Raw genomic sequence first — 43306 nt, 5'->3', positions numbered from 1 at the left:
CCCAGGCATCGACGATCATGCTGTGCCCGTAGGTGGTCCGACCATTGTCATGCCGGCCACCCTGCGCCGCCGCGACAACATAACAACTATTTTCTATGGCCCGCGCGCGCACCAGGATCTGCCAGTGTGCCTCGCCTGTCGGGACAGTGAATGCCGCCGGCAGAGCTACGACCTCGGCACCCGCGGTCAAAAGCGCGCGGAACAGTTCGGGGAAACGCAGGTCGTAGCAGATCGCAAGCCCCAGACGGCCAAACGGGGTATCCAGGACCACAGGGACCTCGCCCGCCTCGAAGGCCTCGGACTCAGCGTAGCGCTCGCCCGGACCCAGATCCACGTCGAAAAGATGGATTTTATCATAACGGGCAACGCGTTCTCCCTGATCGTTGAACACGAGGCACGCTGATCGCACCTTGGCCGGATCACGCCCGCGCACAGGGATGGTGCCGGCCACGACCCACATGGAAAGCTCTCGACAGCTTCGCGCGATCGCCTCTTGGATGGGGCCGCCGCCATCGGCCTCGGCGTGACGCAATCGCTGTTCCTGGGAGTCTGCCATCAAGGCAAAGTTCTCGGGCAGTACCGCGAGACGGGCGCCCCGTGCGCGCGCCTCTTGCAGGGCAGCGCAGGCCACCGCGACATTCGCCGCGACGTCGCCCCCCGAGCACACCTGCACGGCCGCAAACACCGCGCTCAGTCCTTGTCCGGTTTCTTCTGTACGCTTGGCTTGCTCCATGGTCCCTTTATGTAGTAGGTGAGACGCGCCCCCTGACTGATCTCGTGGGCAAATATTTTTTGCATCAACAACACCACGGCGCCTGCTATGGGTCCCCCGATCAGCCCCGTGGCGAGCGTGACATTGTTCTGGATGTGAGGATTCACCCCAAGCTTCAGGTCGAAGGTCTTGGCCACGAGGTTGGTCTGGCCCGACACGACAACATTAGCGGACGCGCCTTCAATATGTATCCCCCGGGTCGTGGCCACGCCCCCTTGAGCAATGAGTTTGCCATCGATACGGTCGAAGGCAAAACCCCGTCCAAAAATACTACTGAAATCCAGCGTCAAGTAGCGCGCAATGGAATCCACGTTGAAGATGCCAAGCAACTTGCCCGCGCCTTGGCGCACCTGGACAAAGCGCCCGTGCCGCGCCACGAAGCGGATATCCCCCTCGAGCGTGTTCAAAGAAAACGCCGCGGGACCGCCGGGCCAATTCAAGGTGCCGTGCGCGATCATGCGACCGCCCGCGACCTGGTGGGCCAAGCCCCACGCCGACAGCGTATCGCCCAGATTCTGGCTTTTGAAGACCAGCGTGAAGAGTGACTCCGGGAGGCCACCGTGCATCGTCCATTGGCCATGGCCCATGACGCTCGCGTGCGGCCGCACAAGCCAGATGCGCTGGACCTGAAAACCGTAGGGGTAGGGCCGGCCGTCGATTGCGAGACGTCCTATGTAGTGGCCGTCGACGTTAAGGCTACCGGTCGTGAAATGAATGACCGGCAGCTGGCGCGGGTCGCTCGGCGCACGAGACGTCTTGGCTGCCGGGGCGGCCTTAGCCGGGGCGGCGGAGGGCACGACCAGGTGATTCAGATTCATGATCACGACCGGACGCGGGGATCGGCGCCAATCCACAGTCCCCGCGACATCGGGGCCCTCGAGGACGCCGGACCAGATTGTGCCCGTATGTTGGAAGCGGGCGTGGATGGTGCCGAAGGTGCGCCTCGCCCACTCGAGCGATCCGACATAGGCTGAGAGCGAGTGGAGCGTGAACAGCGCCCGGGTCGACGCCTTATGCAGATGGGTCTGCATAAGCGTGCGGACGAACGCAAGCCACGGGCTTACGGCCAGATAGCCCGTGCGCACACCCACCGCGAGCCCTGGTCGAAGGGTGTGCGGGGGCAGGGCCGCCCCCACACCGACCCAAAGCCCCCCCGCGCCCACGCGCGGCTGTGCATAAGACAAAGCCAGATGCTGCGGCAGAACGCCGCGCGCGAACACGCCCTGCGGGCCGCTCGCAAGATCGAGGTGCGCCTCGGCAGCAACCCCCATGGCCTTGCCGGCGGGATAAGGCAGGTGCACCGCGACCTTATCCAGATCGGCGGAGACCACAGCATGCCAGGTCTTTTTCGCGCGTATCAGGTGCAGGTGCCAGGCCATGGCGCCGTGGACGTAGCGATGCGCGGCGCCGACCAAGGCCTTCAGATGCGCGGCATCGACGGCACCGGTCGCCCGTCCGACCAACCCCCCTTGGGGGCGCGGCTTCAGTGCAAGCGTAAAGGGTGCCCCCAAGAGCCGGCCGGCAAGCTGTGCACGGTCTGGGCCTGCATCGTCGAAGGCGGCATTGCCCGTGAGACCCCGCCAGTGCAGGACCTTGGTCCCTAGCGGGTAGCTCAGCCGCGCATCCTGAAGTTGTACGTGGCCGTTCAACGTAAGCGGCCCGTTACGCCGCGAAAACGGGATGTGCAGGGCAAGCGTCAGATGGGTAGCCCCCGCGCCCGAGATCGTCTGCGGCAGCACAGATCGAAGTCCGTGGCGGACATGAGGCAAAACCAGACGCAGCAGGTCATGGAGGTCGGCTTGCGCCCGCACATGCACAGTCGCAGTGCCACCCGGTGTCCCGAGTGGGCCTGCGCGCACGGCCAGGGCCGGGACTTGCACGCCACCGATCGCCCCCGAGCCGCGCACCGCAAGCAGCGCGTTGTGTTCCGTCACCGTCACTGCCAGATCGCGTGCAGCAGACCAGCGAGGCAGAAAGCGATAACGGCCGTGCGTGATATGCAGCGTGACCTGAAACAGACCTCCGCCCCGCCGAAATGGGAAGGCGTCGAGCGGCCCTTTCAGGATCACCTGCCCTTCGGTGACCATGCCTTTGCGGACCGTGCGCGTAAGCCAGCGACGCAGATGGCCGGGAAGCTTATGAGGATAGAGACCCTTGAGCGCCGATAGGTCCACGCCGCGCAGACCGGCATCCAGGAGCAGGATCGGGCTTGCCCCCGGACGGCGCACACCGCTTGCCACCGCGTCCACCACCCCGGCGTTCGACGCCAAATGGAAGACCGGGAGCGACCATAACACGGTGCCTGGGGCGCTTTTTTGCCAGGAGAGCTGCGCGCTCAAGGCCCGGACATGCAGCGGCCCCGGCACGCGTGCCGGCCCCCGCACAAGACCGTGCAGACCGCTCAAGACGACGCGCCCGGCGTCGGTGCTCACCGAGAAGGTACCCGCGGCATGCGCGAAATAGGGGCCTGATAAGTGCTGCCCGAGCCCGAGATGGGAAAAGCGGCCGCGCGCGCGGTAGCGCCAATGCGACCCCAGACGCAGCTGCAAATGAAAGCGCCGCAGGGAGCCCACGGGCTTCAAGGCGAGCGGTCGCGCGAGCGCAGGACTGGCCGAGCGCAGGCGTGCGCCCACATAGGTGACTTGCGCCAGACGCACACGATCGGCGGCCACGCGCCAGAGCTGTCCGCGGTGCGCCACGAAAACCGTGTGTGCGTGCGATTGCGTTCCGGCCAAGTCCGAGACAAGATTGGCGGCGTAGAATCGAAAGCCGCGCCGACCGATCTTCAGGCTGAAACGGCCCGCCAGTCCGTCGATCGCGAGGGACTTGGTGAACCGATTGGCAGGCACGAAGACCCGGGCGAGGGACAACTTGCCGCCCACGAAACTTGGGCGACCCCGACGCCAATCGGTCCAGACCCGCCCGTTCGCGATACCGGTCAAGACACGCAGGCGCCGCCTACCGGCCAGCGCTGCTGCAGCATGGAGATCAAGGGCAGTGGCACGCAGCCCCAGGGTGCCATAAAAGTGTCTCAGCGAGAAATCCTGACCCGAGAACTGGACCGTGAAGCCGCATCGCGCGCAGATCCCGGGGACCGTGGCCCGCGCCGTCAGGGTGCGGTCTTTTATGCCATTCGCCCAGCTCGCGTCGAGACGCTGGAGCGAGACCATGCGCGTCACTGACTCGGCGATCACGATATGCGCGGCCGTGATCCTAAGGCTATGCATCTTCGCGAGAAAGCCGCGCCAGTCGAACGGCGCCCCCCCGCGATGCGGGAGCCCCACGACGTGGAGACCCTCGGGCGTCTTGCGGAGATTCAAGCGGGCGCCGGTTACACCCATGAAGGCCGGCCATAGGCGCCCGCGTGACAAGGCAAGCCACGACAAGTCGATACGCACCGATCGGAGGACCACAGCCGGGCCTGCACGGCCGGCAATAGTGGTATCCCATAGAACCAAGCCTGGGCGCCAGCCCACGCGTGCCGCCACCCCGCCGATATGCACCCGGGCCCCTAGGGCGCGCGTGAGAGCAGCCTCGAGCGCTGGCCTCTGGGTTTGCAGGACCGGCGTAAGCCAGAAAGGGCTCGTACCCAAGGCGAGCGCCACGAGTCCTGCAAGCACGGCGGCTGATGCAAGAATAGCGCGTGCGCCGCGGCTGCGCTTACGCCAAAACCTTCGCGCTCGCCCCGCCAGCCCTACCATGAAGTCATCGACTCAAGCTCCCCAGGGATTCCCCCGAATACCGCGCCTCTTCAGGTCAGAACGACCTCGTATTCTTCCTGATTGTAGAGCGGCTCGACCTGGAGATGAATGGGCTTTCCGATGAACTCCTGCAATCGGGCGAGACTCTGAGCCTGATCGTCCAGGAGTCGGTCCACGACCACCTGGGAGGCCACGACTAGGTATTCGTCCGTCCCGAACTGCCGCGCCTCGCGCAAAATCTCTCGAAAGATCTCATAGGTCACGGTCTCGGGGGTCTTCAAGACACCGCGTCCCTTGCAGGCCGGGCAGGTCTCGCAAAGGAGACGCTCGAGACTCTCGCGCGTCCGTTTCCGCGTGATCTCGACGAGGCCCAAGGTCGACATGTCGGCAATGGAGGCCTTGGTGCGGTCGCGCGCCAAGGCGCGTTCGAGGGCGCGCAACACTTGGCGCTTGTGGTCAGGATCGGCCATGTCGATAAAATCCACGATGATCATGCCGCCCAAGTTACGCAACCGCAGCTGGCGGGCGATGGCATGCGCCGCCTCGAGATTGGTCTTGAAAATGGTCTCGGCGAGGGTCCGGTGACCCACGTAGGTGCCGGTGTTGACGTCGACTGTGGTCATGGCCTCGGTCTGGTCGATGACAAGATAGCCCCCCGATTTCAAGGCGACACGCCGATCCAAGGCGCGCTTGATCTCATCCTCCACGGAGTAGAGGTCGAAGATCGGCCGCTCCCCGGGATAATACTCGACCCGCGGCGCCACCTCGGGCACAAACTCCAGCGCGAAGTCCTGGGCCCGGCCGAACATCTCGCGTGAATCGATGCGCACCTTCTCGACATTGTCACGCACGAGGTCGCGCATGGCCCGCAGGACCAGGGAAAGATCCTCGTGCACGAGGCCCTGCAGCCCCGGCGCCGCGATGCGTTCAGACAGACGCCCCCAGAGCCTGCGCAGATACTGGATATCGCGTTTGAGCTCGTCCTCACTCACCTGTTCGGCCATCGTCCGCAAAATAAAGCCGCCGGGCTCGTCGCCCATGGCCTGGCGAACGGCCGCGCGCAGCCGTTCGCGCTCCTCCTCGTTATCGATCTTTTGCGAGATGCCGATGTGGTCGCTCATCGGCATATAGACGACATAACGGGCCGGAAGGCTGACCTGGGTCGTGAGCCGCGCCCCCTTGGTCCCGATCGGATCCTTCAGCACCTGGACTACGATGTCCTGGCCCTCGACGAGGCCGGCCTGCGCGCCGCCCACCCCCGCCTTCATCTCGGCGGTCTGCAAGAACGCGGCGCGCTCGAGGCCGATATCGACAAACGCCGCCTGCATGCCAGGGAGGAAGCGGGACACGCGGCCCTTGTAGATATTGCCAACCAAGCCTCGGTGGCTCGCCCGCTCGATATGGACCTCTTGCAGTACACCGTTCTCCACGACCGCGACCCGCGTCTCCTGGGGTGTCACGTTGATCAGGATCTCCTCGCTCAAAGGACCCCCTCGGCCTGCAACAACTGTCCACATTCATACAAAGGCAGACCGACGACCCCGGAATAGCTCCCGCAAAGCCGTGAGACGAAAAGCGCAGCACGCCCCTGGATGGCATAAGCCCCGGCCTTACCGATCGGTTCACCGGTCGCGCAATAGGCATCGATCTCGGCATCGGTGAGCGCCTTGAAGACCACCTCGGTGCGCGTCACCGCCTCGCGGCGATCGCGCCCCAGGAGACACACCGCGGTATACACAGCGTGCGTGCCTCCCGAGAGCCTGCGCAGGGCGGCACGGGCGGCCGCCACGCAGTCGGGCTTGCGCACGATGTCATCCCCTTGCACGACGATGGTATCGGCCCCCAGGACCGGCGCGAACACAAGCCCCCGGCGATCGCGCTCCCGCGCCCCTTCGGCCGCCTTCTCATGGGCCATGCGCTGTACATAGTCCCAAGGCAACTCCGCGACGCGCACCGCCTCGTCGATCTCGGAGGAAAGCGTCGTGAAGGCGACCGCGACCTGCTGGAGGAGCTCGCGCCGGCGCGCCGAGCCCGACGCCAAATAAATCAAGTAGACCCCCTGTGATAAGGCTGACCGGTCAAGCTACTGTAGGCGCGGTACAGCTGTTCGGCCAGAATCACCCGCACCAAGGCGTGAGGAAAAACGAGCGGCGACAGCGACCAGCGATCGGAGGCGGCCTCCAGGCACTCATCGGCAAGCCCCTCGGCGCCCCCAACCAAAAAGGCCACGGGGCGGCCGGAGGCGAACCAAGTCCCGAGGTCGCGGGCCAAGACCTCACTTGAGCGCATGCGTCCCTGGACATCGAGCGCCACGAGCAAGGCGGCGCTCGGCGCAGCCGCAAGGAGTCGGCGGCCCTCTTCGCGCTTGAGTCTCTCGAGGTCCCCGGCACGCGTCCACCGGGCCTGTGGGATTTCGGTCAGCTCCAGGCGGTAGGGGCCGGGCAGGCGGCGCGCGTAATCCGCGAACCCGGCCTGCACCCACGCCGGAACCCGCGTACCGACCGCGAGTAGCCGCAGGGCCACGATTCAGCCCCGGGGACTCAACTTCCGCCGGACGTCCTCTTTACCCCCGAACTCTTCGGACCAGAGTTTTTCCAAGGCATAGAAGGCCCGCGTCTTCGGGTGCATGACGTGCGTTATCACCTCCCCACAGTCGACGAGCACCCACTCTCCCGTGGTGAGCCCCTCGACGCCCTGCGGCTTGTAGCCGGCGGCGCGCAACCGATCATCGACCTTGCGGCCGATCGATGTCACATGGCGCGTCGACGTCCCGCTCGCGACGATCATGGTGTCGGCGATATCCGTCAACGCCCGCACGTCCAAGACCACGATATCGTCGGCCTTGGCCTCCTCCAGCGCCTCTCGCACCAATTCAGCTTTCGTCATTCCGCGAAGGTCTCCGATACAATCCATGCGTTTCAATATAATCCGGGACCCCGTCCGGCAACCACGAGGCCGGGGTCGTCCCATCCGCCAACCCTTCTCTAAGGGCGGTCGCAGACTCCGGGCGGGCACTCGCCGTGAACAGGAAAGCGCGCCCGGAACCTGCCGTCAACAAGGCCTCGGCACTCCCCACGAGGCGCGGCCGGACCCATTCCGGGAGGGTGCCATCGAGACCAGGGCGACTCACTATGATCACATGGGCCAGTCCCAATATTCGCCGCCAGCGATGCCAGGCGGGCAGGCTCACGAAGGCGTCCATCCCCAAGATCAAGGCAAGCGGCTGCGCGTGACGGGCGCGCAGGACGGCGAGCGTATCGACCATATAGGAAGGGCCCTCGCGCTCATACTCGGTCTCATCGATCACAAACCTCTGATCGGAGGCAAGCGCAAGCCTCAGCATCGCAAGCCTGTCGCGGGCGCAGGCGCTGGGCGCGGGCCTATGCGGGGGCCGGGCGGCGGGAACAAAGACGATCCGCGACAAGGGCAAGGCCCGCATGAGCGCATCGGCGACTGCGACGTGACCGCAGTGCACGGGATCGAAGGTCCCGCCAAAGACCCCCACGAGCCTCGCGCTATCCGCGGATATGCCCGTCACCCCAAACCACGAACTTCTGGGACGTTAGACCCTCGAGCCCCACCGGACCGCGCGCATGGAACTTGTCGGTGCTGATACCGATCTCGGCGCCCAGGCCGTACTCGAAACCATCGGCAAAGCGCGTCGAGGCGTTCACCATCACAGAGCTCGAATCGACCTCGCGCAGGAAGCGCTGGGCACGCGTCCAATTCTCAGTGACGATCGCATCGGTATGATGGGAACCGTAGTGCGCGATATGGGCTATGGCCTCGTCGAGTCCCGCAACGACCCGTATCGCGAGGATGGGCGCGAGATACTCCGCCTCCCAGTCCTGCTCGGTCGCAGCCAGCGCCCAGGGAATGCGATCGCGGGTCTTGGGACAGCCGCGCAGCTCGACCCCATGCTCCTTGTAAGCGCGCGCAAGCGGCGGCAGGAGCGCGTCGGCGCGACTCTCGGCGACCAGCAGGGTCTCCATGGTATTGCACACGCCGTAACGCTGCGTTTTGGCGTTCACCGCCACCGCCTGCGCCTTGGCAGCATCCGCATCGTCATCCAGGTAGACATGACAGACCCCATGCAAGTGTTTCAAGACCGGCATGCGGGCCTCAGTCGCGACGAGCTCCACGAGCCCCTTGCCGCCACGCGGGACCAGGAGGTCGACGAATCGATTCATATGCAAAAGCTCGGTCACAGCAGCCCGATCCGCGGTCTCCACGAGCCCCACGGCCCCGGATGGCAGGCCAGCGGCGGCCAGGCCTTCCTGTAGGCACCGGCCGATGGCGGTATTGGAGTGCAAGGCCTCCGAACCCCCGCGCAGAATGACGGCATTACCGGATTTGAGACAAAGCCCGGCGGCGTCGGCGGTCACGTTCGGTCGCGACTCGTAGACGATGCCGATCACGCCGAGCGGCACGCGCATGCGTCCGACCTGGATACCAGACGGACGCGCCGCAAGCCCCGTGATCTCGCCTATGGGGTCGGGAAGCGCCGCAATCTCGCGCAGACCCCGCGCCATCTGCGCGACGCGTTCGGCGGTCAATACCAGGCGATCGATAAGGGCGTCGTCGAGTCCGGCGGCGCGCGCCCCCGCCACGTCCTTGCTGTTCGCATCCTGAATCTCGGCATCCCGCGCCAGCAAAAGGTCGGCGGTCGCCGCCAGGGCCGCATTCTTGGCGCCGGTTGCGGCACGCGCCATAGCCGGCGCCGCCTCGCGCGCCACGCGTCCCAAGCCCTCCATGTAAACTGCTATATCCGTCATTCTCTCGCCCCGCCCTCGCCCGGCATCCCCGCAAGCCCCATAGCCACGCGCTCTATCATAACCCAGGCGTCGCCCACAGCCCGCCCCTTGTTTATCCGGTCGAGTTCCGCGCAATGGAGAAGCAGGCGGCGCAGACGGCCGGCCGATAGACGCCGCGCCGCTGCCAAGAGCAGCGCCTGGCGGGCAGGCCAGACCCGCTCGCGCCGAAAGAGGTCGGCAAGCGGTGCCTTTTTGGCCTGGTAGAACGCGATCCGGCTCAAGAGACGCAGCTCCCGCGCCAACGCCCATGACACCAGTATCGGGTCTCGCGCCTCGGTGCGCAAGCGATCCGTATAGCGGTGGGTAGCCGCCAAATCGCCCTTCAGGGCCACGTCGGTCACGGCAAACACGTCAAAGCGTGCCTCGTCACCCAGGATTGCCTCCAAGGCCTCGGCATTGGGGTGAGGCTCAGTCTGCAGACGCGTGATGGCGTCGACCGCCGCGCCCATATTGCCTTCCGTGCAGTAGCTAATACGCCGGGCGAGCTCCTCGTCGACGATACCCACCTCTCGCAGCCGGCCGCGCACCCAGCCGAACAGACGTTCGCCGGACAGAGTCGTCGCGACCACGACGTGCCCCGCGGCGGCCACCGCCTCGACCCAAGCGGCCTTTTGGGCGGCGCGATCGAGCGCGCCTACGACCACGACCAACACCTCGCCCGGCGCGATCAAGGGGAGACAGGGCGGCAGCTCGCGGCCGAGGGTCTCGCGGCTTTCGCGGGCGCGCAGCTCGTAGAGACTGCGCGCGGCAAACAGCGAGGGCGAGGACAAGGCCTCTCGAAACCGGACCCAGGAAAACCCGCTCTCCAGGAAAAACCGCTGGTGCTCGCCGATGCCGGCCGCTGCGGCCGCGGCGGCGATGCGCGCCACGGCCTCCTCCACCAAAAACGGTTCATCCCCGCAGACCAGGTACACGGGTCGCAGGTCGCCCAACCGCGCCGGGAGCTCCTCAGGCTTTAGGTGCATGACCTTGAGCCTTGGGCTTTGCAGCCGGCGCGACAGCGGTCGCTGGCCGCTTGTAGGCGGCGAGCCCCCAGACGATCTGGCGGGCGGCGGCGCGGCGCATGCGACGCTTCAAATACGCCTCCTCACGGGCCATCGCCAACACGTAACGTGGGTCGAAGCTGTACTCGCGCTGAACGCGCACGGTGCGCGACGCGACGAGGATGCGCCCGTGCGGTCCGACGACACTGTAGGTCACCGCATAATCCAGCAGGTAAGCGCTCGCCCCGCCATTGCTGTTGATGGTCACGATCATGGGAGTCAGGGTCTCACCTGCGAGCACGAGCGTGGGCGCCTTGCGATGATCAACGACCTGGACGCCCCGATCCGCAAGGGCGCGGCGCATGACGAGCACGAGCCCCGGGTACTTGAGCCCGCTCGAGGGCATGCGCACCCGCAGCGTCATCAAGGAAGGCGGCAGGGAGAACTCGCGGGCGGTGCGCAAGTGAAAACCGCAGCCCGCGAGGAGGGCCCCCAGCAACGCGGCGGTCAAGCGCTTCATGAAAATCTCCGTTTTAGAGGTCGACTAGGTCGCGACGATATTGACGAGGCGGCCCGGCACGACAACGACCTTGGCCACCGCTTTTCCGTCCAAGTGCTTGCGTACCATCTCGTCGGCCAAGGCCTGCGCCTCGATCGTAGCCCGATCGCAATCGGCGTCGACCATGATCTCGCTGCGGCGCTTACCGTTGACCTGCACAACCAAGCGCACGGTCGTACGCTTCAAGGCCTCGGCGTCCACCACGGGCCACGGGGCATCGACGATGGGCGCGGGCCCAAGCTTCAGATCCTGCCAGAGCCTGTGGGTGATATGGGGGACGATGGGCGCAAGGAGGCGCAGCAAGAGGCTTAAGCCCTCTCGCAAGAGGCGCGAGCCCGCATCGGACACGGGCTCGTCCAGGAGCTTTTGCAGCATATTGGCGAGACTCATGCAGGCCGCCACCACGGTATTGAAGTGGTAGCGTTCATAGTCGCGCAAGGCCTGGTCGAGCAGGGCCTGCATATCGGCGCGCACGGCCTTATGGGCCTCGTCATAGCCCACGCCTGTCGCCACAGGTCGGGCCGCGATGGCATGGGCGAGCGTCCAGAGCTTTTTCAGAAAGCGGTGGGCACCGGCGACGGCGTCGTCGCTCCACTCCAGGGACTGCTCCGGGGGGGCGGCGAACATGATGAAAAGCCGCGCCGTGTCGGCACCATATCGATCGATCAAGGCCTGCGGATCGACCGTATTGCCCTTGGACTTGGACATCTTGGTCCCGTCCTTCAGCACCATGCCCTGCGTCAAAAGCCGCGTGAAGGGCTCATCATGGCGGACCAAGCCCTCGTCGCGCATGAGCCGATTAAAAAAGCGGGCATAGAGCAGATGGAGGATCGCATGCTCGATCCCGCCGATGTACTGGTCGACCGGCAGCCAGTGCTCGACGCGCGCATCAAGCATCTGCCCCGCATTGTCGAAAGAGCAATAGCGGGCGTAATACCACGACGACTCCATGAAGGTGTCGAAGGTGTCGGTCTCGCGACGCGCGGCGCGACCACATTGGGGGCAGGGGACATTCAGGAAATCCGCCCGCGCCCCGAGCGCCGATCCCCCTTTGCTGATGACCACGTCCTCCGGCAAGACCACCGGCAGGTCCTGGTCGGGCACGGCGACCACGCCGCAGGCCTCGCAATGGATCATCGGGATGGGTGTGCCCCAATACCGCTGGCGCGACACGCCCCAGTCGCGCAGCCGCCACTGGACGCGGGCGGCACCCGCGCCGATGTGCGCCAAGGCCGCCACGACGCGCCCGCGCGCCTCATCCGAGGTGAGCCCCGTGAAGGGGCCCGAATCGACCAGCCGGCCCGCGCCCGTGTATGCCGCGTCGCGCACGAGGTCCTGCGCCCGGCCCTCATAACCTTCCGGCACCACTACCGGGACGATCGGCAGCTCGTAACGGGTCGCGAACGCAAAATCGCGCTCGTCGTGCGCCGGGACCGCCATGACCGCGCCTTCCCCATAGCCCATGAGCACGAAATTGGCGACATAGACCGGCAATCGGCGACCGGTGAGCGGATGGGTCGCATAGAAGCCCGTGTCGACGCCGCGCTTCTCCATGGTCTCAAGGACCGCCTCGGCAGTCTGCGCCACCCGGCACTCGTCACGAAAGTGCGCCACCGCGGGACGAGTCGCGCCCGCCAGGATCGCGAGCGGGTGCTCGGAGGCCACCGCCAGATAGGTCGCTCCCATCAGGGTATCGGGTCGGGTCGTGAAGACCGTCAGCGGCCCGTAACCCTCCACAAGGAAACGGATCTCCGCGCCTTCGGAGCGGCCGATCCAGTTGCGCTGCATGGTCGCCACCCGCTCCGGCCAGCCCGGCAAGGTCTCGAGCCCCGCAAGGAGTTCGTCAGCAAAGGCCGTGATCCGTAAGAACCATTGCGGGATCTCGCGGCGCTCGACCTCGGTGTCGCAACGCCAACAGCGCCCCTCCACGACCTGCTCATTGGCGAGCACCGTTTGATCCTTGGGACACCAATTGACGGGCGCCGTGGCGCGATAAGCGAGCCCTTTGCGATAGAGACGCGTGAACAACCACTGCTCCCAGCGGTAATACTCAGGACGGCAGGTCGTGATCTCGCGCCGCCAATCGTAACCGAGACCGAGCCGCTTCAGCTGGTCGCGCATGGCGGCGATGTTGTCGTAGGTCCACTGTGCCGGCGGCACGCCATGGCGCTCCGCAGCACCTTCCGCAGGCAGGCCGAAGGCGTCCCAGCCCATGGGCTGCAAGACATTCATGCCCTGCATGCGCCGCCAGCGGCTGATCACATCCCCCAGGGTGTAGTTGCGCACATGCCCCATATGCAGGCGCCCCGAGGGGTAGGGAAACATCGACAGACAATAGAACTTGGGGCGCGAGGCGTCTTCGGTCACCTCAAAACTGCGTGCCTCGACCCAATAGGCCTGGGCCTCGCGCTCTACATCGATCGGCGAATAACGTTCATCCATCGGACCTGGGGCTCGCTTCTTGCAATGGCGGTGGCCTATTATCCATAGAAACCGTCGGCGCGTCTCTGGGGTTACCCCAAACCCCGCACGACTTAAAGCCCCACACCTTAGCGGCCGTACTAGGCCGTGAACGCGCGCACAAAACCCTGGAGATTAACCTTGACCCCCGAAACGCAAACCGAGACGCCACATCGCCGTGCGCCCCCAAAGGGGCCCTCAACCCTGGCGGCTCGCCCTCATCTCGTCGCAATAGTGCTGCAAAGCGTTTGGCAACTCCGGCGGACATTCTCCGCACACCGTATTGCCGGGAACCGCATAATCGATGAACTTAGGGGGCGGCAGCCTAAGCTCACGCATGATGGCCAGGAACTCCTCCAGGGTCCGGCCGCCGCCTAGGCGTGGGTTCCGGCGACGCTCCTGCGCGATCGAAGAGACGCGCCGATCCTGGTAATCGTGGCCAGGATAGACAAGAAAGTCGTCGGGCAATGTGAAAAGCCGCTCGTGGACGCTCTCGTATAGGGCCCGCGCGCTGCCGCCCTGGAAATCCGTGCGCCCACAGCCGTCAATCAAGAGGGCGTCCCCGCTAAACACCCGATCATTCACGACATAAGCCATGTGCGCGGGTGTGTGCCCCGGGGTGTGCTGGGGTTCAAGCACGATCGCACCCACCGTAAGCGGTCGGCGGTCCTCGATGTGGACATCCGCGCAGCCGAGCCCCTCGAGGGCGGGCACGGCGATGCGGCTGCCGGTCTCGCGCTTCAAGCGCTGGGCGGCAGTGATGTGATCGGCGTGGATGTGTGTCTCGATAGTGTAGGCAAGCGCCAGTCCCAGCCCCCGCAAAACCCCGAGATCACGCTCCCAGGCTGGTAACACCGGATCGATGAGCACGGCCTGCTTCGTCTCCTCGCATCCAAGGAGATAGGTATAGGTACTGGAAAGCGGCTCGATCAGCTGGCGAAAGATCATCGTACACCTCGATAGAGAACCCCCTCATCCCTTTCTGGAGACGGGACACCGAGGATGCAAGCGGCCTCTCCTGGAATAGGTGCACCCAAGCGATCGGACTAGGCCGCGCCACCACGCCAAACCTCGCTCATCATGGGGACTGCGGTCTCATCCGGCGTCGCCGCGTGCCAGCGGCGATAAGGATCAGCGCGCACATGGCCAAGACCGGCGCGCGGCCATAGCGATCATAGGGCGTAAGTCCGGTATAGGGCTCGGCCACCACGGTCAGCACGCCTTTGCGGAAGGCCGCCAAGCGGGCACGGATGCGCCCGGTGTGGCCCAGGAACGCGGTGATGCCGTCGTTGGTCGCGATCAACATCTCCCGTCCCGCCTCGGCAGCCCGCAATTGCGCGATCTCAAACTGCTGAGGGGCCTCGTTGGAATGCCCATACCAGGCATCGTCGCTCACATTGACGAGCAAAGTCGCGCTTGGCAGCCCCTGAGTGACCAAAGCGCCGTAGGCGACCTCGTAACAGACTGAAACGCCGATGCGTGCGTGTGCTGCCCGTAGGGGCCCTTCCACGCCGTGCCACGCCGTGAAGCTCGACATGGGGATGTGGAGGACATCGAGGATGGGGTTCAGGAGCGTAGGCCACGGGAGGTACTCGCCAAAGGGGACCAGATGGCGCTTCCGGTAAAAGCCGTCGTGACGGCCGATGCTCATCACCGCGTTATAGACGGGCCCATTGGGCGCATCGGCATTGCCCTCGATGATGCCGAACAGGAAATGCCTATGGCCGACCTGCGCCAAGCGCTTCAGAGTGGGGATAAAATGGCGGCGCAGCTGATGCGAAAACCCCGGGATCGCCGTCTCCGGCCAGATGACGAGTCGCCCGTCGCTCTGGCGCGTCAAACCGAGATAGCGGGCGATGACGGCGTGGCGGGCCCGCGGGTTCCACTTGGCGTAGGGGGAGACGTCGCCTTGAATCAGCGACACCGTCATCGGGCGTCCAGTGCGATGGACGAAGGAGAGCGTCGCAAACGCGGGCGTCGCCGCCGCAATGAGCGCGAGCCACCAGAAGCCGCGCCGCCGTCCTCGCAAGGCCTCCACCGCGAGCGCGCCGAACACCGTCACAAGAAACGAGAGGCCGAGTACGCCCACGAGCGGCGCGAGCCCCATAAGCGGCGGGAGGCTCGCCGCGTAGCCCACATCGAGCCATGGAAAGCCTGTCAGGAACACGCCGCGCACCCATTCGCCCACGACCCAAAGCGCGGCGAAGAGCCAGGGGTCGAGTCCATCGCCGGCGCGCAGGCGAACAAAGGCCGCGCACACGAAACCCACATAGACCGCAAGGATGGCCACGAACAAGACCCACGCAAGGGCGGCGAGCGGTGCCGGCATGCCGCCGAAACGCGTCAGCGTGAGATAGACCCAGGGGACGCCGAAGGCAAACAAGCCCGCCCCGAACCAAAACCCACGCGCGAAGGCCTGGCGCACCGACGCCGCACCCACGAGTAGGTAAAGACCCGCGAGGCCGAGCGGCGCGACCCACACCTGTCGATAGGGGGCAAAAGCGAGATCGAGGAACGCGCCCGCCACGAACGCCGCGATCCAAGCGGCGACGCCTGCGAACCGCCTAGCCGACCACTTGATTTTCTTCGGCAATCGGAACGACTTTCAGAAGATGGACCCTGCGCGAATCGGCACGTAGCACCTCGAACCGCAAGCCCCCGACCTCGAGGCGCTCCCCGCGTTTGGGCACGCGCCCGAGCGTGGTCATAACTAGGCCGCCGATCGTATCGACTTCCTCGTCATCGTAGTTGGTACCGAAATATTCATTGAATTCCTGGATAGGCGTAAGGGCCTTGGCCACAAACTCATGCTCGGCCCTTTGCATGATCATGACATCGTCGGCGTCCAGATCATGTTCGTCTTCGATCTCGCCTACGATCTGCTCCAAGACATCTTCGATCGTGACGAGGCCCGCCACGCCACCGTACTCGTCGACTACGATCGCCATGTGGTTGCGACTGGAACGGAAGTCCCGCAGCAGGACGTCGAGACGCTTGCTCTCCGGTACGAATACCGCCGGCCGTAGCAAATCGTAGACATTGAATGTGGAACGCTGCTCGCCGTCAAAATACCGCAGCAGATCTTTCGCAAGCAGGATGCCGACCACCTTGTCCTTATCGCCATCGACGACCGGGAAGCGCGAGTGGCCAGTCTCGATCACCCGCGGCAGATAACGCTCCGGCGGGTCGGCCCGATCGATCACGTCCATCTGCGCGCGCGGCACCATGATGTCGCGGACGCGCATCTCGGCGACCTGAAACACGCCCTCTATCATGTCGAGCGCGTCGCTTCCTATGAGCCCGCGATCATGCGCGTCCCGCAAGGTCTCGCGCAACGCGTCGCGATCCTCCGGCGCGCCCCACAAAACATGTCCAAGCCGATCAAGAAAAGATCGTCCCGGTCCGTGTCCGTTATCTTCCTGAGCCATGACTCAACGATAAGGGTCCGCGAACCCCAAACCCTCCAATATCCGTGTTTCCCGTGCTTCCATAACGCGTGCGTCCTGGTCCGTCTCGTGGTCGAATCCCTGGAGGTGCAGTATACCGTGAATGAGCAGATGCGCCCAATGGGCATCTTCCGGGCGGCAGGCCTCTGCGGCCTGCGCCTTGACAAGCGGCGCGCAGATCACAATATCGCCCAAAAACTGCGTCTTGCTGACTTGCACGTCCCCATAAGGGAAGGACAACACGTTCGTGGGTCCCGCCCGCCCCCGAAAACGCCCGTTCAATTCCGCGGACTCCGCCTCGGTCACGACCCTAAGACCAAGCCGGACGCTCCCCTCGACATCGGCCAACGCCGCCTTACACCAGCGCACCAATGGCGCCCGCGACGGGATGCGACAGCCTTCGCAAGCGAGGCCGAGATCAAGATGTAGGCGCTGCACGCCTACACGGACCGCTCGTACATCTCGTAGGCCTCGACAATGCGCTGAACCAACGGATGGCGCACGACGTCGGCACTCGCAAAGTGCGTAAACGCTATCCCTTCCACGCCTTTGAGGATTTGCAAGACTTGGCGAAGACCGGACTGCTCCGGACGCGGGAGGTCGATCTGGGTCACATCGCCGGTGACCACAGCGGTGGACCCGAAACCAAGGCGCGTTAGGAACATCTTCATCTGCTCGATAGTCGTGTTTTGCGCCTCGTCGAGGATGATGAAGGACTCGTTCAAGGTCCGCCCCCGCATGAACGCAAGGGGCGCCACCTCGATCACGCTCCTTTCGAGAAGCTTCGCGACCCGCTCGGGTCCCAGCATGTCGTGGAGCGCATCGTAGAGCGGTCGCAAGTAGGGATCCACCTTCTGCTCGAGGTCGCCGGGCAGAAAACCCAGGCGTTCGCCGGCCTCCACCGCCGGCCGCACGAGGACCACGCGCTGCGCGCGCCCGGTCTCCAAGGCATCCACGGCGCAGGCCACCGCCAGGAAGGTTTTTCCGGTGCCGGCGGGCCCCACCCCGAAGGTGACGTCGTGCGTCAAAATATTCCGGATATACGCGCGCTGTGCGTCGGTGCGTCCGTAGACGCGCTGCTTGGGCATGCGCAACTCGGTTGGTGGCTCGTGATCGTCGCGCGTCCTCGACACTTCTTTCAACGTCATATTAACCCCCGAAGGTGTGATGGCCTGGGATTGTCCGGTAAAAGCGTAAAGGGCAGTGATCAGACGTTGGGCGTGGCGGGCTTGATCATGGTGGCCTGTAATGCGGAATTGGTTGCCGCGGTTCGCAATCTCCACCCCGAGACTGCCCTCGATCTGGCGGAGATGCTCGTCGAGTTGACCGCAGAGGCGTGACAGCCGTTCGCTGTCGGGGGGTTGCACCGTAAACTGTATCGCCTGCGACTTCGTGCTCAAGGAATGGCGGCCTCCCTTGGTTTCAGTATAGCCGATTCTGCAATGCCCTCGACCGAAAGCAGCCGGCCACGCATGGAATTGGGCCTGGTCTCCGTGATTTCGACGGTCGCGAAGCATCCGACCAAGTCCCCGGCGCCGCCTGGGAAATTCACGACACGGTTATTCTCGGTCCGCCCCGAAAGATCGCCCCGCCCGCGCGGTGCGGGCCTGTCGATCAAAATGCGTTCCGCGCGCCCGACCATACGCAGGCTTATGGCGGCGGCATGTTCGAGATTCAAGGCCTGGACCCGCGCCAGCCGTTCCGCCTTCACCTCGGGCGGCACGTCATCTACGAGTAAGGCCGCCGGCGTGCCAGGCCGCGGGCTGTAGGCGAAACTATAGGATAGATCGAACCTCATTTCCTCGATCAACGCCATGGTCGCCTCGAAATCGGCCTCAGTCTCGCCCGGAAAACCCACGATAAGATCAGTCGAGAGACTGATGTCAGGCCGGACCAAACGCAGCCGCGCCACCTTCTCGCGGTACTCGGCGACCCCATACCCCCGCTTCATGCGCGCCAGCACCGCGTCCGAGCCGCTTTGCACAGGGAGGTGGAGGTGGCTTACAAGCTTATCCTCGGTGGCGAAGGCGTCAATCAGGCTATCCCCGAACTCCAATGGGTGCGAGGTCGTGAAGCGGATGCGGCCGATCTCCTCGATCTCCGCAACATAGCTTATGAGCGTGGCGAGATCAGCGATGGTGCCATCGCGTCGCAGCCCCCGGTAGGCGTTGACGTTTTGGCCGAGCAAGGTGACCTCCCGAACCCCTTGCTCGGCGAGCCTCGCGATCTCCGCCAAGACATCATCGAACGGTCGACTGAATTCCTGCCCGCGGGTGTAGGGTACGACACAAAAACTGCAATACTTGCTGCACCCCTCCATGATCGACACGAAGGCCCGCGGGCCCTCCGCGCGCGGCTCCGGAAGATGGTCGAACTTCTCCATCTCCACAAACGCGATGTCGACCCGCGGACGCCGCGCACGCGCATCAGTCAAAAGCGCGGGCACCCGATGCACAGTCTGGGGACCGAATACAAGATCCACATAGGGGGCGCGCCTGCGGATCTCCTCGCCCTCCTGGCTCGCTACGCAGCCGCCGACCCCGATCACGACACCCGGACGGGCGGCCTTCCATTCGTTCAAGCGGCCGAGATCCGAAAAGAGTTTCTCCTGGGCCTTCTCCCGCACGGAGCAACTGTTCACGAGCAGGACGTCGGCGCGCGCCGGATCATCCACCCGCACCAAGCCGTGGGTCTCGTAGAGCAGATCCGCGAGCCGACTCGAGTCGTACTCGTTCATCTGACAGCCGTACGTCTTGATATAAACAGCGCCCGCCATTCTCTCTCCTCAATGGGATTCACAATACCGGCCTTGTCGTCCAATTTCCAGCCGGGAAGAGCGAGGGGGGTTGGCGTGAGGCCCCGCGGGCGGCGGCCTTCCTCTCAGGCCTCGCGCGAGACCTTAGGTCTTCAGCGTGACGCTGCGCAGCTCGATCGGTGCGCCGCTGCCTGTGTCGAACGTGATGGCGGCCTCCAGACCGGCGCGCGCGACCTGCTCAGCATCCGTGTCCTGATCGTATACCGCGTGCATGGCACCGAGGGCGTACTGCTCCCCAGAACCGAAGGCGTAGAACTTGGTGTACTCAAGCACGGTGCGTTTGGAACAGACGCCGAATATGCCATAGGCATTCGCGACCAACAGGCTCACCTGCATGGATTCGAAGGCCTCGTCGCCGGCCTCCCCGTCGAGCTTCAGAAAATACTGGTCCTTCAAGATGCCGTGCAGCTGCAGGCTCGTCTTGTAGATATCGTTGACGCCCTTGAAGGATCGCCGGCAGGAGGTCTCCTGGAAGATGTTGCGTAGCGCCATGTCCATGGCGGCGTGGCCGGTCACGGCAAGCCAGGTCGCATCCACACTGATGAGCTTGCTCGAGTTCTTCACGAAGGCCGCCGACTCGCGCTGATCGCCATAAGTACCCAAGGTATCGGCGCCGATCACGGCCGTATCGCCCTTTCGAACCACTACTATCGTCGTCATCGCGCCCGCCTTAAGAACTCGCCCCCAGCCGACGAGACCGCGTCCGCGTGGCCTGTCTGCCCCCGCTTTGACCCGGGCCGGCCCGGCCCTTTACTATGCCGCGAGTATACGGTCGCCGAAAGCCCATGAGCAATCCATCGGAACACCCGATCCGCCCGCCCGCAAAGAATTCGAGCGCCGTCGCGCAGGACTTGCTGCGGGCCTGCGTGCACTGCGGCTTTTGCAATGCCACCTGCCCGACCTACCAACTCACGGGCGACGAGCGCGAGGGTCCGCGCGGCCGCCTCTACTTGATGAAGGATCTGCTGGCCGGCGCCTTGGCGGACGCGGATCTCGAACCGCTCGCCCATTGCCTCGGCTGCCGATCCTGCGAGACCACCTGTCCGGCCGGCATTCAGTACAGCGAGATCCTGGACACCGTGCGCGAACGGACCCAAGGGCAGCGGCCGGTGTTGCAAAGGGCCTTGGATCGCGCCGCGGAGATGGTCTTGAGCGCGCGCAAGCCCCTCGCGACTATCTTGCGCGTCGCGCGCGCCCTACGGCCGCTCGCCCCGCCGACCCTGAAACGCCGCATCTTACTGAGCACAAAGGGGCTCGAATGGCCTGCGGCGCGCCATGCGCGGCGCGTGGGACTACTCATAGGCTGCGTACAGCCGGCCTTGCGCCCGGACCTGGACGTCAAAGCGGCCATCGTCCTTGATCACCTGGGCATAAGCGCGCAGCCACTCGGGCCTGCCTGCTGCGGCGCCCTACCCTACCACCTCCAGGCCCACGAGAAGGGGCGTGCGCAAGCGCTCGAGACCCTCTCTCTGGGCATGGCGGGCGACCTGCAGGGCGTGACGAGCACCGCCACGGGATGCACCGCCTTCCTACGGGACTACGGGCGACTCTTCCATGATACGGACGAGGCGGCGCAGGCGCATGCCTTTGCCGCCACGGTGACGGACGTCGCCGCCTGGGTCGATCCCGCGCGCCTGCCGCTGCTCCCGCCGGACCTGCGGCGCGACATCGCCTGGCACGCCCCCTGCAGCCTGCAACACGCCTTGAAAGGGGCCTTGCACGTCGAGGCTATCCTGAAGGCCCTGGGCCACAGGCTGGTCCCGGTCAGCGACGCTGCGCTCTGCTGCGGCTCGGCCGGACCCTATTCCCTACGTCACCCCCGTCTGGCCCGCGCACTCGCCAAACGCAAGTGGCAGGCCTTGACCGGGGCTCACCCCGCGCTCGTGGTGACCGCCAATATCGGCTGCCAACAGCATCTCGCGAGTCACGGGGATCGACCGGTCGTCCACTGGCTGGACCTCGTCTTCGAGGCGCTCACCAATCAGGATAAAGCCGACCGCGATTGAGGATACCGCGCGGATCCATCGCCGCCTTCACGCGTGCCATGAGAGCCATAGTGGCTGGCGGAGGGAGAGCCCACGGGCCCACGCTGCGATCGGCACCGACGAGCCGCATGGCCTGGCCACGCAAGCGCGCGGCGAGTTCGTAGACCACCGTGGCATCTCCCACCACGCGCCAGAACCGCTGCGCCCCGGCCCAATCGATGACCGTGTCCTCCGGGTCCCATGGGCTCTCGGGTGGCACGAGAAGTCGCCAAAGGTCCCCCGGGCGCTCGAAAAACGTCCCCCGGAGGTCGCGCATATCCGTAAAGACGGCCATGTCGCCGGTCTCGCCCCCTATGACCCTGCGAGCCTCCGCCACGCGCGGCGCAAGCCCCGCGAGACGCACATGCAAGACGCCGTCCGCATAGCAGGCACCGGTCAAGGGCAGAGCCGATTCCCACTGCCTCAGGGCGACGCGGGCGGCCGGCCAAGACTGCTCGAGCCGCACGACCTCCTGAGCCTCGGGGCGGCGGGCAGTGCGGAGGCTGACGTCAAGCAGGAGACCCAGGGTGCCGTAGGCGCCGGCCATGAGGCGGGACACGTCGAAGCCCGCGACATTTTTCAGAACCTGACCGCCGAAGCGCACGACCTCGCCGGTCCCGGAGATGAGGCGCACGCCTAGCACGGCGTCGCGCAAGGCGCCGCTATAGGGCCGCCCGGGCCCTGTGAGTCCGACCGCCAAGGCCCCTCCAATCGTGGAGGCGGCGCCGAAGCGGGGCACATCCGCCGTCAAGACCTGGCCCTCCCGTGCCAAAATCTCCTCGAGCGCCGTGATCGGCGTGCCGGCACGCACCGTAACGACGAATTCGGACGGATCATAGGCCACGATGCCCGCGTGGCGTGCCACCGAAAGCGGGGTCCCGATCGGGGCGCGACCAAATGCCCGGCGTGTGCCCCCGGCGACGATCTCCACTGGGGCGGCCTGCTCGTAGGCCTCGCGGACCGCGGAGGCCAAAAGGGCGGTGTCGTCGTTATGCTCCAAGGACATCTCCCGAAGGGCCGGGCTTCGATCGCCATCCATAGGCCGACTCGGCCCGGCGGGGGTGTGGAGTGGAATACGGAAGCGTGGATGCGGGCGACATACTAAAAGCGCTCGAGATGGGGAAACGGTTGATGACCGCCATGCACGTGCATGCCACCCGTCTCCACGCAGCGCGCCGGGGTCGGCACGGCCTTGCCCGGATTTAGCAAATGATGCGGATCGAACGCGGATTTCAGGGCATGGAAGGTGGCGAGTTCGGCGGCTGTGAACTGGACACACATACCATCGAGCTTCTCAACACCGACCCCATGTTCGCCGCTGATCGTGCCACCATGCGCAAGACAGAGTCGCAGGATGTCGGCGCCCAGGGCCTCGACCTGTGCGAGCTGGCCGGGGATCGCGGCATCGTACAGGATAAGGGGGTGGAGATTGCCATCACCGGCATGAAACACATTGGCCACCGGCAGTTCATAGCGGCGCGACAGCGCGCCAATCTCAGTGAGGACCGGCACCAGGGAGCGCCGGGGTATGGTACCGTCCATACAGTAATAGTCGGGCGCAAGCCGGCCCACCGCCGGGAACGCCGACTTGCGGCCCAGCCAGAGACGGCGCCTGTCCTCGTCGCTCACCGCCTGCTCCACCGCGAACGCGCCCTGCGCCGTGAAGATCGCGCGCAACCGCTCCCCCTCCAGGGCGACCGTCAAATCATCCCCATCGACCTCCGCCAAGACCACTGCCGCCGACCCCTCGGGATAAGGGATTCCGGTGTAGTCCTGGGCGGCCGACAATGCCAAGCCGTCCATCAGCTCAAGACCCGCCGGAATGATACCCAAAGCCACGACCTCACTCACACAAGCCGCCGCCGCCTCGAGCGACCGAAAGGCTGCGAGATACGCCACCGTCGAAGGCGGCTTGAGCCAGAGGCGCACCGTGACCTCGACTACCACCCCAAGCAGCCCCTCGGAACCCGTCAAGAGCGCCGCCAGATCCAAAGGCCACTCGCCGGTCGGTCCACCGACCTCATGTAAAGTGCCCTCCGCGTCAAAAAACTTGAGGGCGAGGACATTGTGGGTCGTGAGGCCGTATTTGAGGCAGTGGACGCCGCCGGCGTTCTCGGCCACGTTGCCGCCGATCGTGCACGCGATCTGCGACGACGGATCGGGTGCGTAGAAGAGCCCATGGGGGCGCGCAGCCTCCGAGACCGCCAGATTCCGCACCCCGGGCTCCAGGCGCGCGATACGATTATCGGGGTCGAGGGCCAATATACGGTTCAGTCGTGCGAGACTCAGTACGATCCCCTCCGGATGGGGAAGCGCCCCACCGGAAAGCCCGGTGCCGGCCCCGCGCGCGACCACCGGCACCTGGTATTCGGCGCACAAGGCCAACACCTGCCCGACCTCCGCCGCGGTTCTCGGCAAGGCCACGGCGCGCGGCCGCACCCGGTAGACCGGCAGCCCATCGCATTCGTAGACTGCGACCTCGGTGGGCTTTTGCAAAAGTCCGTCGGCAGGCAAGATACGTCTTAGGCGGCGCATGAAGGCCGCGGGCCAGGGGTGGTGGCTCGGCTCTACGGTCTGGTTCATGCGGGCTATACTGCCGAGCGGAAGCCCAACGGGCAAGCCCGGGATCTATGTGATGACAGACAATACCTTCAGTGTCGAGATAGAGCAGATCGAGAATTTCCGCTTTGACGTGCGCTTTGCGCAAGGCGGCATCATAGGAGACGAGCCGCCACCTACGGGCCAGGGCAGCGGGCCACATCCCGCGGAACTCCTCGCCGCCGCGATCGCCAACTGTCTCATGGCGAGCCTCTTCTTTTGTCTCACCAAGGCCCGGACCGCCGCGGGGGGCCTGAAGGCCCATGCCGAAGGGCGGCTTGCGCGCGATGCGCAAGGAAGACTGCGAGTAGCCGGCATCGAGGTGACGCTCGCGGCGCCTGCAGCGACCCCCCGCTGTCTTACGCTCTTCGAGAACTACTGCGTGGTCACAGAAAGCGTCCGGGCCGGCATCCCGGTGAGCGTCAAAGTCGTAGACGAACACGGCCATATACTGCACGCAACGCCCGCGCTACACGCGCCGGATCCCGATCAACCTCCAAAGTCATACCCGGATTAGTATTCCATCGATCTCGGACTTTCGCTGGTGTCCGCGCAACCCAGGGCTCGCGTACATTACAACGGTCCAGGCGGGTGGACCGCATTGGATACTTCTATATCAATGAAAAAGGGAAGGCGCAGATGCAAATGGGAACGGTGAAGTGGTTCAACGAGGCCAAGGGCTTCGGTTTCATAGCCCCACAGGACGGCAGCCCGGATGTGTTCGTACATTATTCCGCGATCCAAGGCGAGGGGTTTCGGAATCTATCCGAAGGTCAGACGGTCGAGTTCGAAAGCACGCGCAGTCAAAAAGGCATGCAGGCCACACACGTGCGGCCGCTGCGCTAGCTTAAGGGGTCCGGGATCCGCCAGGCCCCAAGACGACAGGCAAAAAAAATAGGGGCCCAAAGGCCCCTATTTTCCTGATCGCAAGATCACCTACCCCCCATTACTTCTTCAGACCCAAAAGGTGGATCGTGAAAACCAGGGTGGTATTAGGCGGTATGGCGGGTCGTCCCTGGGGACCATAGGCCAGATGCCCCGGAACCACGATCTTCCACGTGGACCCGACTGGCATGAGGACCAAGGCCTCCTTGAGGCCCGCTATGAGACCGCTCAAGGGCAGGATCGCGGGCTTGCCGGTCTTCTCGTTCGTGGCAAACAGGCGACCATTGATGAAGCGGCCCCAATAGTCGGCCTTGATTGTCTGGCTCAAGGTCGGGCGCGCCCCGTGCCCCTCGGCCAACACCTTGTACTCGACGCCACCCAGCAGGGTCTTCACACCCGGCTCTTTGGCGAACTTCGCGCGGAACGCCCGGCCAGCGGCCTGCTCGCGCGCACCCAAGGCCTTGAGCATGGCGATGTTGTGCGCCTGCATTTCTTTCTGGAACTTGGCCACCGTCGCCGCCATCTGCGCCGGCGACAACAAGGGCTTGGCGCCCTTCAAGGCATCGTTGATGGCACGGGTAAAAATCGGCGCTTCTACGGGGACACCGTTATTGCGCAAATTCTCGCCGAACTGATAGCCAAGGCTATAGCTCAGCTGAGCCTTGGGCGAGAGCCCTTTGGCCATGACCGGGGCCGCCAACAGGCAGCCAATAGCCGCCAGCGCGGCGTACCTCTTATGCATGTGAGCTCCTAGTCGTCAGTGGGGAAGCGTGAGGGACATCCGCTCGAGCATTGTAGAGCGAAGCACGGCGGGCCCCGATTTCCGTCAAGTCTACCGGGGTCCGCCGTAAAACGATAGGGCGGGGCGCTACCGCCCGCTTCGGGCAAGCTACTTGCCTGCGCCCTTCTTCGAAGTGGTGGCGGACGCAAGCCCGATATCGGCGGACTTGGCCTTGTTGAAACGCTCGCCAATGTCTTTCCAGTTCCAGACGTTCCAGATCGCTTCGAAGAACTTGGCTTTTTCATTCTGATACTGAAGATAATAAGCGTGTTCCCAGGCGTCGAGAACCATGAGCGGAATGCCGCCCGGCGTCATCTCGGACTGATGGTCGTGGATCTCGGTCGTAATGAGGCGTTGGCCGGCCGGGTCCCAGACGAGGGCCGCCCATCCGGACCCCATCGTGGTCATGGCGGCGTTCACGAACTGACCCTTGAGTCCCTCGAAGGACCCGAAGTCGCGGTCGATGGCACGCGCCAACTCACCTTCGGGCTTGCCCCCGCCGTTGGGCGACAGGTTCTTCCAGAAAAGCGAATGCAGAATATGGCCGGAGAGATTGAAGGCGAGCGCATGCTCGAGCGCCGCGACGCGCGCGAAGTTCTTGGTCTCCTGCGCCTCTTTCAGGCCTTCCAAGGCCTGGTTGGCACCATTCACGTACGCGAGATGGTGCTTGCCATGATGCAGTTCCAAGATCTTGCCCGAGATATGGGGCTCGAGGGCGCTGTAATCGTAATCGAGTTCAGGCAATACGTACTTTTCCAAGGTCTTTCTCCTAGTCGTTTACCACGAATGAATGAACCGGACAGGCGCAAGATACAAGGGCCCGGGCCACCTACAATCCGTCCCGGCCGACGCCGGTCCCGACGATCCGCGATCGGCCGAGATCGCAAGCACGCGGGCGGGCGGGACGACAAAGCATCGCTCGCCCCAACTCCGCGTGCTCCAGCCCTTTGGTGGGGGTGCAGGCCCGAACTTTCAAGAGGACGATAGAAAATGGACCTGATAGTCCCGTCCGTCGGTGCTCCTCGTCAGATCACCAGCACGGAACGGGTAGAGACCGCGCGGGCGGTCGTTGAAATAGAGCTTCAACGTCTCGCGGACTGCCGGGAAGGCGATCTCGTCCCACGGGATCTGCGTCTCAGGAAAGAGCGCGACCTCGAGGCTCTCGGGGCCGGGGCCAAAATCGAGATCGCGCAGTCGGGCGCGGAACATGAGGTAGACTTGGCTTATATGCGGCAGATTGAACAAAGTGTAGAGGCCGTCGATCTCCACGCGCGCCTGCGCCTCCTCCCAGGTCTCGCGCGCCGCCGCCTCGCTGGTCGTCTCCTCATTCTCCATGAATCCGGCGGGGAGCGTCCATAGGCCGCGACGGGGTTCTATGGCACGTCGGCACAGTAATACCTGCCCCTCCCAGAGAGGCAGGCAGCCGGCCACGACCTTGGGGTTCTCGTAGTGGATGGAGGAACAGTGATCGCAGACATCGCGCGGCCGCGTGTCCCCCTCCGGGATCCGGCGGCTCAAGCCCCTACCGCAGTTACGACAAAAGATCATACTGCGATTGTAGCGCCAGTAGGCCCCAAGCGTGTAGCGGACCCATGACGCGCCTCGTATCCGACCAAGCCGGTGATGCTTGACGAGGGAGGGCTGGGGGCGTAGCGTTCGTGTATGAATGACACCAAGCCTTCCGCCCCGATCGCGGCAGCCGTTGCACTTTTTACGATACGCGAAAGGCTGGAGTTTCTGCGACTGGAAGGGGAACAGGGACGGATCCCGAGCGCCCCCCTCAAGGAAGGCGAGACCTTGGAGGCCTGCGCCCGCCGCGCCCTGTGGGAAACAGCAGGCATCGAGGATGTGTTCCTCGAGCAGCTCTACACCTTTGACGGCGGACTGGGCGATCCGCGCGCGATCGTCGCCTATTACGCGCTGGCCCCGCATGATCGGCTGCGCATCGGGCGCATCGGGGTCGACTGGGTCGATCCGACCCCCGCACCCACCTTGATCGAAGAACACCGGGTCATCGTGGAGCGTGCGTGCGAGCGGCTCGCGGGCAAGCTTGAGTACGCCCCAATCGCCTATCAGTTTCTGGCTGAGCGCTTCACGCTCGGAGAACTCCAGACCGTCTATGAGATCATCGGGCGCCAGACGCTCGATAAACGCAACTTCCGCCGGCGCATCCGCGCATCCTGGGATCTCGTCGAAACCCACGATGCGCGGCGCGAGGGGTCTCACCGCCCCGCCCGGCTCTATCGCTTACGCGATGCGAGGCTTCCTTGGGGGAGATGACGATGCCGACGAATACCAGCGCACTACCCATGCGCCCCACGGATCGCAACGGGGCCATCGCGGAGCTCGACCGCGCGCGCAGGATCCAGCGCATCAAGAAGCTGCTTGTCGAGCAGGATGCCGTGCTGGTCGCACACTATTACACGGACGCTGACCTGCAGGCGCTTGCCGAGGACACGGGCGGTTATGTCTCCGACTCCCTGGACATGGCGCGCTTCGGTCATGAGCACAAGGCCCGCACCCTGGTAGTGGCCGGCGTGCGATTCATGGGTGAAACGGCCAAGATATTGAATCCCGAAAAACGCGTCCTCATGCCAACCCTCGAGGCGACCTGCTCACTCGACGAGGGCTGCCCGGCGGATGCGTTCAGCGCCTTCTGTGACGCGCACCCCGACCGCACCGTGGTCGTCTACGCGAACACGAGCGCGGAGGTTAAGGCGCGCGCCGACTGGGTCGTAACATCAAGCATCGCGTTGCGTCTCGCCCGTTATCTGAAGAGCCGGGGAGAGAAGATACTATGGGCGCCGGACCGTCACCTCGGCGACTATGTGCGGCGTGAAAGCGGAGCGGACATGCTGCTCTGGCAGGGCGCGTGCGTCGTCCACGAGGAATTCCGTGCGCAGGCGCTCGTCGATCTGAAGCAAAGATATCCGGACGCGGATGTCCTTGCGCATCCGGAATCGCCGGAGGCCGTGATCGCGCTGGCCGACATGGTCGGCTCCACGACCGCGATGATCGAGGCGGCCAGGACGAGATCCGCGCGGCGCTTCATCGTCGCCACCGATAACGGCATCCTGTACAAAATGCGCCAGGCCGCGCCCGGCAAAGAGTTCCTGGAGGCGCCCACCGGCGGTCGCGGGGCGACCTGCAAATCGTGCGCACATTGCCCCTGGATGGCCATGAACTCCTTAGCCTCGCTCGAGGCCGCCCTCGCCACGGGTGGTCCCGAGATCCACATAGAAGAATCAATCCGCCGCCGCGCGCTCGAGCCGGTCTTGCGCATGCTGGAGTTCGCTGCTTCCGAGAAGGCTGAAGTGCTGGGACTTGGTAACGCGTAGCCGGACCGTTCGGCCCTCCCAAGATCACTGCCGGCCCCCTTATGCTGGGGGTATGACCCTCAAGGCTGACCGCAAGTCTCTTACCCGCACTGTGGGGCACCTGGGCTCCTGGGGCCTCCTGAAGCGCGTTGCCATCGGCGCGAGCGAGAATGGGCTGACGGGCTACAGCGCCCAGCTCGCCTATTATTTCTTCCTGTCGCTCTTCCCATTCATGCTGTTTCTTACGACGATGCTTGCCTATCTGCCCACACACCATCGCACACATACAGTGCTGAGCGTACTCGGCAAGATTCTGCCCACTCAAGCCTTGGCGCTCGTGAAGAGCAATTTAGAGGGCCTACTCCATCAACACCAAAACGGGCTCCTCTCCTTTGGGGTAGTGTTTGCGCTCTATTCTGCAAGCAGCGCCATAACGGCAATCAGCGCGGGCATGAATCGGGCCTACGGCGTGCGCGAGGAGCGGCCTTATTGGCGCGTGTTCCTGATGGCCGTGCTTCTCGTATTCGCGCTCGCGCTCGTGCTCATGATCGCGGTCGCCATCTTCTTCTTCGGCCCGCTCGCAGCCAAGGCCCTCGCCCACCGCCTCGGGTTCGATCTGCTCCCGTTTGTTCTCGATATCATTCGCTGGCCCATCTTGCTGCTTGCCGTAATCCTGGCCGCGGCGCTTTTGTATTACTTCACGCCCAACGTGCGCCAGGAGTGGCGCTGGCTCACGCCGGGATCGCTGTTCGCGGTCTTCGGATGGATCGCAACGTCGCTACTTTTTGCGTTCTATGTCAACCACTTCGGCTCGTACAACAGGACCTACGGTTCGATCGGCGCGGTGATCGTACTGATGACCTGGATGTATCTCGATGGCCTCGTCCTGCTCATCGGCGGCCAGATCAATTCCGTCATCAAGCACGCTGGGGAGGGGATCGATAAAAAAACCGAGGCCCCGACCGATACGCGGGGCCCGGCACCGAATACACACACACACCAAGCACTCAGGCGCTAAGGCCTGTCCGTGAGCAAGGTTTCGATACGCACACGCGCCTCGTGCGCCATGGGGAGCGTCGCCAAGGCGTGCGCGGCCCGCAATGCCAGGCCCTGGCGAAATCCGGAATCGCACGCCGCTGACTCGACAAGATTCTCGCAAGCGCCCACATAATCGTCGCGCGCCACGGCCGTCGCTGCCGCCCGGAACAAAACCTCGGCCTCCGAGGCCGGAGGGGGCACGGTGTCGCCTTCGAGCGCCGTGACAAGCAAGGCCAGGTGGGCATGCAGCAGGGCGATCTCGCCCTGCGCGCGCCCCTGTGGCGGCAGAGCCTCCAGCAGCGTGAAGGCTTCGCGTGGCCGCTTATCGAGAACGAGAAGCCTTGCCACCCGCAAGGCCGCCTCCGGGTCCTCGGGGCGCTCCAAGGCCGCCTGCGCCGCCAGACGCGCCGCCTGCGCGATCTCCCCGCGGACATAAGCGCCCGCGACCGCATCAGAGCGTGGCGCATACTTCCCGAAGAAACCCCGCAGCTCCGGTTCCGACTGCACCCCTTGGAGGCTATCGACCTCCGCGCCGCCACGGAAGACCTTGACGAGCGGCAGGGCACGAACCCCGAGCCGCGTGGCAAGCTCGCCATATTCGTCGGTGTTGAGCATCACAAGCAGCACGCGACCGCCGTACTCCTGAGCGACCCGCACTAGGCGCGGCATCAGCACCAGACAAGGCCCGGCGCGTGGTGACCAGAAATTGACCACGACCGGGCCGCGCCGCGAGTTCTCAAGCACGAGCCGCGGAAAGTTTTCCGCGCTGCCGTCGACGATGTAGGAAAGGACACCCATGGCCTCAGGGTATACTTTTCCTAATCCCTATGAAATTGGCCCCGGTATGAAGGCCGTAGGCGTACTCGAAGCGCACGCCGCCCACACGCATGCCAAGCCCCGCGCCCATGGTCCGCATCACGTCATTATGGGGCAAGGTGACGATATCGCCTTCACGGCAGCCGTGTTTGAACGACTGACAAGCGCCCAGATCAGGCTTCAGGACGAGCGCCTGCCCGAGCGCGCTCAAGGCGCTGCCACCGGCCGCACCAGCGTGCGCCCTCATGGGCCGCGTGGGTGGCGTATTCAGTAAATACAGGAGCGATTGCTGCTTCGGCGTAAAAATCGGTGCCACCTGGAGGTAGGTCGAGTACCCCCGATCCAGTCGGGCACCGGCCATTGCGGGCCATGCGATCATGAGCGCGAGAACAAGGCTCGCGGCCTGTAAGGCCGCAGGGTGCATCCGGAGAGAGGTCATCTGCATGGTGGGATCAACATGGGTCTTGTCCGGGCGAATTTCAAACACCGAGACCTGCGCGCGATTATAACACAGATCGCAGGACACTCACTCTCCGGCCGGCCGCCGGGCATGCGGACGGGGCGCCCCACAATCTTTCCTTGGGCGGCCGCGAAGACGCGACTGCCATACAGCTGGCCGTGCCGCACGAGCTCCACGGAGAATGCACGGGGGTCAACCGTCACGAACGAGCCAAAACCCGTTCAAGCCCTCCAGGCGCGCCATGGAGATATCCGGCCAAGATATCCGTAGGCGCGCTCGCCGTGCAAGCCGCGCGCAGGACACTATTTCGCTCCCAATATATTGAAGGGCCGAAGGAAAACGTCTTTCGGGCCGGGCCGCTTCAGGCTAAACTTGCGCGATGCAAGAGCCTGCACGCGACACAACCGGGAACCCCCTGCCCCTAACGGAGAAGGCCTATAAGGCCCTATCTCTGGAAGACCGTCTAAGCCTTGCCTTGCAGGAGCGCTTGAACCCAGAGGAGCGCACACTCATAGTCCAGCGCGAACAGTGGATGCAGGTGCGCTGCTACTTCGCGCGGCGCGCCGACCTCACGCCCAGCGAGATTGCGGCCTTCCTCGGGGATCAGGACCATGTGATCCGCCTCTGTATCGCCAAGCGTCCTGACCTCACGCCGACACAGGCCGCACGCTGCGCCGCCGATCGCGACCCCAACGTCCGCTACTTCATCGCGCGCAATCCCGCCCTCCCGCAAGGGCTGCGCGAGGCGCTCAAAGAAGACCCCGATCCCCTGGTGCGTCGCGCCGCCGCCAAGGGACCGCGCGCGCCCCGCATTGCGGCGCGACCGGGACAGGCCGCACTCATCCGCTCCTGACCCACCAAACCCGCTCAAGCGGGCGCGCTTCTGACCCAGTAGCACGGTTTATGGGCGCGCTTCGCCCACCCAAGAGGGCGGGTGTCCCGCGCCCCCTTAATCCGCCGCACATCACGCCGGGACCGAAAAACGGCCCCGGCCCTATCGGTCATCGCGTCAATGTCCGCGATCCTCGTGATCTCGCCGATTGCGCCCGCGGGGATGCGGAAAGGGGCGCATGTGACGCGCGGGCGGCGGACCGTAAAGCGGGGGGCCCGGACGCCGCACCCCGGGACCGCGGACGGGACGGCGATCCTCGGGACGGCGCATCGCCCCAAGCGGGGGCCCGCGGCGATCAAGCCTTTGCTCGCGCTGATGGTAAAACGTCTGCACCCCGGGGCCGCGGACGGGACGGCGATCCTCGGGACGGCGCATCGCCCCAAGCGGGAGCCCGCGGCGATCAAGCCTTTGCTCGCGCTGATGGTAAAACGCCCGCATCCCGGGGCGGCGGTCCGGGTGGCGCTCGTAGAATTGAACGACATGCGCGCGCCAGACGGGGTAGCTGCGCATATAGACACGGTGCCGATACCACCAGCGCGGATGGTGGATGGCATACCAGCGGGCGAAATGCCCGCGCCACCACAGAAAATAGGGACGGTAGCGAACAAGGGGCGGAGGCGGACCGTACACGAGCAGGGGCGGCAAATAGACGGTCCCGACCACCGGCGCCCACGGGCCGCCATAGTCGTTTGCATACACCCAGGCCCCATCGGTCCAGCGGTAATACACCCCATCATCTTCATACACGTAGACGCCGTAGGCCGACTGGTAATAGGCGGCAACGCCGTCATCGAAGGTAAACGCCGCCTGCGGCGCCCCGACCACGACGGCCCCCGAGTACCCGTAACGTCCGGGTGGCATGACACATCCGCTCAGCAAGAGCAGGGCCCCGATCGTCATGGCCCATAGCCTCATCCAACGCCCCATAGAACCCCCTTATCACCGCACGATGGCACCATCGAACGCCGACTCCACTCTATGCGCGCCCCATACGCCACGCAAAACCGTTCGTCGCGAACCCCTACCCGCCGGACGCCCCACAATGTGCGCCCTATCATTCCACGACTGCCGCGTGAAAGTCCAAAATACCTTGCAATGCCGATCGGCCGGACCTTGCGGGACCGCAGACGAAAGAGAAGTCCGGATCCACACCCCTTGAACGCAAGGCGGCCCTATACTCAGAGACACACGATGTCACAAGGAGGCCTCATGCCCACGACCAGCTGCCATCCGCTAGCCCCCCACCGCAAGCTGCGCATCCCCGACTGGTATGTCTCGACTTTGATGTTGGATCGTACGGTCGACGCCATCCTCAAACGCGTCACACTACGGCGCGATTGCGACATCCCCTATCTCGCGGGCTACAGCCAGGATGGGCGTACGATCTACATCGACCGTCACCTGCCGCGAACCTTCACGGACAAGGGACGGACTGTGGAGGTCGATCGCTACCTCATCCTGCACGAGGCCGTCGAAAAGGCCCTGATCGACGAACTCGACCTACACTACCTTCACGCCCATCAGATCGCGACCCGGGCGGAGGAATCGGCGGTCCGCGCCGACCGCATCTCATGGCGCGCCTATGACCGCTTCATGCAACAGTATGTGAAGACCGTGGGCGACGAACGCCTCCAACATGTGCCTGCGGATCTCGACCTCAAGCCCTATCGGGACGAGCATGACCGCGACCTCATAGCGCGCATGGAAAAGGCCGAACGGCCCGGAAGCGGCACGCGGCCGCGCAAGCCCTAAGCCGCGATCGGCCGAGGAGACCCACAGCCGGCCTCTGAGGGCTCGCATCCCCATGGCTTTGGGATGCATCAAACGCGTGCGGTCATCTGTGTCGCGATCCTGCGCAACCCGCGCGGCCCCAGGAGGCGCGGGCCCCGTCGTTTGCGGGGCGCATCCAGGGAGAGACTTTCGCGACCCCTCACGCTACCGTGCCGACGCGGCTCAACGCCACATCATCATGACCGAAGGTCGGGCCTACCCCTTTTGAGATACGCTGGGGCCGCGGTCCCCACGCCCCATGATTTCGCACCGTCTACCGGCCCACACAAGGGGTCCCGGCGCTTTGTGGCTCGTAATATCCGCATAGAATTATATTAGCACTTTGAGATATATCATTACATGGGCTCGCCCCCCTCCCTAATCTCATGGCGAACGAGACTGGCCGGCCCGGGAATCTTTGCGGATCACGGACGGCCGACACACAGAGGGAGGGTATATGAAGAAGATCACGGGAAGAACGATTCCCTACACGCGCGCCTTGCACGCCGTGGCCGCCACGGCGCTCGGCCTCTTTTCCTTAAAGGCCTACGCGGTCCCAAGCTTCGCCCGCCAGACGGGACTCGCTTGCGCCGTCTGCCACGACGTGCCCCCGCAGCTCACAGCCTTCGGGCGGCAGTTCAAGTTGGACGGCTATACACTCACGACCCTAAAGCAGGTCAAGAGCGGCAAGGATCTGTCGATCAACCGTCTGCCGCCGCTATCGGCCATGGTGCAGTTGTCGATGACGACACTCACCAATGAGCCTGCGAGCAAGACGACGACTGGCACCAAGGCGCAGAACACCAACATTGAGTTCCCCCAACAGCTGAGCCTCTTCTATGCAGGCGAGGTCACGCCGCACATAGGCGCCTTCATGCAGATCACCTATGACAACGGAGGAGGAAGCTTCGGGTTCGACAATACCGACGTCCGCTACGCGCGCCAATCGATGCTGGGCGGCCAATCGGTCGCATGGGGCCTCGATGCCAACAACAATCCGGGCGTCGAGGATCTCTGGAACGACACCCCCGCATGGTCCTTCCCGTGGGGCCATTCCAACATCGCCCCGGCGCCGAACGGCGCAACTTCGACCTTGGTCAACGAGGGGCTCGCGCAGCAGGTGGCGGGCTTTGGGGAATACTCGATGTGGAACAACGCCTGGTACGAAGACCTCACGGTCTACCGGAGCGTGCTCCAGCAAGGGACGAAACCCACCAACCCGACGACCAATAGTGGCGCTGAAAACCAGATCATAAATGGCGTCGCCCCGTACTGGCGCTTGGCCTGGCAGCATAGCTTCGGCAACAACTACCTCGAGGTCGGGACTTTCGGTATGCACGCGGATTTCCTGGGCGGTGAATTCGGCACGGGCGTGCCCGGCGTCTCCGACCAATACACCGATGTTGCGGTCGACAGCCAGTTCGACCACCACTTCGGCAACGATCTGCTGACGCTCTACGCAAGCCTAGTCCACGAGCGCCAAGATCTGGCCTCAAGCCACACGGCCGATCCCGCGATCGCAAGCCACCAGAACCTGAACAATCTGCGCTTCACCGGCACCTACCAGTTCGGCCTGCACTACCAGGTGGGCGAGAGCTTCTTTACAAACAATGGCACATCCGATCAGGCCTGGTACCAAACGCCGAGCGGCAACGGCAGCCCAGCCTCGACGGGCTTTGAGACACGGCTGACCTATCTGCCCTGGGAGAACACCCAGTTCACGCTGCAGTACACCGCCTACAGCAAGTTCGACGGCCAGACCGCGGGCGCCTCGCGCAGCAACAGTCTCTACATCCTGGCCTGGTTCCTCTGGTAACCGACTCCTGTCGTCAGTTGAGGGGGCGCAAGCCCCCTTCTTTTTTGGCACCTTCCCCCCACCGCGAATGCTGGGGGTTCCTGCGCCCAAAAACCTCTTGAAGCTCTCTGCGTCACTTCCGTAGGTTTCCTGCCGCGCACCACCATCGCGACCCGCTCACCTCAGAGGCCTCACTGCGAGCCCTACGACCTCTGTGCCACCTGCCGTGCGGGCGGGTTCCGATCACGCATGGCCGCCTGTGCCCAAGCCGCGGCGCACAGCTGAACCCCTCCGCCAAGCCCCAGGGCCCAAAAAAGGCCTGGAGATCCGCCTCCCGCCGCCGTAAAGACCGCCCCCAGTATAGCGACACCTAGGGTGCCGCCAATCATGCGCGCGACATTGATGAGGGAGGCGGCGGTCCCGGAACGCGCCTGCGAAACGGCCCCCACCGCGGCCCCCATGAGCGGTCCTGTGGCAAACCCCATGCCGAGGCCCGCAAGGACCAGACCGATCTCGGTTTCAGGCAGCGAGGCGCTATGCGCAGTCAGGCTGATCTCCAGGAGACCGCAACCTATCACCGCCACACCGCCGGCCGCCGCCACGCGCTGCCCAAATCGCGCGGTGAGCGCCCCAGAAAGCGGCGACACCAGCGTGAAAACGAGCGCCATGGGCATCAAGGCTAGTCCGGCGCCCATGGGCGTGAGCGCGCCTTCCGTGATCCAGAAGAGCGGCATCAGGAAGATGGCCCCATACATGCCGAAGGTCATGCCGGCCGTGGCCGTAAGCGCGCCACGGAATAATCGAGCGCGCATGAGGTCGAGCGGCACGAGCGCCGCGGCACCCCGATGTCGCTCGATGCGCAGAAAAAGAGCCAAGGCCAGTCCCGCGCCCACGATAAGTGCCGCCGCAACGGGCGTCTGCCGCCAGGCAATGGCGGCCGCGACAAGCCCGGCGAGCGCGAGCGCCCCGAAGATCTGGCCCCCGGCATCGAAGTGACGATCCTTGGGATCGGACGACTCCGGCAGGGCGCGTGGCGCAAGGAGCAAAGTGGCAATCGCCACCGGCGCCACCACAAGAAAGATGCTGCGCCAACCGAAATGACCGATCAAAAACCCGCCCAGGGCCGGCCCGACAACGAAGGCAAGCCCATTGCAGGCCGCCCAGATGCCGAGGGCCCGGCCCCGGGAGACGGGGTCCGTCCATACCACGCGCACGGTGGCAAGCGAGGCCGGCAACAATAAGGCGGCGCCGGCCCCGGCCAGGGCGCGGGCGGCGACCAGGAACAGCAGGGAAGGCGCAAACGTAGACAGAAATGACGTTACGGCAAAAACGGCCGCCCCCACCATAAAGACCCGCCGACGCCCGTAGAGGTCGGCCAACAGACCACCTGTGAGAAGCAGGATCGCATAGACAAGATTGTAGCCATCGACGACCCACTGCAGGGAAGCTATGCCAGCATGAAAATAGTGCCCTATAGGGCGCACCGCCAGATTCACCACGGAGGTGTCGATCTGCGCGATCAGCACCGCCATGCAGAGCGTGGCGAGCGTAAGTCGCGTGGCGCGCGGCGGAGCGTTGTGCGCCACGTCATAAGGCGCGGTCGCCAAAGAATCGATCTTTTCCACGATGTTCACATCCCAAAGCGGGGCGGGTGCGGCTTTACTCCACGGGGGCGCCCGCCGTTGTGGGCCCCCAGGCGCCGCGCGCCCGTTATTCCCGTTATTACGTTGGGTTTATCAGCCGGGCGTCATGGCCGCCGCATGCTGGGCGGCAAGCTGCGTATCGCGGGCGTTCACATCGATGAAGCTCTTGCGTTTCGTGATGCGCGCCACATAGCTGCTTATGGCCGCGTTTGGCGGCAATAGGCCAAAACGTATGCTCCAGTCGAGCGCCACGCCCCAGAGGATGTCGGCGGCAGTCAGGGTGTCACCGAGCAGGTAGGGGCCCGTGGCGATCTGGTCTGCCAGGACCTGGAACATGGAGTCGAACTCCCCGTAGGGCGAAGTCTTCAAGGGCGCCGGCTCCCGCTTCAGGGCGCGATCGATCAGCGCGGGCTCGTAGCAACTGCCGTAATAGGCGATCCAGCGCAAATAGGGGCCACGACGCGGATCATGGACCGGCGGCGCAAGCCCGGCCTGCGGAAAACGGTCGGCCAGGTAAATGAAAATCGCCACCTGCTCTGTAATAATCGCATCGCCGTCCTTGATCGTCGGCACCTTTCCGAGCGGATTAATCTTCAGATACTCCGCCTGACGCTGTTCGCCGGCCTGCATGTTCAGAACCCTGAGTTCGTACGGCGCGCCCAGCTCTTCCAACAAAACGCGTGTCCCGCTCGAGCGTGTCTGCGGGGCATGAAAAAACACGACAGCCGGCTCCGTGCCCATGACCTTTCTCCTTCGCTTGTGGTGAGGCAAGGCCCGGACGATAATCCCAATACCTGTCACCTATTGTCAGGTTTGTTGGGGCCTAGTCATGCGCGCAAGCCGTCTTCTCTCGATCCTCATGGCGCTCCAAGCCCGGGGCGCCGCCACGGCACCGGCCCTCGCCGCGCAATGCGCGGTCTCGCTGCGCACAATCTACCGTGACGTAGAGGCGCTGAGCGCGCTTGGCATACCGATCTACAGCGAACGCGGATCCACCGGCGGATACCGGCTTCTGGACGGTTACCGTACGCGCCTCACGGGCCTCTCGCAGGACGAGGCGGAGGCCTTGTTCCTCACGGGCCTCCCGGGGCCCGCGCATGATCTAGGGTTCGGTCCGGCCATGGCCGCGGCGGAACTCAAGCTCTTGGCGGCCCTGCCGGCCGACCTGCGCCTGGAGGCCTCGCGGGCCCGCGGGCGCTTCCATCTCGACGTGACGGGCTGGTTTGCCGCGATGGAACACCCCGCGGCTCTGCCGCGCTTAAGCCGCGCGATCCGCGAACAATGCGCGATTCACATGCGTTACCGAAGCTGGAAGGAGGAGAGAGAGCGACGCGTGGAGCCCCTTGGCCTCGTATTGAAAAGCGGCGCCTGGTATTTGGTCGGGCGCCGTGACGGAGCCATCCGCACCTACCGTGTCGGGCGCATCCTCGAACTGTGCATTCTCGATGAACACTTCGAACCTCCGGAGAGATTTGATCTCGCCTGCTACTGGCGCGACAGCACCGAACGTCTGCAGGCGGAACTACACGCCGAGCAAGCCACGATCAGACTCTCTCCGGCCGGTGTAAGCCTGATCGGCCAGATCGCAAATCCCTATATGCGCGCCCGCATGATCGTCGATCCCACGACCGACGCCGACGGTTGGCGCCAGGCCCATCTGCCCATCGGGTCGTCGCACGGGGCCTGTCTGGAGCTCTTGCGACTCGGGGCTGAAGTCGAGGTTCTGGCACCGACTGCTCTGCGCGCCCAGATGGCCGCGACCATAGCGGCCTTGGCCCGCGTTTACGGCAGCTAAGGGGTCGCCTCCTACGTCGCTAGTGGCCACCGCCAGATGTCTCAACAACTTCGACGATCCCGGATCGTTCGAATTTGTCAGGGATCGGCAGGGCTTCCCCGGGGTAGCCACGGGGATTGCTGTATAGACGGGTCGCCCCTACCACGGTGTCGAGCGGGACATGGGTATGCCCAAACACCCAAAGCGCAGGGGCATAGCGCAGCATGAGCGCCGATAGATCGGAATAGAAGGCCGCGCCCAAAGGGCCGTTCGGGTACCGCGGATGGCGGCACAGCAGACTGGGACCGTGATGCGTAACGACGACCGTAGGGCCCGCGAAGGCGTGGGCGAGACGTGTCTCCAGGAAACGATGCGCCGCCTGATGGAGGACCAGGGCGTCATCGGGCGTAAAGAGCCTCTTCTGACGCCGTATGACCCGGTGGTCCGATATCTCCCTGCGGGCCACCTCTTGATTCACCCAGACGTCTCCCGGCCAGGCCCGATCCTCAAAAAGGGTCAGGACCAAAGCGGAAGAGGCTGGGTCCTGGTATGAGGAAGCGCCGATACAAGAGATCAAACCGACGCAACACTGTCATGGGCCATGCGGCCCACAATGTGCGTGCTGGACATTGCCGGACGAGAAGAAAAAGCTCTCGGAACGACAACAGCAATGCCCGCATTGCGGTGCCGCCTGTGGCCGCGATGAAAATGCGGCTCTGGTACTGTTGCGCTGGCTGGAAACGAAGTTGTCCGGGCGGGAACCGTCCGAGGCGTGAAGCGGTGGAAGTCTCGCCGTGATGACCGGCCGTTCGGCCGGCAATGAGCACGAAACTCGCGCCATAGCTGGATGGGCTTGCCAGGAGCAGTTCATTTCACCGATCTGTCGCTCGCGCTGGGCTCGGCGGAACCACCCTTACATCGAGTGGTGCGTTTCAAGCCATTCCTTGAGAACGACGTCTATACGCGTTTGCCATCCAGGCCCGGTGGCGCGGAACCTGCCCACCACATCCCTAGAAAGGCGTATGGTCACGCGCTCTTTGGTCGTAGACGCCGGGGGCCGCCCCATTCTCTTCAGTTGGCGAAACTCGGTATCCGTTAGCTCGTAGGTGTCGGGATCCGCAGCCACTCCCGACCGGATGGCGGATTCTGCCTTGGCTGTGGGGAGTTCAAACACCCGCCCAGACTTAGATTTGACTCGCATAGCGCTTTACCTCTCTGGCATTGGCTTTTCTAAGGCTGATGATGCGCCGTTGGTCGTCGCGATCCGTGAAAACCACGCAAAACACCCGGGCACCGATAGGCGCATAGCCGATCATACGCAGCTCGCCATAATCGCGGCGTGTGTCTGGCTGGGCCAGGAGCTCACCCCACTCCAGCTCCAACGCCAGCGCCAAGGGCACGCCGTGTTTGGCGGTGTTGAGGACGTCTTTAGCCGGATCAAACGTGATCTCCACGCCACTTATTGTATGCACAATAAGTAGGGGGCGCAAATGGCGACCACCACAGCCCTGGTACGTAGGTCATATATACCGATGAGGGCCATGGTGGTTCACTCCCCCTTCGCGTAGGCCTTTCCAGGCCCCAAAAACTTCCTCCAGAGCTCCTAGTCACGGTAACTGGCATTCGATCTACCGTACGCGCCTCACGGGCCTCTCGCAGGACGAGGCGGAGGCCTTGTTCCTCACGGGCCTCCCGGGGCCCGCGCATGATCTAGGGTTCGGTCCGGCCATGGCCGCACCCCTCAAAAAAAGAAGATCTTGCGCTCTTCTTGCCCAATACCGTCGAACGCGCATGCGCACTGAAACAGCGACGACGACGTGCGCAACGAGAAGTGGCACAGAGGCCCGCTGCTCGACCTCCTAACCCGAAACCTTCAGGGGTCCGCTCCGCGTGTTACTCCTGGGGGCAGCAGCCAAAGGTCCGCCGCGAGATCCACGCCCCGCTGCGAAATCTCCCATTGGTGACTCTCGTAATCCAGTGCCCGGTAGAGTCACTCCCCTAATGAGCGGCTGGCGACGAACCAAGGTTCTCCGCCAAGGCCTTCTCCAGGGCCTGCCCGAGAGTATTGCCCAAAAAAGCGCCGAGCGCCGTCCCGACCAAAGGAAGCATGGCACCGAACACGCCGAGGGCAGTCGCCTTCGATACAGCGCCCATTCCAACTGACCCCGTGGCCGCCTGACCCAAGCCGGCCTTCCCACCGATATCGGAGCCCACAACGAAACCGCTGCGGCGTAGTGCATTCTCAGCCTGCTCGGCTAGCCCTAAGATGACGGTCGCGCTCACGTTGAGCTTGGCGGCCACTGCGCGCAGCTGCTCCACCGTGATTGCTGTTTCACCCTTCTCAACCCGCGACCAAGTCGAACCGGCCAAACCCAGGCTCTCGGCAACTTGCGCCTGCGTAAGGCCACGCCTTCGGCGAATGAGCGCCAAAAGATGCCCAAGAACCGCATTCGATGTCGTCGCCATCCTCGGATTCTGACCAGATCCCGCACCCTCGCTCATTTCTGTGCCCCACAAAACCTGAATCTGTGCAATATATCCTATTATAGGAAGTTTGCACATTCGTATAACACTGTATATTCGCGTTACTTGCATATCCTGCAATCTTGTACTAGAGTCCTCCCAAGGAGCAACGATGGAGAGAGGAGAGGCGCGAGTCACACGACGAGACATGCCCGGGTTGTTACCGGCAGTAGGCCGCCGCTGCTCCTGGACCTCCTCAGCCACTTTGGGCAGCAGCCCTACGATCACCGCGGCGCAGTCCGACTCTACTGCCACCAAAAGGCGTGGCGCCACGCACGAGACCACTCGCAGCGCGCAAGCCCGGGCTCCATGGACTCTGGAACGCCTTTGCCGTGCTCGACGCCGGCAGCGGGACGCCCATCTCAGGCGGTCATCAATACCCGAAAATCTGCCGATCCTAACGCCGGTCTCAAATCCCCCTTGAAAACACCCAGCGGCGACAGCAGTTAACCCACACACCCGCGCGAGACTGAGACCGGCGCGCTACTCGATCCCGCTATACTCCTTACACCGAAAGGACACACTCACCATGAACTCACTCAAATGCCCCCGCTGCGAGACCCGCGATCATGTCACCGAGTATAGGACCGCGCGCGATCGCGGAAGACGCATAGGCGGCGCGCTCGGCGGCATCGTCGGGGCCGCCGGAGTGGCGACCGGGGCCCTCGACGGTGCGGCCCTGGGCGCCACAATAGGCACCGTGGTTCCCGTAGCCGGCACTACGATCGGCGCAGTAGTCGGCATAATAGGCGGCGGCATCGCGGGCTTGATGGCGGGCCAAAAGGTCGGCGAAACGGTCGGGGGGCTTTTCGACTCCGGATACCTATGCCGAAAATGCGGGTGGCACGGCTAAGCTTCGCGCCTTACCATGGTCATGGTTCTCGTTGACATATAAACGGTTGGGGGATTTATGAACGCCAGCGGTATCGAAAACTATCCGGGGCTGCAAAATATCGTGGTGGAGGTCCTAAACGAGCTGGAGGTCGACTACCGCATAGAGGATGCCGAGTACATCCACTTTCAGGTGACGGGGGACAGTGGTGCCCTGGAGTGCGAGATCCGCACCGAGGACGAAAAGGACTGGCGGAGCCTAGCGACCAGCGTCTCTTCGCCCACTTATGTACCCAGGGCGCGATTCCCGCAAGTCTCCGAATGGATCATCCGAAGAAACTTCTCACTCAAGCTCGGCGCCTACCATCTCGACCTCGACGATGGGAATATTCAATTTCGGCTCGGGGTGCTCCTCGGGGACTCCATCGCGACATCTGATATCGTGCGCTCCAATCTGCTCGCCGCCATCCATGTGATGGACAGCTCCGTCCCCGAAATCATGACGGTGGCCTTCAGTGACCGCAGCGCGCTGGATATCATCGAAGAGGCCGAGAGGCAGGACGCCGAAGGCGAAGTAGCACCGGGTACGCCATTGCAGTAACGACAGGA

Annotated in this window: 44 protein-coding genes and 2 pseudogenes; 14 read left to right on the top strand and 32 right to left on the bottom strand. The window is 64.3% G+C overall.

Annotated features, from left to right (window positions below; genetic code table 11):
- The 18 genes from ACYCTF_RS08190 to ACYCTF_RS08105 form a co-directional block, all read right to left on the bottom strand.
- Positions 1-733: carbon-nitrogen hydrolase family protein (locus tag ACYCTF_RS08190; RefSeq protein WP_461284776.1), on the bottom strand; the 733-nt coding region annotated here is incomplete at its 3' end.
- On the bottom strand, positions 691-4473 hold the full coding sequence (locus tag ACYCTF_RS08185; RefSeq protein WP_461284775.1) for a YhdP family phospholipid transporter: 3783 nt from the start codon (positions 4471-4473) through the stop codon (positions 691-693). The genes ACYCTF_RS08190 and ACYCTF_RS08185, both read right to left, overlap by 43 nt.
- Positions 4474-4523: 50 nt before the next feature.
- The gene (gene rng, locus ACYCTF_RS08180) at positions 4524-5957 is read right to left on the bottom strand and encodes a ribonuclease G (RefSeq protein WP_461282604.1); all 1434 of its coding nucleotides are present in this window, start codon (positions 5955-5957) and stop codon (positions 4524-4526) included.
- Entirely contained in the window at positions 5954-6523 is a 570-nt protein-coding gene (locus tag ACYCTF_RS08175) for a Maf family protein (RefSeq protein WP_461282605.1), read from the bottom strand. Before ACYCTF_RS08175 ends, rng begins: the two co-directional genes overlap by 4 nt.
- Complete coding sequence (gene rlmH / locus ACYCTF_RS08170; protein WP_461282606.1) at positions 6520-6996, bottom strand: 23S rRNA (pseudouridine(1915)-N(3))-methyltransferase RlmH; 477 nt, start codon at positions 6994-6996, stop codon at positions 6520-6522. Before rlmH ends, ACYCTF_RS08175 begins: the two co-directional genes overlap by 4 nt.
- A 3-nt stretch (positions 6997-6999) precedes the next feature.
- On the bottom strand, positions 7000-7359 hold the full coding sequence (gene rsfS / locus ACYCTF_RS08165) for a ribosome silencing factor (RefSeq protein WP_461282607.1): 360 nt from the start codon (positions 7357-7359) through the stop codon (positions 7000-7002).
- Positions 7346-8011, bottom strand: a complete 666-nt coding sequence (gene nadD / locus ACYCTF_RS08160; protein WP_461282608.1) for a nicotinate-nucleotide adenylyltransferase — start codon at positions 8009-8011, stop codon at positions 7346-7348. Before nadD ends, rsfS begins: the two co-directional genes overlap by 14 nt.
- Entirely contained in the window at positions 7989-9248 is a 1260-nt protein-coding gene (locus ACYCTF_RS08155) for a glutamate-5-semialdehyde dehydrogenase (protein WP_461282609.1), read from the bottom strand. The genes nadD and ACYCTF_RS08155 overlap by 23 nt, the downstream gene beginning before the upstream one ends.
- Positions 9245-10252 carry a DNA polymerase III subunit delta gene (gene holA / locus ACYCTF_RS08150; protein ID WP_461282610.1) on the bottom strand — a complete coding sequence of 336 codons (1008 nt, stop codon included), beginning with the start codon at positions 10250-10252 and terminating at the stop codon, positions 9245-9247. The genes ACYCTF_RS08155 and holA overlap by 4 nt, the downstream gene beginning before the upstream one ends.
- A complete protein-coding gene (locus ACYCTF_RS08145) occupies positions 10236-10790 on the bottom strand; it encodes an LPS-assembly lipoprotein LptE (protein WP_461282611.1) in 555 nt (184 codons plus the stop codon). Before ACYCTF_RS08145 ends, holA begins: the two co-directional genes overlap by 17 nt.
- Before the next feature lie 24 nt (positions 10791-10814).
- Positions 10815-13271: a leucine--tRNA ligase gene (leuS, locus tag ACYCTF_RS08140; protein ID WP_461282612.1), complete on the bottom strand. Its 2457-nt coding sequence runs from the start codon at positions 13269-13271 to the stop codon at positions 10815-10817.
- A gap of 216 nt (positions 13272-13487) precedes the next feature.
- Complete coding sequence (locus ACYCTF_RS08135; RefSeq protein WP_461282613.1) at positions 13488-14237, bottom strand: MBL fold metallo-hydrolase; 750 nt, start codon at positions 14235-14237, stop codon at positions 13488-13490.
- Between the two features lie 130 nt (positions 14238-14367).
- The gene (lnt, locus tag ACYCTF_RS08130; RefSeq protein ID WP_461282614.1) at positions 14368-15882 is read right to left on the bottom strand and encodes an apolipoprotein N-acyltransferase; all 1515 of its coding nucleotides are present in this window, start codon (positions 15880-15882) and stop codon (positions 14368-14370) included.
- Positions 15854-16717 carry an HlyC/CorC family transporter gene (locus ACYCTF_RS08125; RefSeq protein WP_461282615.1) on the bottom strand — a complete coding sequence of 288 codons (864 nt, stop codon included), beginning with the start codon at positions 16715-16717 and terminating at the stop codon, positions 15854-15856. Before ACYCTF_RS08125 ends, lnt begins: the two co-directional genes overlap by 29 nt.
- 3 nt (positions 16718-16720) lie before the next feature.
- Entirely contained in the window at positions 16721-17104 is a 384-nt protein-coding gene (gene ybeY, locus ACYCTF_RS08120; protein WP_461282616.1) for an rRNA maturation RNase YbeY, read from the bottom strand.
- A 71-nt stretch (positions 17105-17175) separates the two neighbouring features.
- Positions 17176-18135 (bottom strand): PhoH family protein, encoded by a 960-nt coding sequence (locus tag ACYCTF_RS08115; RefSeq protein ID WP_461282617.1) that lies wholly within the window; start codon positions 18133-18135, stop codon positions 17176-17178.
- Positions 18132-19511: a tRNA (N6-isopentenyl adenosine(37)-C2)-methylthiotransferase MiaB gene (gene miaB, locus ACYCTF_RS08110; protein WP_461282618.1), complete on the bottom strand. Its 1380-nt coding sequence runs from the start codon at positions 19509-19511 to the stop codon at positions 18132-18134. Before miaB ends, ACYCTF_RS08115 begins: the two co-directional genes overlap by 4 nt.
- Positions 19512-19634: 123 nt before the next feature.
- Positions 19635-20210: a hypothetical protein gene (locus tag ACYCTF_RS08105; RefSeq protein WP_461282619.1), complete on the bottom strand. Its 576-nt coding sequence runs from the start codon at positions 20208-20210 to the stop codon at positions 19635-19637.
- A 125-nt stretch (positions 20211-20335) separates the two neighbouring features.
- On the opposite strand from ACYCTF_RS08105, the gene glcF reads away from it, so the two are divergent.
- Complete coding sequence (gene glcF / locus ACYCTF_RS08100; RefSeq protein ID WP_461282620.1) at positions 20336-21556, top strand: glycolate oxidase subunit GlcF; 1221 nt, start codon at positions 20336-20338, stop codon at positions 21554-21556.
- On the opposite strand, the gene glcE is transcribed toward glcF, so the two are convergent.
- Together glcE and ACYCTF_RS08090 are read right to left on the bottom strand one after the other, a co-directional pair.
- Positions 21525-22613, bottom strand: a complete 1089-nt coding sequence (gene glcE, locus ACYCTF_RS08095) for a glycolate oxidase subunit GlcE (RefSeq protein WP_461284774.1) — start codon at positions 22611-22613, stop codon at positions 21525-21527. The two genes, glcF and glcE, sit on opposite strands and share 32 nt — an antisense overlap.
- Positions 22614-22675: 62 nt before the next feature.
- A complete protein-coding gene (locus ACYCTF_RS08090) occupies positions 22676-24157 on the bottom strand; it encodes an FAD-linked oxidase C-terminal domain-containing protein (protein ID WP_461284773.1) in 1482 nt (493 codons plus the stop codon).
- Here ACYCTF_RS08090 and ACYCTF_RS08085 point away from each other — a divergent pair.
- Positions 24156-24689, top strand: coding sequence for an OsmC family protein (locus tag ACYCTF_RS08085; protein WP_461284772.1), 534 nt, complete (start codon positions 24156-24158; stop codon positions 24687-24689). The genes ACYCTF_RS08090 and ACYCTF_RS08085 overlap by 2 nt on opposite strands.
- A gap of 122 nt (positions 24690-24811) precedes the next feature.
- Positions 24812-25018 carry a cold-shock protein gene (locus tag ACYCTF_RS08080; RefSeq protein WP_461282624.1) on the top strand — a complete coding sequence of 69 codons (207 nt, stop codon included), beginning with the start codon at positions 24812-24814 and terminating at the stop codon, positions 25016-25018.
- A 100-nt stretch (positions 25019-25118) separates the two neighbouring features.
- On the opposite strand, the gene ACYCTF_RS08075 is transcribed toward ACYCTF_RS08080, so the two are convergent.
- From ACYCTF_RS08075 to ACYCTF_RS08065, 3 genes are all read right to left on the bottom strand, one after another.
- A complete protein-coding gene (locus ACYCTF_RS08075; RefSeq protein ID WP_461282625.1) occupies positions 25119-25799 on the bottom strand; it encodes an FKBP-type peptidyl-prolyl cis-trans isomerase N-terminal domain-containing protein in 681 nt (226 codons plus the stop codon).
- A 147-nt stretch (positions 25800-25946) separates the two neighbouring features.
- Positions 25947-26597 carry a superoxide dismutase gene (locus tag ACYCTF_RS08070; protein WP_461282626.1) on the bottom strand — a complete coding sequence of 217 codons (651 nt, stop codon included), beginning with the start codon at positions 26595-26597 and terminating at the stop codon, positions 25947-25949.
- Between the two features lie 213 nt (positions 26598-26810).
- Positions 26811-27386 (bottom strand): NUDIX hydrolase, encoded by a 576-nt coding sequence (locus ACYCTF_RS08065; RefSeq protein WP_461282627.1) that lies wholly within the window; start codon positions 27384-27386, stop codon positions 26811-26813.
- Positions 27387-27500: 114 nt separating this feature from the next.
- Here ACYCTF_RS08065 and ACYCTF_RS08060 point away from each other — a divergent pair, with 114 nt between their 5' ends.
- From ACYCTF_RS08060 to ACYCTF_RS08050, 3 genes are read left to right on the top strand one after another with little or no spacing between them, the layout of a single operon-like run.
- The gene (locus tag ACYCTF_RS08060) at positions 27501-28118 is read left to right on the top strand and encodes an NUDIX hydrolase (protein ID WP_461282628.1); all 618 of its coding nucleotides are present in this window, start codon (positions 27501-27503) and stop codon (positions 28116-28118) included.
- A 2-nt stretch (positions 28119-28120) separates the two neighbouring features.
- The gene (gene nadA, locus ACYCTF_RS08055) at positions 28121-29176 is read left to right on the top strand and encodes a quinolinate synthase NadA (protein ID WP_461282629.1); all 1056 of its coding nucleotides are present in this window, start codon (positions 28121-28123) and stop codon (positions 29174-29176) included.
- A 52-nt stretch (positions 29177-29228) separates the two neighbouring features.
- A complete protein-coding gene (locus ACYCTF_RS08050) occupies positions 29229-30173 on the top strand; it encodes a YihY/virulence factor BrkB family protein (protein WP_461282630.1) in 945 nt (314 codons plus the stop codon).
- Here the strand turns inward: ACYCTF_RS08050 and ACYCTF_RS08045 are convergent.
- Together ACYCTF_RS08045 and ACYCTF_RS08040 are read right to left on the bottom strand one after the other, a co-directional pair.
- Positions 30170-30991: a thioredoxin family protein gene (locus ACYCTF_RS08045; protein ID WP_461282631.1), complete on the bottom strand. Its 822-nt coding sequence runs from the start codon at positions 30989-30991 to the stop codon at positions 30170-30172. The two genes, ACYCTF_RS08050 and ACYCTF_RS08045, sit on opposite strands and share 4 nt — an antisense overlap.
- A gap of 4 nt (positions 30992-30995) precedes the next feature.
- Positions 30996-31535 carry a hypothetical protein gene (locus tag ACYCTF_RS08040; protein ID WP_461282632.1) on the bottom strand — a complete coding sequence of 180 codons (540 nt, stop codon included), beginning with the start codon at positions 31533-31535 and terminating at the stop codon, positions 30996-30998.
- A 313-nt stretch (positions 31536-31848) separates the two neighbouring features.
- On the opposite strand from ACYCTF_RS08040, the gene ACYCTF_RS08035 reads away from it, so the two are divergent.
- Complete coding sequence (locus ACYCTF_RS08035) at positions 31849-32322, top strand: hypothetical protein (protein ID WP_461282633.1); 474 nt, start codon at positions 31849-31851, stop codon at positions 32320-32322.
- Positions 32323-32478: 156 nt separating this feature from the next.
- On the opposite strand, the gene ACYCTF_RS08030 is transcribed toward ACYCTF_RS08035, so the two are convergent.
- On the bottom strand, positions 32479-33288 hold the full coding sequence (locus ACYCTF_RS08030) for a hypothetical protein (RefSeq protein WP_461284771.1): 810 nt from the start codon (positions 33286-33288) through the stop codon (positions 32479-32481).
- 282 nt (positions 33289-33570) lie between these two features.
- Here ACYCTF_RS08030 and ACYCTF_RS08025 point away from each other — a divergent pair, with 282 nt between their 5' ends.
- Positions 33571-34113, top strand: a complete 543-nt coding sequence (locus ACYCTF_RS08025; protein ID WP_461282635.1) for a hypothetical protein — start codon at positions 33571-33573, stop codon at positions 34111-34113.
- Positions 34114-34588: 475 nt separating this feature from the next.
- Positions 34589-35947 carry a hypothetical protein gene (locus ACYCTF_RS08020; RefSeq protein WP_461282636.1) on the top strand — a complete coding sequence of 453 codons (1359 nt, stop codon included), beginning with the start codon at positions 34589-34591 and terminating at the stop codon, positions 35945-35947.
- Between the two features lie 182 nt (positions 35948-36129).
- Here ACYCTF_RS08020 and ACYCTF_RS08015 read toward each other — a convergent pair whose 3' ends face one another.
- Together ACYCTF_RS08015 and ACYCTF_RS08010 are read right to left on the bottom strand one after the other, a co-directional pair.
- Positions 36130-37533, bottom strand: a complete 1404-nt coding sequence (locus tag ACYCTF_RS08015; RefSeq protein ID WP_461284777.1) for an MFS transporter — start codon at positions 37531-37533, stop codon at positions 36130-36132.
- A 129-nt stretch (positions 37534-37662) separates the two neighbouring features.
- Positions 37663-38310, bottom strand: coding sequence for a glutathione S-transferase family protein (locus ACYCTF_RS08010; protein WP_461282638.1), 648 nt, complete (start codon positions 38308-38310; stop codon positions 37663-37665).
- An 88-nt stretch (positions 38311-38398) separates the two neighbouring features.
- On the opposite strand from ACYCTF_RS08010, the gene ACYCTF_RS08005 reads away from it, so the two are divergent.
- Positions 38399-39364: a helix-turn-helix transcriptional regulator gene (locus ACYCTF_RS08005; RefSeq protein ID WP_461282639.1), complete on the top strand. Its 966-nt coding sequence runs from the start codon at positions 38399-38401 to the stop codon at positions 39362-39364.
- A 19-nt stretch (positions 39365-39383) separates the two neighbouring features.
- Here ACYCTF_RS08005 and ACYCTF_RS08000 read toward each other — a convergent pair whose 3' ends face one another.
- Positions 39384-39821: a metallophosphoesterase family protein gene (locus tag ACYCTF_RS08000; RefSeq protein ID WP_461282640.1), complete on the bottom strand. Its 438-nt coding sequence runs from the start codon at positions 39819-39821 to the stop codon at positions 39384-39386.
- Between the two features lie 43 nt (positions 39822-39864).
- On the opposite strand from ACYCTF_RS08000, the pseudogene ACYCTF_RS07995 reads away from it, so the two are divergent.
- A pseudogene (locus ACYCTF_RS07995) lies at positions 39865-40119 on the top strand (zinc ribbon domain-containing protein); the annotation flags it as partial.
- 137 nt (positions 40120-40256) lie between these two features.
- Here ACYCTF_RS07995 and ACYCTF_RS07990 read toward each other — a convergent pair.
- Together ACYCTF_RS07990 and ACYCTF_RS07985 are read right to left on the bottom strand one after the other, a co-directional pair.
- Positions 40257-40544, bottom strand: a complete 288-nt coding sequence (locus ACYCTF_RS07990; protein ID WP_461282641.1) for a BrnA antitoxin family protein — start codon at positions 40542-40544, stop codon at positions 40257-40259.
- Entirely contained in the window at positions 40528-40797 is a 270-nt protein-coding gene (locus ACYCTF_RS07985) for a BrnT family toxin (protein WP_461282642.1), read from the bottom strand. Before ACYCTF_RS07985 ends, ACYCTF_RS07990 begins: the two co-directional genes overlap by 17 nt.
- Before the next feature lie 175 nt (positions 40798-40972).
- Here ACYCTF_RS07985 and ACYCTF_RS07980 point away from each other — a divergent pair.
- A pseudogene (locus ACYCTF_RS07980) lies at positions 40973-41080 on the top strand (transcriptional regulator); the annotation flags it as partial.
- A gap of 261 nt (positions 41081-41341) precedes the next feature.
- Here ACYCTF_RS07980 and ACYCTF_RS07975 read toward each other — a convergent pair.
- Positions 41342-41809, bottom strand: coding sequence for a helix-turn-helix domain-containing protein (locus ACYCTF_RS07975; protein WP_461282643.1), 468 nt, complete (start codon positions 41807-41809; stop codon positions 41342-41344).
- Positions 41810-42395: 586 nt separating this feature from the next.
- Here ACYCTF_RS07975 and ACYCTF_RS07970 point away from each other — a divergent pair.
- Positions 42396-42719, top strand: coding sequence for a hypothetical protein (locus ACYCTF_RS07970; protein ID WP_461282644.1), 324 nt, complete (start codon positions 42396-42398; stop codon positions 42717-42719).
- A gap of 57 nt (positions 42720-42776) precedes the next feature.
- A complete protein-coding gene (locus ACYCTF_RS07965) occupies positions 42777-43298 on the top strand; it encodes a type III secretion system chaperone family protein (RefSeq protein ID WP_461282645.1) in 522 nt (173 codons plus the stop codon).
- The last annotated feature ends 8 nt before the right edge of the window (positions 43299-43306 follow it).

It is taken from the genome of Acidiferrobacter sp., from assembly GCF_054609335.1.
The sequence above is the reverse complement of the archived record's forward strand: the minus strand, read 5'-3'. Positions and strand labels throughout refer to the sequence as shown.

Coding starts and splice junctions, on each gene's coding strand:
- ACYCTF_RS08185 (WP_461284775.1), bottom strand. CDS start 4,473: ATGGTAGGGCTGGCGGGGCGAGCGCGAAGGTTTTGGCGTAAGCGCAGC.
- rsfS (WP_461282607.1), bottom strand. CDS start 7,359: ATGACGAAAGCTGAATTGGTGCGAGAGGCGCTGGAGGAGGCCAAGGCC.
- ACYCTF_RS08155 (WP_461282609.1), bottom strand. CDS start 9,248: ATGACGGATATAGCAGTTTACATGGAGGGCTTGGGACGCGTGGCGCGC.
- holA (WP_461282610.1), bottom strand. CDS start 10,252: ATGCACCTAAAGCCTGAGGAGCTCCCGGCGCGGTTGGGCGACCTGCGA.
- ACYCTF_RS08145 (WP_461282611.1), bottom strand. CDS start 10,790: ATGAAGCGCTTGACCGCCGCGTTGCTGGGGGCCCTCCTCGCGGGCTGC.
- leuS (WP_461282612.1), bottom strand. CDS start 13,271: ATGGATGAACGTTATTCGCCGATCGATGTAGAGCGCGAGGCCCAGGCC.
- ACYCTF_RS08135 (WP_461282613.1), bottom strand. CDS start 14,237: ATGATCTTTCGCCAGCTGATCGAGCCGCTTTCCAGTACCTATACCTAT.
- ACYCTF_RS08125 (WP_461282615.1), bottom strand. CDS start 16,717: ATGGCTCAGGAAGATAACGGACACGGACCGGGACGATCTTTTCTTGAT.
- miaB (WP_461282618.1), bottom strand. CDS start 19,511: ATGGCGGGCGCTGTTTATATCAAGACGTACGGCTGTCAGATGAACGAG.
- ACYCTF_RS08105 (WP_461282619.1), bottom strand. CDS start 20,210: ATGACGACGATAGTAGTGGTTCGAAAGGGCGATACGGCCGTGATCGGC.
- glcF (WP_461282620.1), top strand. CDS start 20,336: ATGAGCAATCCATCGGAACACCCGATCCGCCCGCCCGCAAAGAATTCG.
- glcE (WP_461284774.1), bottom strand. CDS start 22,613: ATGGATGGCGATCGAAGCCCGGCCCTTCGGGAGATGTCCTTGGAGCAT.
- ACYCTF_RS08085 (WP_461284772.1), top strand. CDS start 24,156: ATGCGGGCTATACTGCCGAGCGGAAGCCCAACGGGCAAGCCCGGGATC.
- ACYCTF_RS08090 (WP_461284773.1), bottom strand. CDS start 24,157: ATGAACCAGACCGTAGAGCCGAGCCACCACCCCTGGCCCGCGGCCTTC.
- ACYCTF_RS08080 (WP_461282624.1), top strand. CDS start 24,812: ATGCAAATGGGAACGGTGAAGTGGTTCAACGAGGCCAAGGGCTTCGGT.
- ACYCTF_RS08075 (WP_461282625.1), bottom strand. CDS start 25,799: ATGCATAAGAGGTACGCCGCGCTGGCGGCTATTGGCTGCCTGTTGGCG.
- ACYCTF_RS08065 (WP_461282627.1), bottom strand. CDS start 27,386: ATGATCTTTTGTCGTAACTGCGGTAGGGGCTTGAGCCGCCGGATCCCG.
- ACYCTF_RS08060 (WP_461282628.1), top strand. CDS start 27,501: ATGAATGACACCAAGCCTTCCGCCCCGATCGCGGCAGCCGTTGCACTT.
- nadA (WP_461282629.1), top strand. CDS start 28,121: ATGCCGACGAATACCAGCGCACTACCCATGCGCCCCACGGATCGCAAC.
- ACYCTF_RS08050 (WP_461282630.1), top strand. CDS start 29,229: ATGACCCTCAAGGCTGACCGCAAGTCTCTTACCCGCACTGTGGGGCAC.
- ACYCTF_RS08045 (WP_461282631.1), bottom strand. CDS start 30,991: ATGGGTGTCCTTTCCTACATCGTCGACGGCAGCGCGGAAAACTTTCCG.
- ACYCTF_RS08035 (WP_461282633.1), top strand. CDS start 31,849: ATGCAAGAGCCTGCACGCGACACAACCGGGAACCCCCTGCCCCTAACG.
- ACYCTF_RS08030 (WP_461284771.1), bottom strand. CDS start 33,288: ATGGGGCGTTGGATGAGGCTATGGGCCATGACGATCGGGGCCCTGCTC.
- ACYCTF_RS08025 (WP_461282635.1), top strand. CDS start 33,571: ATGCCCACGACCAGCTGCCATCCGCTAGCCCCCCACCGCAAGCTGCGC.
- ACYCTF_RS08020 (WP_461282636.1), top strand. CDS start 34,589: ATGAAGAAGATCACGGGAAGAACGATTCCCTACACGCGCGCCTTGCAC.
- ACYCTF_RS08010 (WP_461282638.1), bottom strand. CDS start 38,310: ATGGGCACGGAGCCGGCTGTCGTGTTTTTTCATGCCCCGCAGACACGC.
- ACYCTF_RS08005 (WP_461282639.1), top strand. CDS start 38,399: ATGCGCGCAAGCCGTCTTCTCTCGATCCTCATGGCGCTCCAAGCCCGG.
- ACYCTF_RS07990 (WP_461282641.1), bottom strand. CDS start 40,544: ATGCGAGTCAAATCTAAGTCTGGGCGGGTGTTTGAACTCCCCACAGCC.
- ACYCTF_RS07975 (WP_461282643.1), bottom strand. CDS start 41,809: ATGGCGACGACATCGAATGCGGTTCTTGGGCATCTTTTGGCGCTCATT.
- ACYCTF_RS07970 (WP_461282644.1), top strand. CDS start 42,396: ATGAACTCACTCAAATGCCCCCGCTGCGAGACCCGCGATCATGTCACC.
- ACYCTF_RS07965 (WP_461282645.1), top strand. CDS start 42,777: ATGAACGCCAGCGGTATCGAAAACTATCCGGGGCTGCAAAATATCGTG.